The sequence below is a fragment of the Curtobacterium sp. MCLR17_039 genome (assembly GCF_003234745.1).
GTDB classification, from domain to species: Bacteria; Actinomycetota; Actinomycetes; order Actinomycetales; family Microbacteriaceae; genus Curtobacterium; species Curtobacterium flaccumfaciens.
In genome coordinates, this window is sequence record NZ_QKTF01000005.1 from 170,344 (window position 1) to 228,014 (window position 57,671).

General features: G+C 70.9%; 48 protein-coding genes and 1 tRNA gene (1 of these 49 running past the window's edge). 28 read left to right on the forward strand and 21 right to left on the reverse strand.

All coding sequences use genetic code 11. The features are described from left to right. The 4 genes from DEJ00_RS08165 to DEJ00_RS08180 form a co-directional block, all read left to right on the forward strand. A protein-coding gene (locus DEJ00_RS08165) for an ABC transporter permease (RefSeq protein WP_027464553.1) crosses the window boundary here: on the forward strand, positions 1-492 show its 3' portion. It extends 438 nt beyond the left edge of the window; the window shows 492 of its 930 coding nt (coding positions 439-930); the start codon falls outside the window, past its left edge; the stop codon is at positions 490-492. Beyond that, entirely contained in the window at positions 482-1,432 is a 951-nt protein-coding gene (locus tag DEJ00_RS08170) for an ABC transporter permease (protein ID WP_027464554.1), read from the forward strand. The genes DEJ00_RS08165 and DEJ00_RS08170 overlap by 11 nt, the downstream gene beginning before the upstream one ends. Next, positions 1,429-3,171, forward strand: coding sequence for an ABC transporter ATP-binding protein (locus tag DEJ00_RS08175; protein WP_071244949.1), 1,743 nt, complete (start codon positions 1,429-1,431; stop codon positions 3,169-3,171). Before DEJ00_RS08170 ends, DEJ00_RS08175 begins: the two co-directional genes overlap by 4 nt. 62 nt (positions 3,172-3,233) lie before the next feature. Then, the gene (locus DEJ00_RS08180; protein ID WP_071244948.1) at positions 3,234-3,740 is read left to right on the forward strand and encodes a PH domain-containing protein; all 507 of its coding nucleotides are present in this window, start codon (positions 3,234-3,236) and stop codon (positions 3,738-3,740) included. Between the two features lie 105 nt (positions 3,741-3,845). Here the strand turns inward: DEJ00_RS08180 and DEJ00_RS08185 are convergent, their stop codons facing one another. Genes DEJ00_RS08185 through DEJ00_RS08195 form a run of 3 tightly spaced genes read right to left on the reverse strand, consistent with a single transcriptional unit; the run spans position 3,846 to position 7,905 of the window. Further along, a complete protein-coding gene (locus tag DEJ00_RS08185) occupies positions 3,846-5,990 on the reverse strand; it encodes a dipeptide ABC transporter ATP-binding protein (RefSeq protein WP_111056993.1) in 2,145 nt (714 codons plus the stop codon). After that, complete coding sequence (locus DEJ00_RS08190; RefSeq protein WP_083404166.1) at positions 5,983-6,921, reverse strand: ABC transporter permease; 939 nt, start codon at positions 6,919-6,921, stop codon at positions 5,983-5,985. Before DEJ00_RS08190 ends, DEJ00_RS08185 begins: the two co-directional genes overlap by 8 nt. A 3-nt stretch (positions 6,922-6,924) precedes the next feature. Beyond that, positions 6,925-7,905, reverse strand: a complete 981-nt coding sequence (locus DEJ00_RS08195; protein WP_027464558.1) for an ABC transporter permease — start codon at positions 7,903-7,905, stop codon at positions 6,925-6,927. Between the two features lie 255 nt (positions 7,906-8,160). On the opposite strand from DEJ00_RS08195, the gene DEJ00_RS08200 reads away from it, so the two are divergent. Next, positions 8,161-9,879, forward strand: coding sequence for an ABC transporter family substrate-binding protein (locus DEJ00_RS08200; RefSeq protein WP_111056994.1), 1,719 nt, complete (start codon positions 8,161-8,163; stop codon positions 9,877-9,879). Positions 9,880-10,034: 155 nt separating this feature from the next. Here the strand turns inward: DEJ00_RS08200 and DEJ00_RS08205 are convergent, their stop codons facing one another. The 3 genes from DEJ00_RS08205 to DEJ00_RS08215 form a co-directional block, all read right to left on the reverse strand. Then, positions 10,035-10,586, reverse strand: coding sequence for a PH domain-containing protein (locus DEJ00_RS08205; RefSeq protein WP_111056995.1), 552 nt, complete (start codon positions 10,584-10,586; stop codon positions 10,035-10,037). A gap of 193 nt (positions 10,587-10,779) precedes the next feature. Next, entirely contained in the window at positions 10,780-11,259 is a 480-nt protein-coding gene (locus DEJ00_RS08210) for a peroxiredoxin (protein ID WP_111056996.1), read from the reverse strand. A 76-nt stretch (positions 11,260-11,335) separates the two neighbouring features. Next, positions 11,336-12,085 carry a CPBP family intramembrane glutamic endopeptidase gene (locus DEJ00_RS08215; protein ID WP_111056997.1) on the reverse strand — a complete coding sequence of 250 codons (750 nt, stop codon included), beginning with the start codon at positions 12,083-12,085 and terminating at the stop codon, positions 11,336-11,338. 121 nt (positions 12,086-12,206) lie between these two features. Between DEJ00_RS08215 and typA the strand changes: the two genes are divergently transcribed. The 7 genes from typA (at position 12,207) to DEJ00_RS08250 (ending at position 20,237) form a co-directional block, all read left to right on the forward strand. After that, complete coding sequence (gene typA, locus DEJ00_RS08220; RefSeq protein WP_027464562.1) at positions 12,207-14,129, forward strand: translational GTPase TypA; 1,923 nt, start codon at positions 12,207-12,209, stop codon at positions 14,127-14,129. A 97-nt stretch (positions 14,130-14,226) separates the two neighbouring features. Continuing rightward, entirely contained in the window at positions 14,227-15,420 is a 1,194-nt protein-coding gene (locus DEJ00_RS08225) for an amidohydrolase (RefSeq protein WP_027464563.1), read from the forward strand. A gap of 116 nt (positions 15,421-15,536) precedes the next feature. Further along, positions 15,537-16,085, forward strand: coding sequence for a hypothetical protein (locus DEJ00_RS08230; protein WP_111056998.1), 549 nt, complete (start codon positions 15,537-15,539; stop codon positions 16,083-16,085). 19 nt (positions 16,086-16,104) lie between these two features. Further along, entirely contained in the window at positions 16,105-17,289 is a 1,185-nt protein-coding gene (locus tag DEJ00_RS08235; RefSeq protein WP_111056999.1) for a PIG-L family deacetylase, read from the forward strand. 35 nt (positions 17,290-17,324) lie between these two features. After that, positions 17,325-17,642: a ferredoxin gene (gene fdxA, locus DEJ00_RS08240; protein ID WP_017887060.1), complete on the forward strand. Its 318-nt coding sequence runs from the start codon at positions 17,325-17,327 to the stop codon at positions 17,640-17,642. Positions 17,643-17,655: 13 nt separating this feature from the next. Next, on the forward strand, positions 17,656-18,774 hold the full coding sequence (gene dapC, locus DEJ00_RS08245; protein ID WP_027464564.1) for a succinyldiaminopimelate transaminase: 1,119 nt from the start codon (positions 17,656-17,658) through the stop codon (positions 18,772-18,774). 164 nt (positions 18,775-18,938) lie between these two features. Continuing rightward, a complete protein-coding gene (locus DEJ00_RS08250) occupies positions 18,939-20,237 on the forward strand; it encodes a citrate synthase (RefSeq protein WP_081827170.1) in 1,299 nt (432 codons plus the stop codon). 471 nt (positions 20,238-20,708) lie between these two features. Here the strand turns inward: DEJ00_RS08250 and dapD are convergent, their stop codons facing one another. Continuing rightward, complete coding sequence (gene dapD, locus DEJ00_RS08255) at positions 20,709-21,674, reverse strand: 2,3,4,5-tetrahydropyridine-2,6-dicarboxylate N-succinyltransferase (protein ID WP_111057000.1); 966 nt, start codon at positions 21,672-21,674, stop codon at positions 20,709-20,711. Between the two features lie 119 nt (positions 21,675-21,793). On the opposite strand from dapD, the gene dapE reads away from it, so the two are divergent. The 4 genes from dapE (at position 21,794) to DEJ00_RS08275 (ending at position 25,266) form a co-directional block, all read left to right on the forward strand. Beyond that, complete coding sequence (dapE, locus tag DEJ00_RS08260) at positions 21,794-22,876, forward strand: succinyl-diaminopimelate desuccinylase (protein WP_027464567.1); 1,083 nt, start codon at positions 21,794-21,796, stop codon at positions 22,874-22,876. A gap of 74 nt (positions 22,877-22,950) precedes the next feature. Then, the gene (locus DEJ00_RS08265; RefSeq protein WP_258373592.1) at positions 22,951-24,105 is read left to right on the forward strand and encodes a hypothetical protein; all 1,155 of its coding nucleotides are present in this window, start codon (positions 22,951-22,953) and stop codon (positions 24,103-24,105) included. Between the two features lie 147 nt (positions 24,106-24,252). Further along, positions 24,253-24,423, forward strand: a complete 171-nt coding sequence (locus DEJ00_RS08270) for a DUF3117 domain-containing protein (protein WP_017887054.1) — start codon at positions 24,253-24,255, stop codon at positions 24,421-24,423. A 123-nt stretch (positions 24,424-24,546) separates the two neighbouring features. Further along, entirely contained in the window at positions 24,547-25,266 is a 720-nt protein-coding gene (locus DEJ00_RS08275; protein WP_027464568.1) for an AAA family ATPase, read from the forward strand. 27 nt (positions 25,267-25,293) lie between these two features. On the opposite strand, the gene DEJ00_RS08280 is transcribed toward DEJ00_RS08275, so the two are convergent. After that, a complete protein-coding gene (locus DEJ00_RS08280; protein WP_027464569.1) occupies positions 25,294-25,926 on the reverse strand; it encodes an O-methyltransferase in 633 nt (210 codons plus the stop codon). A gap of 64 nt (positions 25,927-25,990) precedes the next feature. Here DEJ00_RS08280 and DEJ00_RS08285 point away from each other — a divergent pair, with 64 nt between their 5' ends. After that, positions 25,991-26,359, forward strand: coding sequence for a twin-arginine translocase TatA/TatE family subunit (locus tag DEJ00_RS08285; RefSeq protein ID WP_027464570.1), 369 nt, complete (start codon positions 25,991-25,993; stop codon positions 26,357-26,359). A 99-nt stretch (positions 26,360-26,458) separates the two neighbouring features. On the opposite strand, the gene DEJ00_RS18895 is transcribed toward DEJ00_RS08285, so the two are convergent. The 5 genes from DEJ00_RS18895 to DEJ00_RS08310 form a co-directional block, all read right to left on the reverse strand. Continuing rightward, complete coding sequence (locus tag DEJ00_RS18895; RefSeq protein ID WP_111057001.1) at positions 26,459-27,757, reverse strand: carbohydrate-binding protein; 1,299 nt, start codon at positions 27,755-27,757, stop codon at positions 26,459-26,461. A 163-nt stretch (positions 27,758-27,920) separates the two neighbouring features. After that, a complete protein-coding gene (locus DEJ00_RS08295) occupies positions 27,921-28,769 on the reverse strand; it encodes a bifunctional 2-polyprenyl-6-hydroxyphenol methylase/3-demethylubiquinol 3-O-methyltransferase UbiG (protein ID WP_111057002.1) in 849 nt (282 codons plus the stop codon). A gap of 10 nt (positions 28,770-28,779) precedes the next feature. Beyond that, entirely contained in the window at positions 28,780-29,940 is a 1,161-nt protein-coding gene (locus DEJ00_RS08300) for a P-loop NTPase (RefSeq protein ID WP_111057003.1), read from the reverse strand. After that, complete coding sequence (locus tag DEJ00_RS08305; RefSeq protein ID WP_042539423.1) at positions 29,933-30,430, reverse strand: DUF1003 domain-containing protein; 498 nt, start codon at positions 30,428-30,430, stop codon at positions 29,933-29,935. Before DEJ00_RS08305 ends, DEJ00_RS08300 begins: the two co-directional genes overlap by 8 nt. 52 nt (positions 30,431-30,482) lie before the next feature. Then, on the reverse strand, positions 30,483-31,802 hold the full coding sequence (locus tag DEJ00_RS08310; protein ID WP_027464574.1) for a magnesium transporter MgtE N-terminal domain-containing protein: 1,320 nt from the start codon (positions 31,800-31,802) through the stop codon (positions 30,483-30,485). 118 nt (positions 31,803-31,920) lie between these two features. Between DEJ00_RS08310 and DEJ00_RS08315 the strand changes: the two genes are divergently transcribed. Then, positions 31,921-32,808, forward strand: coding sequence for a general stress protein (locus DEJ00_RS08315; RefSeq protein ID WP_111057004.1), 888 nt, complete (start codon positions 31,921-31,923; stop codon positions 32,806-32,808). Positions 32,809-33,304: 496 nt separating this feature from the next. Here the strand turns inward: DEJ00_RS08315 and DEJ00_RS08325 are convergent, their stop codons facing one another. Together DEJ00_RS08325 and DEJ00_RS08330 are read right to left on the reverse strand one after the other, a co-directional pair. Beyond that, positions 33,305-33,775, reverse strand: coding sequence for a GNAT family N-acetyltransferase (locus DEJ00_RS08325; protein WP_173036011.1), 471 nt, complete (start codon positions 33,773-33,775; stop codon positions 33,305-33,307). Between the two features lie 15 nt (positions 33,776-33,790). Further along, positions 33,791-35,275, reverse strand: a complete 1,485-nt coding sequence (locus DEJ00_RS08330; protein WP_071246520.1) for an aminopeptidase P family protein — start codon at positions 35,273-35,275, stop codon at positions 33,791-33,793. 70 nt (positions 35,276-35,345) lie between these two features. Here DEJ00_RS08330 and DEJ00_RS08335 point away from each other — a divergent pair, with 70 nt between their 5' ends. Next, a complete protein-coding gene (locus DEJ00_RS08335) occupies positions 35,346-36,218 on the forward strand; it encodes a PHP domain-containing protein (RefSeq protein WP_027464577.1) in 873 nt (290 codons plus the stop codon). 156 nt (positions 36,219-36,374) lie between these two features. Here the strand turns inward: DEJ00_RS08335 and DEJ00_RS08340 are convergent, their stop codons facing one another. Next, positions 36,375-37,883 (reverse strand): DEAD/DEAH box helicase, encoded by a 1,509-nt coding sequence (locus DEJ00_RS08340; RefSeq protein ID WP_111057006.1) that lies wholly within the window; start codon positions 37,881-37,883, stop codon positions 36,375-36,377. 135 nt (positions 37,884-38,018) lie between these two features. Between DEJ00_RS08340 and DEJ00_RS08345 the strand changes: the two genes are divergently transcribed. Further along, positions 38,019-38,735 (forward strand): ferritin-like fold-containing protein, encoded by a 717-nt coding sequence (locus tag DEJ00_RS08345; RefSeq protein WP_027464579.1) that lies wholly within the window; start codon positions 38,019-38,021, stop codon positions 38,733-38,735. Between the two features lie 54 nt (positions 38,736-38,789). Here DEJ00_RS08345 and DEJ00_RS08350 read toward each other — a convergent pair whose 3' ends face one another. Together DEJ00_RS08350 and DEJ00_RS08355 are read right to left on the reverse strand one after the other, a co-directional pair. Further along, the gene (locus DEJ00_RS08350; protein WP_027464580.1) at positions 38,790-39,086 is read right to left on the reverse strand and encodes a hypothetical protein; all 297 of its coding nucleotides are present in this window, start codon (positions 39,084-39,086) and stop codon (positions 38,790-38,792) included. Between the two features lie 4 nt (positions 39,087-39,090). Continuing rightward, positions 39,091-39,315 carry a DUF3107 domain-containing protein gene (locus DEJ00_RS08355; protein WP_027464581.1) on the reverse strand — a complete coding sequence of 75 codons (225 nt, stop codon included), beginning with the start codon at positions 39,313-39,315 and terminating at the stop codon, positions 39,091-39,093. A 126-nt stretch (positions 39,316-39,441) separates the two neighbouring features. Here DEJ00_RS08355 and DEJ00_RS08360 point away from each other — a divergent pair, with 126 nt between their 5' ends. Then, complete coding sequence (locus DEJ00_RS08360) at positions 39,442-42,597, forward strand: UrvD/REP family ATP-dependent DNA helicase (protein ID WP_111057007.1); 3,156 nt, start codon at positions 39,442-39,444, stop codon at positions 42,595-42,597. Continuing rightward, positions 42,594-45,875, forward strand: a complete 3,282-nt coding sequence (locus DEJ00_RS08365; RefSeq protein ID WP_181440122.1) for an ATP-dependent DNA helicase — start codon at positions 42,594-42,596, stop codon at positions 45,873-45,875. Before DEJ00_RS08360 ends, DEJ00_RS08365 begins: the two co-directional genes overlap by 4 nt. Positions 45,876-46,322: 447 nt before the next feature. Here DEJ00_RS08365 and DEJ00_RS08370 read toward each other — a convergent pair whose 3' ends face one another. Next, the gene (locus DEJ00_RS08370) at positions 46,323-47,321 is read right to left on the reverse strand and encodes a phosphotransferase (RefSeq protein WP_027464583.1); all 999 of its coding nucleotides are present in this window, start codon (positions 47,319-47,321) and stop codon (positions 46,323-46,325) included. A 116-nt stretch (positions 47,322-47,437) separates the two neighbouring features. Here DEJ00_RS08370 and nudC point away from each other — a divergent pair, with 116 nt between their 5' ends. Next, entirely contained in the window at positions 47,438-48,373 is a 936-nt protein-coding gene (nudC, locus tag DEJ00_RS08375; protein ID WP_111057008.1) for an NAD(+) diphosphatase, read from the forward strand. Further along, entirely contained in the window at positions 48,370-50,136 is a 1,767-nt protein-coding gene (locus DEJ00_RS08380; protein ID WP_181440123.1) for an ATP-dependent helicase, read from the forward strand. Before nudC ends, DEJ00_RS08380 begins: the two co-directional genes overlap by 4 nt. Here the strand turns inward: DEJ00_RS08380 and DEJ00_RS08385 are convergent. Together DEJ00_RS08385 and DEJ00_RS08390 are read right to left on the reverse strand one after the other, a co-directional pair. Then, positions 50,027-50,884: a TOMM precursor leader peptide-binding protein gene (locus DEJ00_RS08385; RefSeq protein WP_111057009.1), complete on the reverse strand. Its 858-nt coding sequence runs from the start codon at positions 50,882-50,884 to the stop codon at positions 50,027-50,029. The two genes, DEJ00_RS08380 and DEJ00_RS08385, sit on opposite strands and share 110 nt — an antisense overlap. 60 nt (positions 50,885-50,944) lie before the next feature. Then, positions 50,945-52,363 carry a zinc-dependent metalloprotease gene (locus tag DEJ00_RS08390; protein ID WP_111057010.1) on the reverse strand — a complete coding sequence of 473 codons (1,419 nt, stop codon included), beginning with the start codon at positions 52,361-52,363 and terminating at the stop codon, positions 50,945-50,947. Positions 52,364-52,515: 152 nt separating this feature from the next. Between DEJ00_RS08390 and DEJ00_RS08395 the strand changes: the two genes are divergently transcribed. From DEJ00_RS08395 to DEJ00_RS08410, 4 genes are all read left to right on the forward strand, one after another. Beyond that, the gene (locus DEJ00_RS08395; protein WP_111057011.1) at positions 52,516-53,625 is read left to right on the forward strand and encodes a PDZ domain-containing protein; all 1,110 of its coding nucleotides are present in this window, start codon (positions 52,516-52,518) and stop codon (positions 53,623-53,625) included. A 165-nt stretch (positions 53,626-53,790) separates the two neighbouring features. Next, the gene (locus DEJ00_RS08400; protein WP_181440124.1) at positions 53,791-56,763 is read left to right on the forward strand and encodes a UPF0182 family protein; all 2,973 of its coding nucleotides are present in this window, start codon (positions 53,791-53,793) and stop codon (positions 56,761-56,763) included. Positions 56,764-56,826: 63 nt separating this feature from the next. Continuing rightward, positions 56,827-56,903: transfer RNA gene (locus DEJ00_RS08405), tRNA-Met, on the forward strand. Between the two features lie 214 nt (positions 56,904-57,117). After that, a complete protein-coding gene (locus tag DEJ00_RS08410) occupies positions 57,118-57,357 on the forward strand; it encodes a hypothetical protein (protein ID WP_111057012.1) in 240 nt (79 codons plus the stop codon). Positions 57,358-57,671: the final 314 nt, after the last annotated feature.

Sequence of the window (57,671 nt, forward strand, 5' to 3'; positions counted from 1 at the left end):
GTCGGGTTCGTGCTGCAGTACGTCTTCGGCATCAAGCTCGGACTGTTCCGGGTCACGGTGTCCGGCGAGGCACCGTGGAGTGAACTCGTCCTGCCGGCGATCGTGCTCGCCTCGGTGTCGTTCGCGTACATCGTGCGTCTGACCCGGGCCAGCGTCGCCGAGAACATGAGCGCCGACTTCGTGCGCACCGCCACGGCCAAGGGCCTGCCCCGTCGTCGTGTCGTCGGCGTGCACATCTTCCGGAACTCGCTCATCCCCGTCGTGACCTACCTGGGTGTCGACATCGGCAACCTGATGGTCGGCGCGATCGTCACCGAGGGCATCTTCAACATCAACGGTGTCGGCGGCACGGTGTTCCGTGCCGTCAAGCTCGGCGAGGGCCCGACGGTGGTCTCCTTCGTCGCCGTGATGGTCATCATCTTCATGCTCGCCAACCTCCTGGTGGACCTGCTCTACGCCGTCCTGGACCCGAGGATCCGCTATGCCAAGTAACGCCGCACCCCGCTCGGCGACGCACTACGTCGCCCCGCTCGAAGAAACCCCCCTGCAGGCGGTCGACCAGGTCAACGAGGACGAGAAGACCCGTTCCCTGTGGACCGACGCCTGGGAGTCGATGCGGACCCGCCCGACGTTCTGGATCTCCTCGGTCCTGATCCTGCTGATCATCGTCGTCGCGGTCTTCCCGGGGCTCTTCGCCCACGTCGACCCGAGGGCGTCGAACCTGGACAACAGCGACGGCGGACCCGAGGCCGGGCACATCCTCGGCTTCACCCGTCAGGGCTCGGACGTCTACGCCCGCGTGATCTGGGGCGCCCAGAACTCGCTCATCGTCGGCATCGTCGCGACGATCCTGGTGTCGATCGTCGGCATCGTGATCGGTTCCCTGGCCGGCTTCTACGGCGGCTGGCTCGACACGATCGTGTCCCGCATCGGTGACATCTTCTTCTCGATCCCCACCGTCCTCGGTGCGATCGTGATCATGTCGGTGATCCCGGCGCGGAACGCGATTACCGTCGCGCTCGTCCTCGCGGCGTTCGCGTGGCCGCAGATCGCCCGCATCATGCGTGGCGCCGTGCTGAGCGCCAAGCAGGCGGACTACGTCATGGCGTCGGCGGCCCTGGGCGTCAGCCGGTTCCGGACGCTCCTGCGTCACGTCATCCCGAACTCGCTGGCTCCGGTCATCGTGGTCGCGACCGTGTCGCTCGGCACGTTCATCGTCGCCGAGGCCACGCTGTCGTTCCTCGGCATCGGTCTGCCGCCGTCGGCCCTGAGCTGGGGCCTCGACATCGGCACCGCCCAGACGTCGATCCGCACGAACCCGTCGACGATCTTCTGGCCGTCGGCTGCCCTGTCCATCACCGTGCTCGCGTTCCTGCTCCTCGGTGACGTGGTGCGCGACGCGCTCGACCCGAAGGCGAGGGCCCGCCGATGAGCGAGACACTGACCCAGACGAACAGCAGCCGCACCGGGGGTTCCGGCGCGCCGCTGCTCGAGATCACCGACCTGCAGGTCGGCTTCAAGACCCAGAGCGGCCTCGTGCAGGCCGTCCGCGGCGTCAACCTCACCCTCGAGCAGGGCGAGCGCCTGGCCATCGTCGGGGAGTCCGGTTCGGGCAAGTCGACGAGCGCCCAGGCGATCATCAAGCTGCTCCCCGGTACCGGTGAGGTCACCGGCGGTTCGATCAAGTTCAACGGGCGTGAGCTCGTCGGGCTGAGCGACAAGGAGATGTCGGAGATCCGCGGGAAGGAGATCGGCTACGTCCCCCAGGACCCGATGTCGAACCTCAACCCGCTGTGGTCGATCGGCTTCCAGGTCGAAGAGGCGATCCGCGCGAACGGCATGGCGACCGGCAAGAAGGCCGTGCGTGACCGTGCGGTCGAGGTCCTGCAGGAAGCCGGTCTCGGCGACGCGTCGACCCGCCTGAAGCAGTACCCGCACGAGTTCTCCGGCGGCATGCGCCAGCGCGTGCTCATCGGCATCGGCCTGTCGAGCCGCCCGCAGCTGCTCATCGCCGACGAGCCGACGAGTGCGCTCGACGTCACCGTCCAGCGCGTCATCCTCGACCACCTCGAGAGCCTGACCCGCGACTTCGGCACCTCGGTGCTGTTCATCACGCACGACCTCGGGCTCGCCGCCGAGCGCGCCGAGAAGCTCGTCGTGATGTACAAGGGGCAGGTCGTCGAGGCCGGTCCCTCGAAGGAGATCCTGGCCAACCCGCAGCACCCGTACACGCAGCGTCTCGTCGCGGCGGCCCCGTCGCTGGCCAGCCGTCGCATCCAGTCGAAGGTGCAGCACCAGCGGGTAGAGATCGCCGACGCCGGCAACGACGACGCCGAGCTGATCGCCCGGGCACAGGAACGCGAGCACCGTCCGGCCGAGGACCTCATCGTGGTGAAGAACCTCGAGAAGGTCTACAAGCTGCGCGGCAAGAGCCTCGCCACCCGCGAGCTCAAGGCCGTCGACGACGTGTCGTTCTCGATCCAGAAGGGCACCACCACGGCGCTCGTCGGCGAGTCCGGTTCGGGCAAGTCGACCGTTGCGAAGCTCGTGCTGCAGCTCGAGAGCATCACGAGCGGCACCGTGCAGTTCGACGGCATCGACATCGGCGCGCTGAAGGGCAAGGACCTCTTCGACTTCCGCCGCCGCGTGCAGCCGGTGTTCCAGGACCCGTACGGCTCGCTGGACCCGATGTACAACGTCGGGAACACGATCGCCGAGCCGCTCGCCACGCACAAGGTGGGCGACAAGGCCTCGCGTCGCGCCCGGGTGCTCGAGCTGCTCGACCAGGTCGCGCTGCCGAAGTCGATGGTGAACCGCTACCCGAACGAGCTGTCCGGCGGCCAGCGACAGCGCATCGCCGTCGCTCGTGCGCTGGCGCTCAAGCCGGAGGTCATCGTCCTCGACGAGGCTGTCTCCGCGCTCGACGTGCTCGTGCAGGGGCAGATCCTCGACCTGCTCACCGAGTTGCAGACCGAGCTCGGCCTGACGTACCTGTTCATCACGCACGACCTCGCGGTCGTCCGCCTCGTCGCGGACAACGTCTGCGTCATGCGCCGTGGGCAGATCGTCGAGAAGGCGACGACCGACGAGGTCTTCGCCGCCCCGAAGGAGCAGTACACGAAGGACCTCCTGGCCGCCATCCCCGGCGCCGGGTTCGAGTTCGGACGCTGATCCACCTGGACACGAACGAGGCCGGACGCCCCGTCGTCCTCCGCGCTGGTCGCGGGGGCGCGGTGGCGTCCGGCCTCGTCGCCGTCCTGGGGCTGTTCCTGCTCGGCGATGCGGCGTTCCGGGGGAGCTGGGACGTCGTCCTCCGCGCCGCCGGCCCGATCGCCGTGCTCGTCTGGGCGCTCTGGGTCCTGACCTACCGCCCGTGCATCGTCATCGACGAGCGCGCGGTCACCGTGGTCAACCCGCTCCGCCGCACCGTGGTGCCGTGGCAGGCCGTCGCCGACGTCCGGCTCCGGTGGCAGATCGTGATCGAGACGGTCGCCGGCCGGAAGGTCCAGTGCTGGGGCGGCCCGTCGCTGCCCCGGCCGAAGCCGGCCCGGCGGGGTGAGCGGGCGGTCCTGCGACAGCCCGACGAGATGACCGTGCTGCTCGACCGCTGGTCCGAGCACCGCGACGGCACCGGCGCCGGCGACGCCGTGCGCGGCTGGGACCTGCCGGCCCTGACGGTCGGCGCAGCCGCGCTGGCGCTGCTCGCCGCCTCGCTGCTCAGCCTGTGGCTGGGAGCCTGACGCGGCTCGCGATCGCGACCACAGGACGGACGGGAGGCCCGGCGCACGACGTGCTCCGGGCCTCCCGTCCGTCTGCTGGTCACGTCCACGGCGTGACCAGCGTCGTCAGACGACCGCGCCGACCCGCTCGGTGAGCAGGTGCTCCTGGTCGGTCTGGATGCAGGCGACACCGCGGCCGTGCACGGGCTCGAGACCCGGGTCGATCGTGCGGCACTGCTCCTGCCGACCCTCGTCGAGGAGCTGGTAGAGCGGGCAGCGCGTGCGGAACCGGCACCCGTCGATGCGCTCCGTGGGGGAGGGCAGGTCGCCGTCGAGCAGGATGCGCCCGCGGGCGGCCTCGGCCATGGGGTCCGGCACCGGCACGGCCGACAGCAGGGCCCGGGTGTACGGGTGCTGGGGGTCCGAGAACACCGCGTCGCCGTCGCCGTACTCGACGATGCGGCCGAGGTACATGACCGCGACGTCGTCAGCGATGTGCCGGACCACGGACAGGTCGTGCGCCACGAACAGGTACGACAACCCGAGGCGGTGCTTGAGGTCCTCGAGCAGGTTGATCACACCGGCCTGCACCGACACGTCGAGCGCGGAGACCGGCTCGTCCAGCACCAGGATCTTCGGCTCGACGATGAGCGCACGGGCGATGCCGATGCGCTGCCGCTGGCCACCCGAGAACTCGTGCGGGTACCGGTCGATGTAGCTCGGCTCGAGCCCGACCAGCTCGAGCACCTCGCGCACCCGCCGGCGGATCTCGTCCTTCGCGACGCCGTGCACGGTGAGGGGTTCACCGATCACCGAGCCGATGTCGAGCCGGGGGTCGATCGACGCCATCGGGTCCTGGAACACGACCTGGATGTCACGGCGCAGTGCCAGACGGTCCTTCTTGGACAGCGAGGCGGTGTCGACGCCGTTCACCCGGATGGTGCCGTGCTGGGCCCCGGCGAGCTCGAGGATCTCCATGATGGTGGTCGTCTTGCCGCAGCCGGACTCGCCGACCAGGCCGAGCACCTGCCCGCGCTTGAGCGTCAGGGAGATGCCGTCGACGGCGTGCACCTCGCCGATCTGCCGGCGGAACAGCGCACCCTTGGTGAGCGGGAACGTCTTGACCACGTCCTGCAGCTCGAGCACGACCTCGTCGCCGTGGTCGACCGCTGCCTCGGGGACGTCCTCGGGGCGGGGGAAGATCTCCGAGCGCTCCAGGGTGCCCGCGGCGATCTCGTCGCGACGGATGCACGCGGCGGTGTGGTCGTCGAGCAGGGTGCCGTTGCCGATCGTCTGGACGGCACCGGTCAGGACCGGGTTGTCGGCGCTCTGCGGCACCGTCGGTGCGACGAGGGCGGGTTCGCCGTCGCGGCACGCGTCGATGACGGCGGGGCAGCGGTCGGCGAACGGGCAGCCGGTCGGCTTCTGCGTGAGCAGGGGCGGGCGGCCGTCCAGCGGGACGAGCCGCTCGGTGCGGGCGGACGTCATGTTCGGCATCGAGCGGAGCAGCCCGATCGTGTACGGCATCACCGGTTCACGGAACAGGGGGAGCACCGGCGCCGTCTCGACGATCCGGCCGGCGTACATCACGGCGACGCGGTCGGCGTTGCCGGCGACGACGCCGAGGTCGTGGGTGATGAGCACGACGGCCGCACCGGTCATGTCCTTGGCGGTCTGCAGCACGTCGAGGATCTGCGCCTGGATCGTCACGTCGAGCGCCGTGGTGGGCTCGTCCGCGATGATCAGCTTCGGGTCGTTCGCGATGGCGATGGCGATCATCGCGCGCTGTCGCATGCCGCCGGAGAACTCGTGCGGGAACGCGTCGAGTCGTCGAGTCGGGTTCGGGATGCCGACGATGCGCAGGAGTTCCTCGGCGCGGGTGCGTGCGGCGTGCTGGGTGAGGGAGCGGTCGTGCAGGCGCAGGCCCTCGATGATCTGCTGGCCGATCGTGTACACCGGCGTCAGGGCGGACAGCGGGTCCTGGAACACCATCGCGATGTCACGACCGCGCAGCGCCGACATCTCGCGGTCGTTCCTGCCGATGAGCTCCTGTCCGTCGAACCGGATGCTGCCCTGCACCTGGGCGGACGACGGCAGCAGGCCCATCACGGCCATCGAGGACACCGACTTGCCGGAACCCGACTCGCCGACGATGCCGAGGAACTCGCCGGGAGCCACCGAGTAGTCGACACCCCGGACCGCGTAGACGGGCTTGGTCTTCGGGTTGAACGTGACCGACAGGTCGGACACGGTGAGCAGCGGCTCAGTCACGGTTGGCTCCGGAGGTGGGGTCGATGGCGTCGCGCAGGGCGTCGCCGAGCAGGCTGGTCGAGAGCACGGTCGCGACGAGCGTCGCGGCGGGCAGGACGAAGAGCCACGGGCGGGTGACGGCGGACTGGCTGCCGGCGGCGAGCAGGGTACCGAGCGAGACGTCGGGGATCTGGATGCCGAAACCGAAGAAGCTCAGCGAGCTCTCCGCCAGGATCGCGGCACCGACGCCGAGCGTGGCGTCGATGATGAGCAGCGACGCCACGTTCGGCAGGATGTGCCGCCGGATGATCGTGAACGCCGGGACACCCATGAACCGGGCGGCCTTGACGTAGTCGCGTTCACGCAGCGACATCGTCTGACCGCGGATCACCCGGGCCATCACCATCCAGCTGAACACCGCGAGGCCGACGATGAGGGCCACCCACGTCAGGTTCTTGAACACCGGGCTGAGCAGCACGAGCGCGTAGAACGACGGGATCACGAGCAGCAGGTCGATGACCCACACGAGCAGCCGGTCGGTGACGCCGCCGAAGTACCCGGCGATCGCGCCGACGATGCCGGCGATCAGGGTCGCCGCCGGACCGGCGATCAGGCCGATGAGCAGCGACTTCTGCAGGCCGACCAGGGTCTGCGCGTAGATGTCCTGGCCGATGTCGTTCGTGCCGAACCAGTGCGCGGCGCTCGGCGGCATGCCGAACGCCAGTCCGTCGGAGTCGACGGCGTTCCAGTGGTACAGGTACGGGCCGAGGAACGCCCAGAGGATGATGAGGAGCAGGGCGCTGCCGCCGATGCGCGCGCGCCAGGTGCCGAACACCTTGCGCCAGAGCGGGGTGCGGCCGCCCTTCACCTCGATGACGTGCGCCGGCGTACCGGCGTTGCCGTCGCCGGGGTCACCGGCGGTGGTCGTGGTCGTGGGGTCGAGAACAGACACGGGTCACACCCTCACTCGCGGGTCGAGCGCGGCGTACAGCAGGTCCGCGAGGGTCCCTGCGATGAGCACGAGGATCGCCGTGAAGAGGATCGTGCCCGACGCCGCGTTGATGTCGTTGTTGCTGATGCTCTGGACGAAGTACTCGCCCATGCCGTGCCAGCTGAAGACCAGCTCGGTGATGCTCGCACCGGTCAGGATGAGTCCGAACGAGTACGCGAAGAAGGTCGACATCGGGATGAGGGCGACCCGCACACCGTGGCGCATGATCGCCGACCCGCGGGTGCGGCCCTTCGAGCGTGCGGTGCGGATGAAGTCGTTCGACAGCACGTCGAGCATCGCCGAGCGCTGGTAGCGCGAGTAGGTGGCGACGGCGCCGATGGTCAGCGAGATCGTCGGTAACAGCAGGTGCCCGAGCCGGTCGCCGAGCACCGGGAAGAACCCGGTCACCCCCGGCGTGTACTCGCCGGTGAACCGGATCACCTGCGTCCCGACGCCCTGGTTGAGCGTGGTCGCGAGGATCATCAGCACGACGGCGATGACGAAGGTCGGGGTGGCGAGCACCGCGAACGACAGGTAGGTCGACACCTGGTCGGACGTGCGGTACTGCCGGACCGCGTTCCAGACGCCGAGCAGCACCCCGAGGATCGCGCCGAGCAGCGTGCCGATCACGAGCAGCCGCAGGCTCGTGCCGGAGCGGGCGATGATGTCGGCCGTCACCTCGGTGCCGCGGGTGCTCATGCCGAGCGAGCCGTGCGTCACCAGACCGACCCACCAGTCCCACGTGCGGACGAGGAGCGGGGTGTCCGGATCGGCGCCGAGCTTGCGGAGCGACGCCTGGATGGTGCCCGGCGGCACGGCCGGGTTGCGCCCCAGGAACCGGGCGGCCGGGTTGAGCGTCGTGCTGGCGAGGATGTACCCGAGCGTGGTCGCCACGATCGTCAGGACGATGTAGTTGACGATCCGCTTTGCGATGAAGGCGAGCATGTGGTTCGTGACCTCTGGGTGCGGCCGTCCGACCGGGCGGCGTTGTCGGTGGCGACAGGCTAGCCGTTCGAGCGACTGGGTGGGACAACGGAAGTGACGCTATGCAACATTCGTTACGAGCGTGTTTCGATTCATCGCACAGACCCTTGTGCCGCCTTCGGATGTGGCTAGGGTTCTCAACCAACAGGCGCGACGGCGGGGGCCGCCGCGGTCCAGCGCGATCTGCGCGAACCACAACGAAAGGGAATCCTCGCCATGCGAAAGAGGATCAAGGGCATCGCCGTCCTGGCCACCGCTGCGGCTGCTGCCGTCGTGCTGGCCGGCTGCTCCGGCGGCGGAGAAGCGGGCGGCGACAACTCCGCGGTCGCCGAGTCGTCGCTGAAGTCGACCGGCTGGACCGTCGCGGACCGCGCCGACGTCAAGGACGGCGGGTCGATCACCCTGCCGATCGACACGGCTCCGGCGAACTGGCAGCTGGCCAACCTGGACTCGGGGACCGTCGACGACACGACGATCTCGCAGACCTACCTGCCGGGCTTCATCCAGTTCAAGGAGAACGGCGAGTGGGAGGCGAACAAGGACTACGCGACCTCCGTCGAGCTGACCAAGGACTCGCCCCAGACCGTCGAGATCAAGATCAACCCGAAGGCCGTGTGGTCGGACGGCACCCCGATCAGCGCGAAGGACGTCATCGCGAACTGGAAGGCGCTGAACGGCACGAACAAGGCCTTCGCGCCCCTCGCCACCAACGTGTGGGAGGACGTGGACTCGGTCAAGCAGGGCTCCGACGAGCGTGATGTCATCATGACGTTCTCGAAGACCAACGCCGACTGGGCGAGCGTCCTCGGTGCGATCTACCCGTACTGGGCCGTCGACACCCCGGACCACTTCAACAAGGCCTGGGCCAAGGGTCCGTACGCGGCCGACGGCAAGACCTACGTCTCCGGTGGCCCGTACATCCTGAAGTCCTTCGACGCCAACGGTGGCGTCGTGACCTTCGAGAAGAACCCCAAGTGGTGGGGCGACGAGGGCAAGCTCGACACGATCGTCTTCAAGACGGTGTCCCGTGACGGTGTCGCCCAGGCGTACGGCAACAAGGAGCTCGACGCCTTCAACCTGAACGGCAGCGCCGACAACCTCAAGACGGCGAACTCGCGCTCCGACTCGAAGATCGAGCGGTCGCTCGGCACCACGCAGCGCCAGATCACGCTGAACGGCACCTCGGACGTCTTCAAGGACCAGGACGTGCGCCAGGCGTTCGCGCAGGCGATCAACCGCAAGGTGCTCGCCCAGGCGATCCTGTCGCCGGTGAAGAGCCCGGGTGACGTGCTCAACAACCTGACGTACCTGCCCGGCCAGGAGGGCTACAAGGACGACGTGTCGAGCGTCTACGGCTACAGCACCGACAAGGCGAAGTCGAAGCTCGAGGACGCCGGTTGGAAGATCGGCTCGGACGGCTACGCGACCAAGGGCGGCAAGGAACTCGACGTCCGCTTCGTGATCCCGTCGGACAACCCGAACTCGGCGAACGTCGCGCAGCTCGTGCAGCAGCAGACCAAGCTCGCCGGCTTCAAGGTGACCATCGACACCGTGCCCACCGACGACTTCTTCACGAAGTACATCACCACGACGACCCGTGACTTCGACGCCACGTACTTCGCGTGGCAGGGCACCCCGTTCCCGATCTCGTCGCTGAAGTCGATCTACTACCCCGCCGACGCCGGCCAGAACTACACCGGCGTGACGGACGACTCGCTCGGTGCCGCCTGGGACAAGGCGAACGGCGAACTCGACCCGGAGGCCCGCATCAAGGACGCGCAGGCCATCGACAAGAAGATCGTCGCGGTCGCCGGCACCATCCCGCTGTTCGCCGAGCCGTACGCCTGGGGCGTGCGCAAGGACCTGGTGAACTACGGTCCGGCGCAGTTCCAGCAGTCCTCGGTCAAGTGGCAGGACGTGGGCTACACGAAGTAGTCGGCACCGCGTTCACGAACGACACCGTTCACGAACGACACCGCACACCAACGACACCGCACACGAACGACACCCTCGACGTCGCACGACGTCGGGGGTGTCGTTCTGCGTCGGGCTGCCGGCCGACCTGACCGGCCGCGACGACTGCGCGACCGCTAGAACCGAGCCGCCGCCAGCGACGCCGCGATCCCGAGGACGACCATCGCCAGGATCGTCCAGCCGTGGGTGCGGTGCGTGATCGGCGCAGCCGTCACGCTCGACGGGGGCGGGCCGTCCTGCACGGCCGGGGCGGGCACGTGAGCCAGCATCCGCGCGGCCGCAGCGTCGACGTCCAGGCGATCCGGGCCTCCCGGCCGGTCACCGGTGTGCGCTGCGAGACGCGCCGTCGGGCGGGTCGCGATCCAGACGCGACGGACGCCCTCGCTGGTGACCACCTCGATGCCGTACTTCGTGCGCACCTCGCTGATGCGGGACCAGGTGTAGGTGCTGGTCCGCCGGACGTCCGCGATGCGCAGGTGCTCCGGTGTCAGCTCGATCCGGGGACGCCAGAGCGCCGCCCACGCGACGAACGCGACGGCGATGCTCGGGATCGGCACGAGCCAGGGGGCACCGCCGCCGAGCAGGGCCAGTGGGACGAGCACGACGGCCACGACCCAGAGGACGACGGCGAGGGCGCGCAGGCCGGGGGCGACGATGGTGGTGGGCACCGGACGAGGGTACGAGATGCCTCCCCGGAGACGCCCGGGGAGCGGGTGTGACACACCGGCGCGTATCTCCGGACGACCCGATTCCCCGGGGAGGCAGATCCTGGACGGACCCTCGTGCCGTCCATGGTCGTCGCCCCCAGTTGGGGTGTCAATACCCCATCTCGGCGCACTCAGCGGACTCCCACGCCGGGGGCTACGAAACGAGCAGTTCGATCTGTTCGCGGATGGTCTCGGCCTTCGGGAACCGCAGACCGACCAGGCCGACGTCCCGCCACCGGACCACGCCGTCGGGGCCGATCACGAAGACCGATCGGCGCAGGCCGATGCCCGGTGCCTGCACCCCGTACGAGCGGATCACCGAGCCCGCGGTGTCGCTGAGCAGCGGGAACGCGAGCGAGGACCCGCGGGCGAACCCCTCGTGCGAGTCGAGTGCCTGCGGGCTGATGCCCCACACGGTCGCGCCGAGGTCGGTGAACTCGTCGAGTTCGGCCTGGTAGCTGCAGAGCTGGGCCGTGCAGACCGCCGTCGCGTCGCCCGGGTAGAAGGCCAGCACCACGGTGCGGCCGATCTCGGCGGACAGGTCGTACTCGTCGTCGGTGCGGACGCCGCCGCGCACGACCATCCCCGGCAGGGTGAACGACGGGGCGGACTCGCCGATCGCGGGGATGCTCATGGGTCTCACGGTAGGGCGACCCGGCGGGGGTTGCCCCTCGGCGCGCTGTGCGGGGGCTGTGGATGCGCTCCGTGGCCTACGAGAACAACTGCGGGAACGCGTGCGCCACCCAGGGGTACCCGACGAAGACCACCGCGTCGAGCAGCGCGTGCGTGATGACGAGCGGCAGGAGCCGGCCCCACCTGGTGTAGATCCAGCCGAACACGACGCCCATCACCGCGTTGCCGATGAACGCCCCGAACCCCTGGTACAGGTGGTAGCTGCCGCGCAGCAGGGCGGTCGACAGGATCATCTGCCAGCGACCCCAGCCCAGGTCGCCGAGTCGGGCGTAGAGGTACCCGATCACGATCACCTCTTCCTGCAGGCCCGAGCGGATCGCGGACAGCAGCAGGACCGGGACCGTCCACCAGTAGGAGTTGAGTGCGGCGGGGTCGACCGCGACCGTGATGCCGAGCGCCCGCCCCGCGAAGTACAGCGCGAGCCCCGGGATCCCGATGCACAGCGCGATGAGCGCCGGGCCGCCCAGGTCCGGCTTCGCCCGGAACCGGTCGATGCCGAGCCGGCCGAGGTGCGGCCGCGACGTGCTCCACAGCAGGGAGCAGACGAGCGCGACCGGGGCCAGGTCCACCGCGATGCCGAGGAGCTGCCGGGCGAGGTCGACGTACTGCACCGTCGTCGACGAGGTGTTCAGGGCCGTCGACTGCTCGCCGAGCGGGGTCGTCTGCGACAGGTCGTCGATGATCTGCAGGATCGAGTAGAGGGCGCTGGCACCGAGCGAGAGCAGCAGGACGATGGTGATCTCGACCCACGTTCGCCGACGGCTCATGCGCTGTACTCCTGTCGCTTGCGAACTACCGGTAGACTGGCGTGTCGGGCGTTCTGCCCACGGGTGCGGTGCTGTGAAAACACTGGCCCGACACTCTCCCAGAAATTGAAGGATGTCCTGTATGGCGCTCGCCACCCGGTCCGACCTGCGCAACGTCGCCATCGTGGCACACGTCGACCACGGCAAGACCACCCTCGTCGACGCGATGCTCACGCAGACCAACTCGTTCGACGCCCACTTCGAGGGCGAAGACCGCATGATGGACTCGAACGACCTCGAGCGCGAGAAGGGCATCACGATCCTCGCGAAGAACACGTCGGTGCTCTACAACGGCAAGCACGCGACCGAGTTCGGCGCGGACGGCCCCATCACCATCAACGTGATCGACACGCCCGGCCACGCCGACTTCGGTGGTGAGGTCGAGCGCGGCCTGTCCATGGTCGACGGTGTCGTGCTGCTCGTCGACGCCTCCGAAGGTCCCCTGCCCCAGACCCGCTTCGTGCTGCGCAAGGCGCTCGCCGCGAAGCTCCCGGTGATCCTGCTCGTCAACAAGACGGACCGCCCCGACTCCCGCATCGACGAGGTCGTCTCCGAGTCGCAGGACCTGCTCCTCGGCCTGGCCTCGGACCTGTCGGACGAGGTCGACGACCTCGACCTCGACGCGATCCTCGACGTCCCGGTGGTCTACGCCTCGGGTCGCAACGGCGCCGCGTCGCGCAACAAGCCGAACGACGGCGAGCTGCCCGACAACGACGACCTCGAGCCGCTGTTCGAAGCGATCCTCCAGCACGTCCCGGCCCCGAAGTACGACGACGAGCACCCGCTGCAGGCGCACGTCACGAACCTCGACGCCTCCCCGTTCCTCGGTCGCCTCGCGCTCCTGCGCATCTTCCACGGCACCATGAAGAAGGGCCAGACGGTCGCGTGGGTCAAGCACGACGGCACCGTCGTCAACGCCCGCATCACCGAGCTCCTCATCACGAAGGCGCTCGACCGCTACCCGGCCGAGTCGGCTGGCCCCGGTGACATCGTCGCCGTCGCCGGCTTCGACACGATCACCATCGGTGAGACCCTGACCGACCCCGAGGACGTCCGCCCGCTGCCGACCATCACGGTCGACGACCCGGCGATCTCGATGACGATCGGCACGAACACCAGCCCGCTCGTCGGCAAGGTCAAGGGCCACAAGCTGACCGCCCGCATGGTCAAGGAGCGCCTCGACCGCGAGCTCGTCGGCAACGTCTCGCTCAAGGTCCTCGACATCGGACGCCCCGACGCGTGGGAGGTCCAGGGTCGTGGTGAGCTCGCACTCGCCATCCTGGTCGAGCAGATGCGTCGCGAGGGCTTCGAGCTCACCGTCGGCAAGCCGCAGGTGGTCACGAAGCGTGACGAGAACGGCAAGCTGCAGGAGCCGTACGAGCACATGACGATCGACACGCCGGAGGAGTACCTCGGCGCGATCACGCAGCTCATGGCCGCTCGCAAGGGCCGCATGGAGAACATGACGAACCACGGCACCGGCTGGGTGCGCATGGAGTTCATCGTCCCGTCGCGCGGCCTGATCGGCTTCCGCACGTCGTTCCTGACCGAGACCCGCGGCACCGGCATCGCCAACGCGATCTTCCACGGCTACGACGAGTGGGCCGGCGCGATCCAGACCCGCATCAACGGCTCGATCGTCTCCGACCGCTCCGGTGTGGTGACGCCGTTCGCCATCACGAACCTCCAGGAGCGGATGTCGTTCTTCGTCAACCCGACCGAAGAGGTCTACGAGGGCATGGTCATCGGCGAGAACTCGCGCGCCGACGACATGGACGTGAACATCACCAAGGAGAAGAAGCTCACCAACATGCGTTCGGCGAACGCCGACACGTTCGAGTCGATGACGCCGTCGCGTCAGCTCTCGTTGGAGGAGTGCCTCGAGTTCGCCCGTGAGGACGAGTGCGTCGAGGTCACCCCCGCCGCCGTGCGCATCCGCAAGGTCGAGCTGGACGCGTCGGCTCGCCAGCGCTCCTACGCGCGACTCAAGCGCCAGGACGCGTAAGCACCAGCAGCAACACCCGCGGAGGCCCGTCCTCCGTCCGGCGGCCCGGTCACCTGCAACAGGTGGCCGGGCCGTTCGCGGTTGTACCGTGGTCAGCGTGACTCTCGACCTGCTCTCGATCTACCAGGACCTGCACGCCCACCCGGAGCTCGGCTTCCAGGAGCACCGCACCGCCGGTGTCATCACTGCGAAGCTCGCCGAGATCGGTGGGATCGAGGTGACGACGGGCGTCGGCGGCACCGGCGTCGTCGGTGTCGTGTCGAACGGCGAGGGCCCCGTGGTCTGGCTCCGTGCCGACATGGACGGCCTGCCCGTGCAGGAGCGGACCGGCCTGTCCTACGCCAGCGAGCACGTCGGCACCGACGACGAGGGCCGCGAGGTCCCGACCATGCACGCCTGCGGCCACGACATCCACGTCACGTGGCTGCTCGGCACGCTCGAGCGCCTGGTCGCGACCACGGGGGACTGGCGCGGCACGGTCGTCGCCGTCTTCCAGCCCGCTGAAGAGGTCATCTCCGGCGCCCGCGCGATGGTCGAGGACGGCCTGGTCGAGCGGTTCCCGAAGCCGGACGTCGTGCTCGGGCAGCACTCCGCGCCGGCACCGGTCGGCATCGTCGCCGTCGGCACCGGCCCCGTGATGGCGTCGAGCGACCGGCTGACGGTGACCTTCAACGGTCGTGGGGCGCACGGTTCGGCGCCGCAGGCCTCGCTCGACCCGGTCGTCACCGCGGCTTCGGCCGTCGTGCGGCTGCAGACCGTCGTCGCCCGCGAGGTCTCGCCGAGCGACGCGGGGGTCGTCACCGTCGGCAGCTTCCACGCCGGCACGCGGGCGAACATCATCCCCGACGAGGCCGTCATCGAGATCTCGACCCGGGCCCGCAACGAGGAGACCCGCCAGCGCATCATCGCGTCGATCGAGCGCATCGTCCGTGCCGAGAGCACGGCCGGTGGCCTGTCCGAGCCGACGATCGTGCGTGCACCGGGCGCCGAGGTCACCGTGAACGACGCCGAGGCCGCCGCCACCGTGCTCGAGGCCATCCGCGCCGAAGTGCCGGGAGCCCGCGACCTGGAGATCGGGCTCGCCATGGCGTCGGAGGACGTCGGTCAGCTCGCCACCGCAGCCGGAGCGCCGCTCGTGTACTGGTTCACGGGCATCACCGACCCGGAGCGCTTCCGTCGCGGCGAGGAGATCCCGAGCAACCACTCGCCGTTCTACGCGCCGCAGGCCGAGACCGCGATCCCGGTCGGCGTCGACGCCCTGGTCGCGGCGACACGCGCCTACGTCGCCTGACACGTTCTTCGGGAAGGAGGCCCGGGGCGGCCCCGCCGCGCACGTGACCACCCGGGGACGGCACGTTCACAGCCAACTCGCGCCGGGCCTCCCGGCTCGTCCGTTACGGTCGCGCCATGCGCTCCCTCCGTACCCCGCTGATCGCCGCCGTCGCTGCCGGCATCGCCCTGGCCGGACTCACCGGCTGCTCGACCCAGGCCGTGCAGCAGGCGACCGACCTCGGGTCCTCCGTCGCGTCGAACGTCGCCGACGGGGTCGCGGGCATCGACGGCAAGGCGATCCAGGACGGCATGTCCTCGGTCGCCGGGGGCATCGACGGCGCGCTCGACACGGCGCTCAAGGGCGCGGACGTGACCTCCGACGGCAAGGTGCCGGACGGGTTCCCGTCCGCCGCCGTCCCGCTCGTCGACGGCACCGTGCTCGGCGGGGGAGCCGGACCGAACGGCTCGGGGTGGGTCGCGCAGGTCCGGGCGGCCTCGGTCGACGACTTCCAGGCCGCCGTGCAGCAGCTCACCGACGCCGGGTACACCGAGTCGGCGAAGCGTGCGGACTCGTCGAGCGCGTTCGGCATGTTCCGGAGCGACGCCTACCGCGTCGTCCTGACCTTCTCGGAGACCAAGGACAGCGGCGGCGTCACGGCGACCTACATCGTCACGCCCCGCTAGTCCCGTACCCTTGGGGACGATGTCGAAGGCCCCTGCCACGCGCCCCGAGCGCGTCCTGATCGTGCACGCCCACCCCGACGACGAGACGCTCTCGTCGGGCGGGACCATCGCGACCCTGCTCGAGCGCGGCGCCGAGGTGACCGTGCTCACCGCGACCCGGGGCGAGCGCGGCGAGATGCTCACGGAGCGGTTGGCCCCGCTGGCGGGCGACCCCGCGCGGGTGGCACGGCACCGCGAGACCGAGATCGCCGCGGCCCTCGCCGCCCTCGGCGGGCCGCAGCACCTGTGGCTCGGCGGGCGCGGTGCCCGGCCGACCGACCTGCCGGAGCGTCGCTACGTCGACTCCGGCATGCAGTGGGGTCCGGACGGGCGGGCCACCGCCGCGGACGACGCCCCGGCCGACTCACTGACCGCGGCAGACCTGGGCGAGGTCGTGGACGACGTCCGCGCCGCGATCCGCTCCACCGGCGCCGACGCCGTGATCAGCTACGCCGACGACGGCGGCTACGGGCACCCCGACCACGTGCGGATGCACCACGCGGCGCAGTACGCGGCCCGAGCCGAGGAAGTCCCGTTCTCGATGATCGTCGACCCCGACAGCGGTCAGGCCGACGTCACGGTCGACGTCCTGCCGGTCCGGGCCAAGGTGCGTGCGGCGGTCGAGCAGTACCGCTCCCAGGTCGCCGTCGACCCCGTGGACCCCGCCGACCCAGCGGCCCTGTCGTGGGTGATGCCGCACGGCGTCCGGCAGTACGCCCCGGCGGTCGAGGCGTTCCGGCACGACGCGGCCCCGCAGCCGGCGGCGCCCCAGACCTACGCCGAGATGTCCGGCCAGGGCAAGGCCGCGGCGGTCGTCGTCTCGCTGCTGCTCGGGCTGCTCGCCGGCGGCCTCGGCACGGTCACGCACCAGCAGACGATCGGCGCGTTCCCGGTCGGACTCGTCGTCACCACCCTCATCGTGCTCGGCCTGACCGTGGGCGTGCGGCTCGTCTACCGCTCGCGTGCGATGGTCGCCGCGATCGGCATCGGGATCCTCGTCGCGACGCAGGTGCTCGTGTCGGTCGGCGGGGAGAGCTCGCCGCTCGTCCTCGCCAACGCGGCCGGGTACGTGTGGACGTTCGCCCCCGCGGTCATCGCCGCCCTGGTCCTCGCGTGGCCGGACCTGTCGGGGCTGCGGTCCCGGACGGCCCCGGGCCGCGAGTAGACTCGAACCCGCTCGTCGAAGGGAGCACCCGAACCGTGACCTACGTGATCGCCCAGCCCTGTGTCGACGTCAAGGACCGCGCCTGCATCGACGAATGCCCGGTCGACTGCATCTACGAGGGTGACCGCTCGCTCTACATCCACCCCGACGAGTGCGTCGACTGTGGTGCCTGTGAGCCGGTCTGCCCCGTCGAGGCCATCTACTACGAGGACGACCTGCCCGACCAGTGGGCCGACTACTACAAGGCCAACGTCGAGTTCTTCGACGAGGTCGGGTCGCCCGGCGGTGCCGCGAAGGTCGGCGTGATCCACAAGGACCACCCCGTCGTCGCAGCCGAGCCCGTCCGCGGCTGACCGGACCCCCCTCGTGGCGCTCGACCTCCCCGACTTCCCCTGGGACCAGCTCGTCCCGTTCAAGCAGCGCGCCGCGGCGTACGAGGGCGGCATCGTCGACCTCAGCGTCGGATCGCCCGTCGACCCCACGCCCGAGGTCGTCCGCACCGCCCTGGCCACCGCGACCGACGCGCACGCCTACCCGCAGGTCGCCGGCACCCCGGCGCTGCGGCAGGCCATCGCCGACTGGTACGGCCGTCGGCACGGCGTCGCCCTGACCGAGGCGAACGCGCTGCCGACGATCGGCTCGAAGGAGTTCATCGCGGGCCTCGCGCTCTGGCTCGGCATCGGCCCCGGTGACACCGTGGTGTTCCCGGCCGCCGCGTACCCGACGTACGAGCTCGGAGCCGCACTGGTCCGCGCCGATGCCCTGGCCTCGGACGACCCCGCGGCGTGGCCGTCCACCACGAAGCTCGTGTGGCTGAACTCCCCGGGCAACCCCGACGGCCGCGTGCTGACCCTCGACGAGCTCCGTGCCGCCGTGGTCCGCGCCCGCGAGCTCGGAGCCGTCATCGTCGGCGACGAGTGCTACGCCGAGCTCGGGTGGGACCCGGACCACGCCACCACCCCGACGCCCACGATCCTCGACCCGCGGGTCGTCGGCGACTCGCTCGACGGCGTGCTGAGCGTGTACTCGTTGTCGAAGCAGTCGAACCTCGCCGGCTACCGTGCGGCCTTCGTCGCCGGTGACGCCGCGATCCTGGCCGACGTCCTGGCCGTCCGGAAGCACGCCGGGCTCATGCCGCCGCTGCCCGTCCAGCAGGCCATGGTCGTCGCGCTGCAGGACGAGACCCACGTGCAGCAGCAGAAAGCCCGCTACCGAGCGCGCCGGAACATGCTCCGGCGAGCACTCGAGGACGCCGGGTTCCGGATCGACCACAGCGAGGCCGGGCTCTACCTCTGGGCCACCCGCGGCGAACCCGCACTCGACACCGTGGCCTGGCTCGCCGACCGCGGGATCCTCGTCGCACCGGGAACGTTCTACGGTGCAGCAGGGGGCGAGCACGTCCGCGTGGCCCTGACGGCGACCGACGAACGCATCGCCGCGGCGGCGCAGCGACTGGCGAGCAGCCGTCGCCTCGGTACCGCGTAGCACGGACACGAGTACTCCGGGCGGGCCCCGCAATCCGTGAGAACCACCAAATCGTCACCTGGGATGTGTGCACGACCGACAGGTGCCGCGATTAGGCTGTCCTCGTGACTGACACTGCCAATGACGCTCAGAAGACGGCCACACCGCCCACCACGCCCGTCCCCGTGAGTCCCGCCGCCGAACAGCAGGGCGCGACCGCGACGCTGACGTTCCCGGGCGGCACGGCGGAGTTCCCGATCCTGCAGAGCGTCGACGGCGCGTCCGCGATCGACATCTCGACGTTCAAGAAGCAGACCGGGATGAACACGCTCGACTACGGGTTCGTGAACACCGGTGCGACGAAGAGCGCGATCACCTACATCGACGGCGACCAGGGCATCCTGCGCTACCGCGGGTACCCGATCGACCAGATCGCCGGCAACTGCACCTTCCTCGAGGTCGCGTGGCTCCTGATCTACGGCGAGCTGCCGACCCCCACCGAGCTCGAGCAGTTCGACGCCCGCATCCGTCGGCACACGCTGCTGCACGAAGACCTCCGCCGCCTGTTCGACGCCCTGCCGCACTCGGCGCACCCGATGTCCGTGCTCTCGAGCGCCGTGAGCGCCCTGTCCACGTACTACGAGGACGACATGGACGTCGACGACCCCGAGAAGGTCGAGCTGCAGACCGTCCGGCTCCTCGCCAAGCTCCCGGTGATCGCGGCCTACGCCCACAAGAAGGCCATCGGGCAGGCGTTCCTGTACCCGGACAACTCGCTGTCGTTCGTCGACAACTTCCTGCGGCTGAACTTCGGCACCATGGCCGAGACCTACAAGCCCAACCCGGTGCTCTCGAAGGCGCTCGAGCGGCTCCTCATCCTGCACGAGGACCACGAGCAGAACGCCTCGACCTCGACGGTGCGCATGGTCGGCTCGACGAAGGCGAACATGTTCGCCTCGATCTCGGCCGGCATCAACGCCCTGTACGGCCCGCTGCACGGCGGCGCGAACGAGGCCGTGCTCGAGATGCTCCAGCAGATCAAGGACTCGGGCGAGCCCGTGACGCGCTTCGTCGAGCGGGTGAAGAACAAGGAGCAGGGCGTCAAGCTCATGGGCTTCGGACACCGCGTCTACAAGAACTACGACCCGCGCGCGAAGCTCGTCAAGGAGTCCGCGCACGAGGTCCTCGAGTCCCTCGGTGTGCAGGACGACCTGCTCGACATCGCGATGGAACTCGAGCAGATCGCGCTCGAGGACGAGTACTTCGTCAGCCGCAAGCTCTACCCGAACGTCGACTTCTACACCGGCATCATCTACAAGGCGATGGGCTTCCCGCCGCGGATGTTCACCGTCCTGTTCGCGATCGGTCGTCTGCCGGGCTGGATCGCCCAGTGGCGCGAGCTGAACAACGACCCACTGAACAAGATCGGTCGCCCGCAGCAGCTCTACGTGGGTGCGCCTGAGCGGGACGTCCCCTCGCGCTGACCGACTCTGAGCGCCCCGCCCCACGGTTCCGTGGCGCGGGGCGCTCGTGCGTGTGCGCGGGTTGGCATTCCGCCCGCTCGCGGGGCGGTGGGGCGGCGGGACGCGCCGCTCGGCTCTGCCGAGTGGTCGTGAACTGTCGCCCGGCGGGTGCCGAACCGACGGTTCGTGCGCCCTCGGCGCCCCGCGGACGGTGTGTCGTGACCACTCGCGGGGCGGGGTGGGGCACTGGACGCGACGGCCTGGAGGCCCGGTGGCGGTCTCATGGACCGGCACGGGCCTCCAGGCGGGCGTTTCGGGCGCGGGGCGGCGGGGCGCGCCGCTCGGCTCTGCCGAGTGGTCGTGAACTGTCGTCCGGCGGGTGTCGCACCGACGGTTCGTGCGCCCTCGGCGCCCGCGGGCGGTGTGTCGTGACCACTCGCGGGGCGGGCCTCCCGGTGGGCGCGCCGGGCGTGCAGCGCTACGCGTGCAGCGCTACGCGTGCAGCGCGGTGTTCAGCTGGATGCCCTCGCCCTTGCGCTGCAGCGCCTCGACGGCGCCGCTGACGCTGTTGCGGCGGAACAGGATGTTCGGGGTGCCGGAGAGCTCGGCGGCCTTGACGGTCTTCGGGGAGCCGTCGGGGTTCGGCGCCGCGCCGACCAGCACGACCTTGGTGCCGGCCGTGACGTAGAGACCGGCCTCGATGACGGAGTCGTCGCCGAGCGAGATGCCGAGGCCCGCGTTCGCGCCGAGCAGCGCGCGTTCGCCCAGCGAGACACGGTGGGTGCCTCCGCCGGACAGCGTGCCCATGATCGAGGCGCCGCCGCCGATGTCGGTGCCGTTGCCGACGACGACGCCCTGCGAGACGCGGCCCTCGATCATGGCGTCGCCCAGGGTGCCGGCGTTGAAGTTCACGAAGCCCTCGTGCATGACGGTCGTGCCCGGTGCCAGGTGCGCGCCGAGGCGGACCCGGTTCGCGTCGCCGATCCGCACGCGGTCCGGCACGACGTAGTCGACCAGGCGCGGGAACTTGTCGATCGCGTGCACGGCGATGCCGGCGCGCTGCAGGGACGGGCGCAGGCGCGTCAGGGACTCGGGGTGCACCGGGCCGGCGTTCGTCCACGCGACGATCGGCAGGTGGCCGAAGACGCCGTCGAGGGAGACCTCGTTCGGGCGGACGTGCAGGTGGCTCAGCAGGTGCAGGCGGAGGTACGCGTCCGGGGTGCTCGTCGGGCCGGCGTCGATCGTGATCTCGGTGGTGACGGCTTCGATCCGGACCTCGCGGCGGGGGTCGTCACCGACGTGTGCCTGCAGCTCGGCGGGGAACACGGCGTCGGCGGGCAGCGCGCCGAGGTGCGTCTCGGGGTACCAGGTGTCGAGCGTCGTGCCGTCGGCGGCGATCGTCGCGAGGCCGTGGCCCCAGGCGTGGGTCGGGCGGTCGGTGGCAGTCGTGTCGGTCACGGCTCCAGGGTACCGAGCGCCGGTCGGCGGGCACCGTCCGTCCGGACTGCCGGGGCGGTGGGGTCGCCGACCGTCCGGACTGCCGGGGCGGTGCGAGGGGCGGCCGGTAGGCTGCCCGCATGCCGGAGCACCTCGACCTCACCGCCTCGTCCATCGACATCACCCGTGCCATCTGCGACATCGAGTCGGTTTCCGGCAACGAGCAGGCCCTCGCCGACGCGATCGAGGCCGTGCTCGCACCGCTGCCGCACCTCGAGGTGATCCGTGACGGCGACGCGATCGTGGCGCGGACGAACCTGGGCCGTGACCGACGGGTCGTCATCGCCGGCCACATCGACACCGTGCCGCTCAACGACAACCTGCCGACCGAGTTCCGGACCGCCGAGGACGGCACCGAGATCCTCTGGGGCCGCGGCACCGTCGACATGAAGGCGGGCTGCGCGGTGCAGCTCAAGCTCGCGTACGACCTGGTCGACCCCTCGGTCGACGTCACGTGGGTCTGGTACGACCACGAAGAGGTGAGCGACGCCCTGAACGGCCTCGGCCGCCTGGCCCGGACGCGACCCGAACTCCTCGCCGCCGACTTCGCGATCCTGGGTGAGCCGTCCGGGGCGCAGATCGAGGGCGGGTGCAACGGCAACCTCCGCGCCGAGATCCGCACGTTCGGCAAGCGCTCGCACAGCGCCCGGAGCTGGATCGGCGACAACGCCATCCACAAGACCGCCCCGATCCTGGCCACCCTGGCCGCGTACGAGCCCCGCACGGTCACGGTCGACGGGCTCGAGTACCGCGAGGGCCTGAACGCGGTCGGCATCAGCGGCGGCATCGCGGGCAACATCATCCCGGACGAGGCGATGGTGCACGTGAACTACCGGTTCGCCCCCTCGCGCTCGGCCGACGAGGCCGTCGCCCACATCCGCGAGCTGTTCGACGGGTACGAGGTCACGATCGTCGACCTCGCCGCCGGTGCCCGCCCCGGTCTCGACGCCCCGCTCGCGCAGGACTTCGTCGCGGCCGTCGGCGGACCGGAGCCCCGTCCGAAGTACGGCTGGACCGACGTCGCACGCTTCTCGGCGCTCGGGGTCCCCGCGGTCAACTACGGCCCCGGCGAGCCGGTCTTCGCCCACCACGACGACGAGCAGGTCCCGGTCGCGCAGATCACCGCGGTCGAGGCCGGGCTGCGTCGGTGGCTGACGGCCTGACGACGGCGGGGGCCACCCGGAGGACCCCTGCTCGGAACCGTTGGCGGGCCCGATACCGGGTCGTCCCGTGGTGGGTGCGCATCACGGTCGTCTACGTGCTGGCGCGGCTCGTGACCGGTGCCATGATGCTCGCGTTCGCGGGTGTGCAAGCGGCGAACTCGTTCACCGTGCAGAGCCCGGGCTACCTGTCGTTCGCGTCGATCTGGGACGGCGCCTGGTACCGCGTGATCGCCACGGGCGGGTACCCGTCGACGCTGCCGGTCGATGCCGCCGGGCACGTGACCGAGAACGCGTGGGCGTTCATGCCCGCGTACCCGTTCCTGGTGCGCGGGCTCATGCTGCTCACCGGAGCGTCGTTCGAGTTCGTCGCGGTCTCGGTGTCGTTGCTCGCCGGACTCGGGGCCGCGCTGGTGTTCCGCCGGCTCATGGGGCGGTTCCTCGACCCCGCACGGGCGACGTTCGCCACGGTGTTGTTCTGCGTCGCACCGGTGTCCGCGATGTTCCAGGTGGCCTACGCGGAGTCGATGGGTCTGTTCCTGTTGCTCGTCGCGCTGCTGCTCATGGTTGATCGCCGGTGGTGGGCGATGCTGCCCATCGTGCTGCTGCTCGGCATGACGCGGCCGACGGGCCTCGCCTTCGCGTTCCTGGTGGTGCTCTTCGTGGCCGCGTGGGCGATCCGGCCGGCGTGGGTGCGCTCGTCGGAGCCGCTCACCCTCCGCCGACTCGTGCCCCCCGCGGTGGTCGCCACGGTGTCGGGTCTGGTCGGGCTGGCGTGGCCGGCGATCGCGTGGGCGGTCACCGGGGTGCCGAAGGCCTACACCGACACCGAGCTCGCCTGGCGGTCGTCGTACATCGGGTGGAAGGAGCTCGTGCCGTTCGCGCCGTGGGTGCAGGGGTTCGGGTGGTGGTTCGGGCAGCCGGCCGGCACGGTCCTGCTCGTCGTCGTGCTCGTCGGGTTCGCGGCGTTCGTGTGCCTGCCCGCCGCACGCCGGATCGGCATCGAGCTCCGACTCTGGGGCGTGGCGTACCTCGTGTACCTGCTCGCGGTGTTCTTCCCGCAGTCGAGCACCTGGCGCATCCTCGTGCCGATCGCGCCGTTGCTCGGGATCGTCGCGCTGCCGCGGTCGCGGGTGTACCGCGTGGCCGTCGTCGTCGCGTTCGTCGGGCTGCAGTGGGTCTGGCTGTACTACACGTGGTGGATCGACGGCTACGACTGGACCCCGCCGTGATCGATGCGGGGCTCCGGAGGCCCGTGGTTCCGCGTTCTGCGGAGCATCCGGGCGGCACATCCGACACCCCCAACCTGGGCGGTTTCGCAGTTGCCCCCTCCATACGGGATAATGGGGCTGCATTTACTGCACGAAAGGGGACATCTGATGGCAGCCATGAAGCCGAGGACCGGTGACGGGCCGATGGAGGCTGTTAAGGAGGGTCGACTCATCATCGTGCGGGTTCCGCTCGAAGGTGGAGGCCGCCTGGTCGTCTCGGTCAACGATGCCGAGGCCAAGGAACTCCACGACGCACTCGCTGAGGTCGTCTCGGCCTAGTACGTCGAAGCACCAGAACGGAAGGCCCGGAGCGTGTACGCCCCGGGCCTTCCGTCTGTGCGCTGCCGATCCCGCGGCTGGGGGATCCGCGGCGCTGTCGGTCGGTTCCGGCAGGATGGGGCCGTGCCGAGGACGAGACTGCCGATCCGCCGCGTCGAGGAGTACGCGCCCGACCCGATGCCGCGCGACGTCTGGCCCGCGACGCTCGCGCCCGTGCGGCAGCTGCTCGACGACGGGCTCGACCTCGCTCCGGTGACGGTGCTGGTCGGTGAGAACGGTGCCGGCAAGTCCACCCTGGTGGAGGCGATGGCGCTCGCCTTCGGCATGGGGCCCGAGGGCGGTTCGACGAAGTCCGGGCACAGCACCCGCCCGAGCGAATCGCAGCTCTGGGAACACATCGCCCTGCACCGGGAGCCCGGCGCGGTGCGGTCCGGCTTCTTCCTGCGCGCGGAGACCATGCACGGGGTGTTCACCTACCTCGAACAGCACCCCGGGGGAGCCGAGCCGCTGTTCCACGAGCGGAGCCACGGTGAGTCGTTCCTCGACTTCGTCATCCACCGGTCGCAGTGGCCCGGGCTCTGGATCCTCGACGAGCCGGAGTCCGCCCTGTCGTTCTCGGGGTGCCTGGCGCTGATCGGGCTCCTGCAGTCCATCGTCGAGACGGGTGTCGGCCAGGTCGTGCTCTCGACCCACTCACCCGTGCTCGCCGCGTTCCCCGGGGCCGAGATCCACGAGGTCGGCGAGTGGGGCCTGCGGCGCACCGGATGGCGCGACCTCGACCTGGTGCGGAACGAGCGTGCGTTCCTCGAGTCGCCCGAGCGGTACCTGCGGCACCTGGACTGACCTGCGAGAACGCCGGCGGGTCGAGCGCTAGTTGGTGACCTTCGTCAGCTGCAGCAGTCCGTCGCCGGCGGGTGACAGCGCGCTGCGCACTGCACCCGAGGTCGACACCTCGGTCAGGAGCAGCCGGAAGTCCGTGGTGGCGCGGTCGCGCTTCACCGGGTCGGCCACGCGTCCGCGCCAGAGGGCGTGCGGCACCAGGACGGTGCCACCCAGGCGGGCGAGCCGCAGCCCGTGCTCGACGTACTCGATCACGTGCTCGGGGTCGGCATCGACGAGCACGACGTCGTACGAGGCCTCGTTCATGCGGGGGAGTACCTGGTTCGCCCGACCGGGGATGAGCCGGATTCGTGCGGGAGCGGTGCCGGCGCTGATGTAGGCGTCGCGGGCGAACTGCTGGTGGTCCACCTCGACGTCGATCGTGGTCAGGGTCGCGTTCGGAGCGCCGGCGAGCAGGTACAGGCCGGAGACCCCGAGGCCGGTGCCGATCTCGATGATGCTCGTCGCACGCGAGGCTGCGGCGATGACCGCGATCTGCGCACCGATCGCGGGCGAGATCGCTTCGACCCCGAGCTCCAGGGAGTGCTCACGAGCACGGGCGATCGCCTCGGTCTCCGAGACGATGTCCTCGGCGAACTTCCAGTTCGACTCTTTCTCTGACACGCACACTCCGTTCGGGAGACAACTCTAGAGGTGCAACGCAGCAGCAGGCGTTAGGCTCGCTAGCGTGGACATCCCGCTCGACAAGATCCTGATCATCGGGGTCATCGGCGTCCTCTTGCTCGGGCCGCAGCGCCTGCCGATGTACGCCCAGAAGCTGGCCGAGTTCGTCAAGGCCGTCCGTCGGTTCGCCGACACCGCGAAGGAGCGGATGCGCGACGAGATGGGCCCCGAGTTCGACGACATCGAGTGGCAGAAGCTCGACCCGCGTCAGTACGACCCGCGCCGCATCATCCGCGACGCCCTGCTCGACTCCGGCACGAGTGCCGCAGCCGTCCAGACCGCGCAGGTCACGGCCTCGAAGGTGCGCGCGACGGCTCCCGTCGTGCCCCTGGCCGCCGGTGAACCGGCACCCTTCGACGCCGAGGCGACCTGACGCCCGTCACGTCCCCACACGACGGACTGGAGGCCCGGTGCCAGCTGGCACCGGGCCTCCCGTCCGTCACGGGGTCGCGTCGCGACGCCCGGTCCTTCCCTACTTCAGGGCCGCCAGGAAGCGGTCGGTCCAGGCGAGGGCCGCGGTGCCGGCCACCGAGCTGCAGGTGGGTGACGCGGTGCTCTGCGCCGTCGGGCAGGGGGTGTCGCGGTCGAGCGACCAGGTGTGCACGCCCGCGAGCCCGTGGGACTTGGCGTACGCGGCGACGGTGTCGGCGTCCGCGAGGGTGAAGACCTCGTCGGCAGTGTCGTTGACGCCGATCATCGGGGTGACCTCGATCTTCGACGAGGCGATCCCGTAGGTGTGCTGCAGGTTCGTGACCGCCTGGATCGTGGACTGCCCCATCTGACACGTCGACCCGACGATCACGCAGTTGGCCGAGGTCGCGCGTCCGAAGTCCATCGTCATGAGGTTGATCGTGTAGTTCGTGAGCGCCGAGGCCTTGATCGCCTTGACGGTGGCGTCTCCGGTGCTGTTCAGCCCGCCGAACGAACCGTCGGACGCCGCCAGCGTGGCGAGCGTGAACGAGAAGCGCAGGCCGGGGTACTTCGCCTGCGCCAGCGCCGCTGCGCTCACCAGGTTCTGCACGTCCGCGGCGGACTGCCCGCTCTCGATGTCGAAGTCGACGCCGATCATGTGCGGCGAGGCGTAGCGGGCGATGAAGGACTGCAGCGCGGTGCCGGAGCACTTGAACGAGCCTGCGGCGCCACCGGTGCTGACGATGTAGTTCACCCCGGCCGCGTCGAGCTTCGCGATGTTGGCGCTGGCGAACGCGTCGGCGGCCACCCCGCCCCAGTTCTCGCTGCCGCAGGTACCGGTGGCGAAGGCGAGCGTGATGGCCTTGAGGCCGGGCTCCCGCGTCGACACGAGGCTGTTGCTCGACCCGACGACCGGGATCCGCGTGCCGGTGACCGCGGTGTTCATGACGTTCGTGTTCCAGTCGAGGTTCACGGTGATGTCCTTGTACGGGCTGAAGACCAGACCGCTCGCGGTGCCGGTGCTGCCGTTGCCGGGCGTGGTGGTCCCACCGCCGCCAGGGGTGGTGGTCCCGCCGCCGGTGCCGCCACCGGTGCAGGTGCCGGACGACGTCCACGGCTGGCCGCTGCCGGTCGCACCGGAGTGGGTCGCCGGTTCGTCGCCCTGGGTCCACCAGTTCGCGGTGTAGTTCGAACCGTTCTCGCTGACGGTGGCTCCGCCGTTGTAGGCGGTGCCGGCGCTCCAGGCGGTCGCGCAGGTCGTCGCAGCGAGGGCTGGCGCCGCTGTGAGCGAGCCCCCTGCGACGATGACGGCGGCGATGGTGGCCACGAGGCCCGATCGCACGCGGGTGTTCTGGTTCACACGGTTCTCCTGTCCTCGGTCGGACGTCGTCGTCCGGCGGGTGGAGCCCTCACGTCACATTCCGCAAGGGCATTGTGTAATGCCCTTGCATAATGCGCCGGGGTAGAACGCCCTGTCCATGAACGAACGCACAGGATGCGCCGAACGGACCAGGGGAGTCAGGTCAGTCGCGGGTCGCGACGATCGTGTAGGTGGTCGGCATCCGGTCGCGGTCGTGATCCGGCCAGGCCCACGAGCCGGTTTCGGTCTCGACCATGCGGGAACTGAAGCGCCAGGGCAGGGTCCGGCCCTCGTCGAGCCGTCGGAGTCGCAGCCCGGCACCGAGCAGGGCGTTCACGATCTCGGACAGCGGGTGCGGCCACTCGAAGGTGCGGGTGTTCGCCACCGTGCCGTCACCGGCGTAGGTGCCGGCGTCGTCCCACTGCTGCGCGGTGCCGTCCGGGAAGTACCGGTACCGGGTGACGAGCTCGTCGGCGTCCTCGTCGAGGGCGTACAGCGCCGGGTGGCCGTCGCGGATGAAGAACACCCCGCCGGGGCGCAGCAGGCCGGCGACCTGCGCAGCCCAGCGGTCGAGGTCGGGGAGCCAGCAGATCGTGCCGATGCTCGTGTACACGACGTCGAAGTCGCCGGTGACGGCGGCCCGGGCATCGAGGACGTCGGTCTCGACCCAGGTGACGTCGAGGCCGAGGCGCGACGCGAGCCCGGCGGCCGAGGCGAGGGCGGCGGGGGAGAAGTCGACGCCGGTCAGCCGGGCACCCTCGCGCGCGAGCGACACCGTGTCGGTGCCGATGTGGCACTGCAGGTGGCAGACGTCGAGGCCCGCGAGCGAGCCGTTCGGCAACCAGGGCGTCAGGGCCGGCAGGTCGTCGCGGACGACGTCGGAGCGGTGGCCGGGGTCTGCGAAGGCGTCGATCGCGTACGCGCCCTCGTGGATCGGCACCCGGTCGTCCCAGTTCGCGCGGTTGGTGGCGCGTGCGTGGTCCCAGTCGACATCGACGTGATCGGTGCTCATGACCCCGAGCCTAGGACAGCGACAACCCGAGCTTCCGGCCGGCGAGCCCGCGTCCCATCGTGGTGATCCGGTCGGCGATCGCCATCAGGGCCACGGCGGACGGGTCCTCCGGGGTGCCGAGCACCACCGGGACACCTGCGTCACCGCCCTCGCGCAGCGGCACGGACAGCGGCACGCTGCCGAGCACCGGAACGGGGACATCCTGCCCGCGGGAGAGCCGTGCGGCGGTCTCGGCGCCACCACCCTCGCCGAACAGGTGCAGCACCGAGCCGTCGGGCTGCACGAGCCCGGCCATGTTCTCGACCACGCCGATGACCCGCTGCCCGGTCTGCCGGGCGACGATCCCGCTGCGCTCGGCGACGTCGGCTGCGGCGGCCTGCGGGGTCGTGACGACCAGGACCTCGGCGTGCGGCAGCAGCTGCCCCACCGAGATCGCGACGTCGCCGGTGCCCGGGGGCAGGTCGAGCAGCAGGACGTCGAGGTCGCCGAAGAACACGTCGGTCAGGAACTGGTTCACGGTGCGGTGCAGCATCGGTCCGCGCCACGACACCGCGGTCGAGACGTCGTCGACGAACATGCCGATCGACACGACCTTCACGTCGTGCGCCACCGGCGGCAGGATCATGCTGTCCACCCGGGTCGGGCGGGGTGCGACCCCGTGCTCGTCGGTCAGACCCATCAGGCCGGGGACGCTGAAGCCGTGCACGTCGACGTCGACGACCCCGACCCGCAGACCCCGGCGGGCGAGCGCGACGGCGAGGTTCACGGTGACGGTGGACTTGCCGACGCCGCCCTTGCCGCTCGTGACGGCGATGACGCGCGTGAGCGAGTCCGCGGTGAACTGGACGCCCTTGGGGCGGCCGGCTCGCAGCCGCTCGGTCAGCGCGGAGCGCGTGGCCGGGTCCATCACGGACACGTCGACGTCGACTGCGGCGACCCCCGGGACGGACCCGGCGGCGACGCGGACGTCGCGCTCGATGGTGTCGGCGGCGGGGCACCCCACGATCGTGAGCTGCAGGTCGACGCGCACCGCGCCTCCTGGCTGCACGTCCACGCCGCGGATCATGTCGAGCTCCGTGACGGGGCGGCGGATCTCGGGGTCGATGACGCGGCCGAGCGCGGCGAGGACCGCCGTGCCGAGCTGTTCGTCGGTGGGGACGGCGTCAGCCACGGGTGGAGCTGTCGTGTTCGTCCGCGTAGCCGGCCTCGTCCGCGTCGCGGCGGTCGAGCTCCTCGAGCAGGGAACGGAGCTCGGCGCGGATGAAGTCCTTCGACGCCATGTCCCGCATCGCCAGGCGCAGGGCCACGACCTCGCGGGCCAGGTACTCGGTGTCGGCCAGGTTGCGTTCGGCGCGCTGGCGGTCCTGCTCGAACTGCACGCGGTCGCGGTCGTCCTGCCGGTTCTGCGCGAGCAGGATCAGCGGGGCGGCGTACGAGGCCTGCAGCGAGAGCACGAGCGTCAGAGCCGTGAAGCCGATGGCCGCCGAGTCGAACTGCCACGGCTTCGGCGCGAGGGTGTTGTAGCCCATCCAGACCACGCAGAACAGCGTGAGCCCGATGAGGAACCAGGGCGTGCCCATGCCGCGGGCGATGCCCTCGGTCGCGCGACCGAAGGTGTCCCCGCGACCACGGCGGCGGCTGGGGAGCACACGCGTGCGCATGCCCTTCGGTGAGTCGAGCCGGACCTCTTGCCGGTCACGGTCGCGACGGTTGTCATCCGTTCGGGCCACGGGTGGTCCTCCTTCCCGTCGTCACGGGTGTCCTGCGCGGGCGTTGGCGTGGAAGCGGTGAGGGTTCCCCCTCGCCCTGACTTCGCCAGTCGTCCGGCAGGACGTGGTCGAGGACATCGTCGATCGTCACCACCCCGACGAGACGGTGGGCGTCGTCGACCACGGGGACGGACAGCAGGTTGTAGGTCGCCATGATGCGGGTGACCTCGGCGGCGCTCGCGTCGACCCGGACCGGTTCGGTCTGCTGGTCGATGAGCGTGCCGAGCCGCTCGTTCGGCGGGTAGCGGAGCATCCGCTGGAAGTGCACGAGCCCGAGGAACCGACCGGTCGGCGGCTCGTACGGCGGCAGGGTGACGCAGACGGCGGCGCCGAGCACCGGCGCGAGCTCGTGGCGGCGGACCAGCGCGAGGCCCTCGGCCACGGTGGCGTCTGCCGAGACGATCACCGGTTCGGTGGTCATCAGACCACCGGCGGTGTCCGGCTCGTACTCCAGGAGCATGCGGACGTCCTGCGCCTCCTCCGGCTCCATGAGCTGCAGGAGGGCTTCGCTCCGCTCGTCGGAGAACTGGGCGAGGACGTCGGCCGCGTCGTCCGGCTGCATCTGGTCGAGGACGTCGGCGGCGCGGGCGTCGACCAGCCGGGTGAGGATCTCGATGCGCTCCTGGTCGGGCATCTCCTCGAGCACGTCGGCGAGGCGGTCGTCCGGAAGTTCCTCGGCGACCTCGAACCGGCGCTCGGCGGGCAGGTCGAGCAGCGTCGACGCGAGGTCGGCGGGCAGCAGGTCGGAGTAGGCGGCGATGACGTGCTCGGCGGACTGAGCCTCGCCGGGGAGCTCGTCCTCGGTGACCTCGTTCCACGTCGCGAACGTCGTCGGACCCTTGCCGAACGGCGACGGCGTGGTCTTCGGCTTGCGGAGGAAGAGCTGCGCGACCTCCCAGTCGCCCTGCCCGCGGTCCTCGATCGCGACGTCCTCGATGGTGGCGCGGATCCGCTGGTTCTTGATGAGCACCTTGCGGCCGAGCATCTCCGCGATGACGCGGACCTCGCCGCCGCGCTGCTCGAAGCGGCGCATGTTCACCAGGCCGGTCGTGATGACCTGCCCGGCACCGATGGAGGTGATGCGGCCGATGCTCACGAAGATGCGGCGTTTGCCGGGCACCTCGACGATGAGCCCGACGACGTGCGGGGGATCGGCCCGGCGGTAGACGACCAAGACGTCCCGGACCCTGCCGACGCGGTCGCCCGCGGGGTCGAAGACGGAGCACCCGGCGAGGCGGGCGACGAAGACCTTCGTGGCGCTCACCCGACCCAGCGTAGTCGCTCGGGTGCGGGCGTTCGCGCGCGCCGGTCGGCTGCTTCCGATCGGCTGCTTCCCTGAGAGTGCACGTGCGATTGCAAGGTGTGCGGTGAATGATGCCTGTGTGAGCAATCAGAGCCCCTTCGCCGGCAGGACCGCCCAGGCGTTCCCGACGCTGCCCAAGGGCGACGTCCTGGGAACGTACGACAGCTACCCCGACGCGCAGCGCGTGGTGGCGAAGCTGGCCGAGGCCGACTTCCCCGTCAACCAGCTCTCGATCGTCGGCAACGACCTGAAGACGGTCGAACGGGTCACCGGCAAGATGACCTACGGCCGTGCCGCCATCGCGGGCGCGCTGTCCGGTCTGTGGCTCGGCATCTTCTTCGGCATCGTGCTCACGCTGTTCTCACCGAGCGCCGGCGGCCTGATCCTGGCGGCCGCGATCATCGGTGCCGCGTTCGGCATGCTCTACGGCATCGTCTCGTTCGCGATCACGAAGCGGCAGCGTGACTTCACGAGCGTGCACCAGGTGCTTGCCACCAACTACCAGATCGTCGTCAACCCGCAGCTGACCGGGCAGGCGCAGCGGATCCTCGGCGAGCACGGGGCGACCCCGTCCACGCACTGGAACGACGCTCCCCAGCAGCAGCAGCAGCAGCAGCAGCAGCAGTGGCGTCCGGGCCCCGGTGGGGTCCCGCCGCAGCAGCAGTCGCCGTACGGCGGGCACGCCACGCCGCACCAGCAGCCGGGAGGCCCGCAACACCCCGGCACGTCGGCCCCCGGCACGCAGGCGGGTGCGCCCTCGGGCCCGCCGCGCTACGGCACGAACGACGGACCCCGGTACGGGGAGACCCCCGAAACGGCCGCCGCCCCCGCGGCCCCGCCGGTGCCGGAGCGTCGACCCGAGGAGCCGCCGCGCTACGGCGAGCGGGTCGTCGGTGCCACGCCGCCGGAGCCCTCGTCCTCGCCGGACGCCCAGCGTGACGGCGACGGGGACAGCGACCGGCGCTAGTCGCGAGCGTCGGGTTGTTCGACACGCGGCTCACGTCCGGCTAGGTGGCACGAAGTGTCGCCGCCGAGCACCGCGCGCGGCGCTTCGGGCGACCGCAGCGGCGGAGTCCGGGGCGGTCCTGGCGGTCCTGGCGGTCCTGGCGGTGTGGGCGGTCCGGGTGGTCGCAACACCCCGCGCGCACGGCGTCGAGCGGTCAGAGATCGTCGTTCGGCGCCGGCCCAGACGACGGTTCGTGACCGCTCGGCCTCGGGCAGACGGCACGTCGTGACCGGGAGCCGTGCGGGCCCGGGCGCGGCGGCACGGCACGGCCGGGTCCACGCGGCATCGCTTGGCATCGCATGGCACCGCATCGCCCGGTAGTGCATCGCACGGCACGGCACCATGCAGCATCGCTCGGCAGCGCACGGCTCCGCACCGGACGGCAGCGCACGGCACGGCATGGCGCGGCACGGCACCGCACGGCACCGCCCGGTCTCGCCGGGCGTGCTCGGTCCGGTTAGAGGACCTTCGAGTAGCAGACCGACAGGGGCGCCCCGACGTACGGCCCGAAGTTCGCGATCCGCCGGAACCCCTCGCGCTGGTAGAAGCCGACGGCACGCTGCTGCTCGGTGCCCGTCTCGAGGACGAGCGCCGGGGACCCGAGGTCGAGCGCGGCCTCTTCCAGCCGTCGCAGCAACGCCGCCGCGACGCCGGACCCGCGGGACTCCGGTCGAACGTACATCCGCTTGATCTCCGCGATGCCGTCGTCGACGATGCGCAGGCCCCCGCAGCCCAGGGGAGTACCGGACTCGTCCCGCGCGACGAAGAACACCGCGATCGACTCGGCGGTCGGCTTCTCACCCGGCTCGGTGTCGCCGCCGTGCGCCCGGTCGATCTCCAGTCGCTGGGCGGCTCGGAGTCGCTGGGCGTCGGGGGAGTCGAAGTGCTCGACCTCGATCGCGAAGGTGTTCGGGGAGGCCTCGGGCATGGTCACCCGATCAGGCTAGCGGCCCGAGCGGGCGATCCACCCCTCCACTTCCGAGGGGGTCCGGGGGATGCCGACGGACAGGTTCTCGGCGCCGTCCTCGGTCACCAGGATGTCGTCCTCGATGCGGACACCGATGCCACGGAACTCCTCCGGCACGGTCAGGTCGTCCTGCTGGAAGTACAGCCCGGGCTCGATCGTGAAGACCATGCCGGCCTGGACGGTGCCGTCGAGGTACATCTCGCGGCGGGCCTTCGCGCAGTCGTGCACGTCGAGCCCGAGGTGGTGGCTCGTGCCGTGCACCATGTAGCGGCGGTGGAACTGGTTGTCCGGCTCGAGCGACTCGGCGGCCGAGACCGGCAGGAAGCCCCACTCGGCGGTCTTCCGCGCGATGACCTCCATCGCGGTGGCGTGCACCTGGCGGAACGTGATGCCCGGCTTGACGATCGCGAACGCGGCGTCGGCGGCTTCGAGCACGGCTTCGTAGACCATGCGCTGCACGGGCGAGAACGTGCCGCTCACCGGGAGCGTGCGGGTGATGTCGGCGGTGTAGAACGAGTCGACCTCGACCCCGGCGTCGATGAGGATGAGGTCGCCCGGCTGCACGGCGCCGTCGTTGCGGGTCCAGTGCAGGATGCAGGCGTGGTGGCCGGAGGCGGCGATGGTGTCGTAGCCCACGGTGTTGCCGTCCGCGCGCGCCCGGCGGTTGAACGTGCCCTCGACGATGCGCTCACCGCGCGGGTGCGCGAGCACGGCGTCGAAGTCGCCGATGACGTCGTCGAACCCGTGCTTCGTGGCGTCGACGGCCTTGCGGAGCTCACGGACCTCGTACGCGTCCTTGACGAGTCGCAGCTCGGACAGGTCACGGGAGAGCAGGTCGTCGGTGGCCGGCGACCCCTCGGTCTCGTCCGCGCCACCGATCGCCGCGCCGATGCGGGCGTCGAGGGAACGGGTCAGGTCGTCGTCGGCTTCACGCACGAGCAGCGCCGACGCGTCGAGTCCATCGGCGACGGCCGTGAACGCCCCGAGGTCGGCGGTGGCCAGCCCGAGGTCGGCGGCGACGGCGTCGAGCGAGGGGCGCGGACCGACCCAGAACTCCCCGATCTCGGGGTTGGCGTAGAACTCCTCCGAGTCGCGGCCTGCGGTGGCACGGAAGTACAGCGTGGCGTCGTGCCCGGAGCCGTTCGGCGTCATCACGAGCACGGAGCCGACGACGGTGTCCGTGCCCCAACCGGTCAGGTGGGCGAAGGTGGAGTGCGGGCGGAACGGGTAGTCGCAGTCGTTCGAGCGGACCTTGGCCTGCCCGGCCGGCACCACGATCGTGCGGCCCGGGTGCAGCTCGGAGATGCGCGCGCGACGCTCGGCGGCGAACGCGGCCTGCTCGCGGGGCTCGGGCTGCGCTTCCGAGCGCTCGGCCCACTGCGACCCGATGAAGTCCTTGAAGGTCGAGGACCCGGGGGTCGTGGATCGGTTGCTCGTCGCGCGGGGAGTCGTGTCGGCCATGCGTCCATCATCGCACCGCCCGGGGACACCCGGCCTGTGCGGCCGCTCACCTGTGGATAGCATTGGCCACGTGCCAGACCCGTTCATCGACCTGCACGCGCACTCCAGTGTCTCCGACGGCACCGAGCGTCCCGCGGAGCTCGTCCGAGCGGCCGCGGCCGCCGGACTCGACGCCGTCGCGCTGACCGACCACGACACGACCGCGGGGTGGGCGGACGCCACGGCCGCGGCGCACGAGCTGCCCCTGACCCTGCTGCCGGGCCTCGAGCTGAGCACCCGGATCGGCTACCGCAGCGTGCACGTGCTCGGCTACCTGGTGGACCCCGAGCACCCCGGACTGGTCGAGGAGACGACACGGATCCGCGACGGCCGGCTCTCCCGCGCGCACCGCATGGTCGACCGCATCGCCGAGGACCACCCGATCACCTGGGCGGACGTCCTGGCCCAGTCCAGCCCCGGTGCCACGATCGGCCGTCCGCACATCGCCGACGCCCTGGTCGCCCGCGGGCTCGAGTCCGACCGGTCCGCGGCGTTCCGCGGCATCCTGCACCCGGCGTCCGGCTACTACGAACCCCACGAGGCACCGTCGCCCCTGCGCGGCGTCGAACTCATCCGGCAGGCGGGCGGCGTGCCCGTCATCGCGCACCCCGCGGCGTCCTCGCGCGGGATCGTCATCGACGAGCCGATGCTCCGCGACCTGGTCGACGCCGGGCTCGGCGGGCTCGAGGTCGACCACCGCGAGAACCTGGCACACGGCAAGCGCACCCTGCTCGACTGGGCGACGCGCTACGGCCTGTTCGTCACCGGTTCGAGCGACTACCACGGCACCGGCAAGCCGAACCGGTTGGGGGAGCACCGCACCGCACGCGTCTCGTTCGACGCGATCGTGTCCGAGGCCACCGGCAGCGCCCCGGTCGTCGGCCCCGGTTCGCGTCTGGCCTGACGGCCGACCGAACGGCTGGCCACTGCGTCTTCGGCCTGGCCGACAGTCCACGCGTCGGGGTTCGCGTGAACTGTCGCTGCGCGCGTGACGCCGGTCCGCGGGTGGACACGACGAAGGGCCCGTCGCGTCAGCGACGGGCCCTTCGGTCTGGAGGCGCTACTCGCCGTCCGACGTACCCTGCGGTGCCGAGGCGGTCGCCGAGGCATCGCCGGTGCCGGCTCCGCGACGGCGGCGACGACGGCGACGCTTCGCGGCGCCGTCGGTGGCGGAACCACCTTCGACGGCCGAGCCGTCCTCGGTGCCCGCCGCGGCGGTGGGGACGACCGACTCGGTGGCCGGAGCCTGCGGGGCGGACTGCTCCGAGCCTCCTGACCGGGTGCGGCTGCGCGACCGCGAACGCGACGCGTCACGCGAACCCGAGGCCGGGCGGTCGCTGCTGCGCTTCTCGACGGGAGCGCCGGCCGAGGCGGCGTGCGACGACGAGCCGGGCAGGCGGCCCTTGGTGCCCTTGGGGATGTCGAGTTCCTCGAACAGGTGGGGCGACGACGAGTAGGTCTCGACGGGCTCGGGGATGCCGAACTCGAGGGCCTTGTCGATCAGCGTCCACTTGTGCAGGTCGTCCCAGTCGACGAACGTGACCGCGATGCCGGTCTTGCCGGCGCGGCCCGTGCGGCCGGCACGGTGCAGGTACGTGTCCGGGTCGTCCGGGATCGTGTGGTTGATCACGTGCGTGACGTCGTCCACGTCGATGCCGCGGGCAGCGACGTCGGTGGCGATGAGCACGTCACGCTTGCCGGCCTTGAACGCCGCCATCGCGCGCTCGCGCTGCTCCTGGTTGAGGTCGCCGTGCACCGCTGCGGCGTTGAACCCGCGGTCCTTCAGCTCCTCGACGAGCTTCGCCGCGGCACGCTTGGTGCGGGTGAAGATCACGGTCTTGCCGCGACCCTCGGCCTGGAGGATGCGGGCGATGACCTCGTCCTTGTCCAGGGAGTGCGCGCGGTAGATGAGGTGCTTGATGTTGGCCTGCATGAGGCCCTCGTCCGGGTCGGTCGCCCGGATGTGCACCGGACGGCTCATGAACCGGCGGGCGAGGGCGACGATCGGCGCGGGCATCGTCGCCGAGAACAGCATCGTGTGCCGCACCTCGGGGACGGCCTGGAAGATGCGCTCGATGTCCGACAGGAACCCGAGGTCGAGCATCCGGTCGGCCTCGTCGAGCACCACCTCTTGCACGTGGGAGAGGTCGAGCAGACGCTGCCGCTGCAGGTCGATGAGTCGCCCGGGCGTGCCGACGACGATCTGGGCACCGGCCTTGAGCTGCTCCACCTGGCCCTCGTAGGCCTTGCCGCCGTAGATCGAGACGACCGTGGTCGGGCGGTTCGAGGCCGCGAGCTCGAGGTCCTCGGTGACCTGGACCGCGAGTTCACGGGTCGGGACGACGACGAGCGCCTTCACGCCGTGCGCCGGGTCGGCACCGAGTCGCTGGATCAGCGGCAGGCCGAAGCCGAGCGTCTTGCCGGTACCCGTCTTGGCCTGGCCGATGATGTCCTGGCCGGTCAGGCCGAGCGGGATGGTCTGTTCCTGGATCGGGAAGGGCTCGATGATGCCCTTGCCGGCCAGTGCATCGACGATGTCCTGGTCGATGTTGAGGTCTGAGAAAGTCAAAGAATCACCTTAGTTCTGGTGGAAGTCCCGGCCAGTCTACCGACGGGCGCGTGGTCCGGGGCGCTCCGGGGTGCGTCGGGGCGTCCCGGCGGGCGACCGGCGGGTGCCACGGGACTCGCCCTCTATGCTGGTCGGGTGGTCTCGTGGTGGAACCGGAAGCGCGCGGCGCAGCTCGCTGCAGCATGGCTCGCGTCGCGGAACCCGCGCGGAGCCGCGCAGGTCAAGCGGCTCGCGCTCGACGACGTCACCCCGGAGCTCGACGTCTACCTGGGGCAGGCCGCGTACCTGCAGCTCTCCGTCTACGAGACGATGGGACGAGCCGGTGCTTCGGCACCGACGCTCTCCGGCCGTCTGGTCACCGGGGTCCTCGCGACCACGGCGCTCGAGCGGCACCGCACGATCGTGGCCGAGATCGAACGCAGCGGCGGAGACCCGGCGGCGCTGATGGCCCCGCACCGCGAGGCGATCGACCTGTTCCTCGAACGGACGAGCGGTGCCGACTGGTACGAGTCGATGCTGACCGGCTACGTGACGGCCGGCATCCTGAACGACCTGTTCGGCAACCTGCTCCGCTCCCTGCCGACGGACGTGCGGCAGCGGCTGCGTTCGGTGTTCGACGCGCGCGAGGAAGCAGCGGTCGTCGAAGAACTGACAGCCCACATCGAGAACGACCCGCGGATCGGTTCACGCCTGGCGATGTGGGGACGCCGCCTGGTGGGCGACACCCTGCTCGTCGCCCGGTCGGCGCTGGCGTCGCATGCGCGAGAGGACCAGGAGCGGCTCGAGCCGGTCTGGACCGAACTCATCGCCGCGCACACCCGACGGATGGACGCGCTCGGTCTGACAGCCTGAGCGGTCAGGCTGCTCGAGCGTCAGGATTGCTCGAGGGTCAGGATTGCTCGAGGGTCAGGCGCCGCGCGTCTTGAGCTGCTCGTAGTACTCGGCGTCGCGCTTGTCGCGCTGCGTGCCGAGGAGCCACTCGACGACGAGGACGACCACGCCGGACCCCACGAGGGCCACGACCCAGATCCAGGTGCCGTCGTACCGCCACCCGGCCCAGGTCAGCGCCTCCCAGAGGACGGCTGCGGCGATGCCGCCGACCGCGGGGCCGACGAGCACGCCGCGGTTCGACCGCCACGGCAGGATCACGTGCGCGACCGCGCCGATGATGACGCCGCCGAGGACGGCGAAGAGCAGTTCCACGTCGTCAGGCGACGAAGCCGATGCGCCGTGCCTCTTCCGCGCCGACCTCGACGTACGCCAGAGCCGAGACGGGGACGATGAAGCGACGGCCCTTGTCGTCCTGCAGCGACAGGTGCGTCGACTGCGCGGTGAGCGCCTCGGACACGGCCTTCTCGACCTGGTCCGCGGTCTGGGCGGTCTCGAAGGCGATCTCGCGGGGGCTGTTGATGATGCCGATCTTGATGTCCACGAGCACAGCGTATCCGAGCGGTCCCGTGCGGTATCGGGCGTTCGCCGCGGGCGCACTCGACGGCGGACGACCGGTGCCCCGCGCGTCCGCAGCGGTGCTGTCGGCGGTCCTGGGTACCGTACGAGCGTGCCGCAGACCACGCTGATGCCCGCTCCCGAGGACACCGGGTTCGCGCGCGCACTGGTCGACGACCCCTCGCAGGCCGCTGTGCTCGCGCTGCCGGACGGCCGTCACGCCGCGGTGATCGGTGCGCCGGGCAGCGGCAAGACGACCACGCTCGCACGGCTCGTCGCCGACCGGCTGGCCCGACCTGGCGCGATCACGCCCGACGGCCACGCGACGGTCCTCGCCCTGACCTCGGCGCGGACGGCTGCAACGGCGCTGCGTGACCGGCTCGCGCGGGCGGTCGACCGGGTCGTGCCGGGTGCCCTCGCACGCACCGTGAACTCACTGGCGTTCCAGATCGTCACCCACGCGGCGTCGGTGCAGGGGCAGGAACCCCCGACGCTGCTGACCGGTGGGGAGCAGGACCGGATCATCGCCGACCTGCTCGCCGGGCACGAACTCGACGGCGCCGGACCTGCCTGGCCCGACCCGATCACCTCCGTGGTCCGGGAGCGAGCCGGGTTCCGCACCGCCCTGCGCGACGTCATGATGCGTGCGGTGGCCGCCGGCGTCGAGCCCGACGACATGCGGGAACTCGGCGACGAGCTCGGACGGCCCGAGTGGCGGGCCGTCGGCGACTTCGTGGACGACTACCGGGCATCGGTCACCGCGTTCCGGCCGACCGGGCTCGACTCCGGTGAACTCGTGGCGTACGCCACCGCCGCGGTGCTGCGGCACGAGCTCCCCGCAGGCATCGCCGCCCTGCGCCTGGTCGTGGTCGACGACACACAGGAACTGGTGGAGGGCGAGATCGCCCTGCTCGGGGCGCTCGCGCGCTCCGGTGTGCAGGTGGTGGCCTTCGGCGACCCGGACATCGCCGCCTCGGCGTTCCGCGGCGCCGAACCGGACGTGCTCGGTCGACTGGCCGTGCGACTCGGGGTGGACCGTGTCGACGAACTGTTCCTCGGGGCGGTGCACCGGCACCCCGCCCCGATCCGCGCCCTGGTCACGGGCGTCACGGGTCGCATCGGCACCGCGGCGGCCGGCCGGCAGCGCAGCGCGTCGGCGGGCGACCAGGATGCTCGGTCCGACGCCGTCGTGCACCTCGAGGCCGCCAGTCGGTCCGCGCTCGTCGTGGCGATCGCCCGTCGACTGCGCGAACACCGCCTGCTCAACGGTGTGCCGTGGCACCGGATGGCCGTGGTCACCCGCAGCGGTGCTGCCATCCCCGAACTCGTCCGGGCACTCTCCGTGGCCGAGGTCCCGGCGACCGCCGGTGCCGCGCCCGTCCGTCCGCGCGACGACTCCGCGGCGCGGGCGCTGCTCGACGCGGCCGCGGTGGCGCTCGACGTCCTGCCGCTCGACGCCGCCCTGGCCACCGCGTTCGCCACGGGGCCCCTCGGTGGCCTGGACACCCTGGCGATGCGTCGGCTCCGGCTCGCCCTGCGGCGCGAGGAGCTCGCGGGCGACGGCAGCCGCACCGCCGACGAACTGCTGGTCGATGCCCTGGGCGCACCGGAGCGCCTGGCGACGGTGGACGCCGGGTTCGCGCGACGAGCGACCCGGCTGGCCCGGAGCCTGGTGCAGGCGCGTGCCGACGCCCAGGCGGGATCGAGCATCGAGGAGATCCTCTGGGGCCTCTGGGAACGCAGCGGTCTCGCGAAGTCGTGGGGTGCCCAGTCCGCCGCCGGTGGGGTCGGCGCCGGGGAAGCCGACCGGCACCTGGACGCCGTCGTCGGCCTGTTCACCGCCGCCAAGCGCTTCGTCGAGCGCACGCCGGACGCCCCCGCTCGGGTCTTCGTCGACGACCTGCTCGGCGCCGACCTGCCAGAGGACTCGATCGGCCCCGACCGGACCGCCGGCCGGGTGCGGGTGCTGACGCCGTCGGCGACGATCGGACTCGAGTGCGACGTGGTCGTGGTGCTCGGTCTGCAGGACGGCGTCTGGCCCAACACCCGGGTGCGCGGCAGTCTGCTCGACCCGGACGGACTGGTCCGCGCTGCTGCCGGGGTCGAGCGTTCGCCCATCGACGACCGTGCCGCCGTGGTCGCCGACGAACTCCGGCTGTTCGCCCGGGCCGTCTCGCGCGCCACCACCCAGGTCGTCATCGGCACGGTCGCGAACGACGACGAGTCGCCGTCACCCTTCGTCCGACTCGTCCCGGTGCCGCCGGACCGTCAGCCGACCGTCCACCCGCTGTCCCTGCGTGGGCTCGCCGGGTCGCTGCGCCGCCGGGTGGTGGGCTCGGGCGACCACGAGGCCGCGTCCGCGCTGGCCCGCCTGGCCGAGGCCGAGGTACCCGGTGCGGCTCCGGACGAGTGGTACGGGCTCGCCGAACCGACCACGGACGACCCCCTGGTCGACCTCGACGCCGAGCCCGCGCCCGAGGTGGAGGGCGGCGAGCCCGTCGCTCCGGCCGTGTCGGTGTCGCCGTCGCGCATCGGCACCTTCGAGGAGTGCCCGGTGCACTGGTTCGCGCAGACCTTCGGCGGCGGTGCCCCGAGCCCGGCGATGGGCATCGGCACGATCGTGCACGAAGCGATGGAGCACGCCACCGAGATCGACGTCGAGTCGCTGTGGGAGCGGGTCGAGGCGCGGTGGGACGAGCTCACCTTCGAGTCGCCCTGGGTCGCCGACCGCGAACGCGCCCGGACCCGGCGGATGATCGAGGGGCTGAGCGACTACCTCCGCACCTTCGCCAGTGCCGGCCGTCGACTGCTCGGCGCCGAGACCTCGTTCGCGCTCGTGACCGGCCCCGCCCGCATCCGGGGGAGCATCGACCGCATCGAGGTCGACCCCGAGGGCCGTGTCAGCGTCGTCGACCTGAAGACGGGCCGTTCGATGCCCAGCGAGAAGAACGACATGCCGGAACACCCGCAGCTCGGCGCCTACCAACTCGCGGTCGAGGACGGCGCGGTCGAGGGCGTGCCGGCGGGGTCTCCGATGACGGACGCCCGGCTGGTGTTCGTCCAGAACCCCCGCGGCGGACAGGCGTACTCCGAGCGGACGCAGCACGCGTTCGACGCCGAGGCACGGGAGGCCTACCGCGAGCGGTTGCACGGGGTGGCACGGGGCATGGCCGGCCGGACGTTCGTGGCGAACGTGGACGACCACTGCGAGAAGGCCCGGACCGGGGTCGAGTGCCGGATCCACGTGGTGGCGGAGGTGACCTGGTGAGCGACACCGCGGACACGACCGACACGACCGACACGACCGGCACGGCTACTGCGGCCGACACGGCTGCTGCTCCGCCCGTCATCCGGCACGGCGCCGACGCCATCGCCGACGCCCTCGGTCGCCCCCGTCCCACCGCCCAGCAGCGTGCCGTCATCGAGTCGCCGCTCGTGCCGGCGCTGGTCGTCGCCGGTGCCGGCAGCGGGAAGACCGAGACGATGGCCTCGCGCGTCGTCTGGCTGCTGGCCAACGGACTCGTCCGACCCGACGAGGTCCTCGGGCTGACCTTCACCCGCAAGGCCGCCGGCGAACTCTCCGTCCGCATCAACGACCGCATCCGCGCGCTCGAGGACGTCGGGCTGATCACCCCCGGGGACGCCTTCGAAGCGCCCACCGTCTCGACGTACAACGCCTTCGCCAACGCGGTCTTCCGCGAGAACGCCCTGCTCGTCGGACGTGACGGCGAGTCCCAGGTGCTGACCGAACCCTCGGCCTGGCAGCTCGCCCGTCGGGTCGTGGTGGCCGCCCGCGACGACCGGCTCGCCGGACTCGACCGCGACGTCGACACCCTGACCGCAGCCGTGGTGGCGCTCGCCGGTGCCACCTCCGAACACCTCGTCGAGCCGGAGGACCTCCGCCGGTTCGCGATCGAGTTCTCCGAGCTGCTGGAACTCCCCGGCAACCGCGGCAAGCCGTACAAGGCGATCACCGACGCGGTCGCCGCGATCGGCGCCCTCGAACCCCTGGCCGACCTGGTCGCCGAGTTCCGGCGGCAGAAGGTCGACCGCGGGTTCGTGGAGTTCTCCGACCAGATCGCCCTCGCGCTCGCCGCGGCCGAGTCGGCCCCTCGCGTCGTCACGGACCTGCGGAGCCGGTACGGGGTGGTGCTCCTCGACGAGTACCAGGACACCTCGGTGGTGCAGACCCGGTTCCTCGCCCGGCTGTTCCGCGGGCACTCGGTGATGGCGGTCGGTGACCCGCACCAGTCGATCTACGGGTTCCGCGGTGCGAGTGCCGCGAACCTCGCCCGGTTCCCGCACGACTTCGGCGGGGACGAACCCGGCGTGGCCGAACCCGTGACCTTCGCGCTGTCGACCAGCTGGCGGAACCCGGTGGACGTGCTCGCGGGGGCGAACGCGATCGTGGCACCGCTGTCCGAGGCGTCCGAGGTCGACGTCGAACGGCTCTCGCCCCGGCCGGGCGCGGACGCCGGCACCGTGCGGGTGGTGTTCCCCGAGACCCTGCCGGAAGAGGCCGACGAGGTCGCGGCGTGGTTCCAGGACCACCGCCGTCAGGACCCGACGGGCTCGATGGCGCTGCTGCTGCGCGCGCGGAAGGACCTCGCGGCGTTCACGGCGGCGCTCGGTGCCCGCGGGGTGCCGTACCACGTGCTCGGCACCGGCGGACTGCTCCAGCGCCCGGAGATCGTCGACCTGGTGGCGTGCCTGCGGGTGCTGCACGACCCGGCGGCCGGCAACGACCTGATCCGGCTGCTCGCGGGTGCACGGTGGCGGGTCGGCGCGGCGGACATCGTCGCCCTGCACCAGCTCGCCCGGTGGCTGTTCCAGCGCGACCACACCCAGCAGCGGCTCGACGACGACCTGACCGCGGCGTTCCGGGCCTCCGTTGCCGCCGGGGAGCACGGGTCGATCGTCGATGCGCTCGACTTCGTGGCGACCGCGCCCGACGAGCACGGCGCGCTCGAGGGCATCACCGCCGCGGGGCGCAGCCGGATGCGTGCGCTCGGCGGCCAGCTCGCGATGCTCCGGTCACGCGCGGGGGGCGACCTGGTCGACTTCGTGACGCTCGTCGTGCAGGAGATGCGGCTCGACATCGAGGTCGCCGCGCACGAACAGGGGAGCGGCGCCTACCTCGACGCCTTCATCGACGAACTCGCCGGCTTCGTCTCGACCGACGACCGCGCCGACCTCGGTTCGTTCCTCGGGTGGATCGACGCCGCAGCCCGGCGTGACGACATGGGCCCGCGTTCCGAGGAGCCCGAGGCCGGTACCGTGCAGATCCTGACGATCCACGGGTCCAAGGGACTGGAGTGGGATGCCGTCGCGGTGCCCCGGATGGTCGAGGGCGGACTGCCGGCACGCCCGCAGGAGGGCTCGTCCGGCTGGCTGGGGTTCGGCCGGCTGCCGTACGAGTTCCGCGGGGACGCCGCCGAGCTGCCACGACTCGCATGGCGCGGGCAGGAGACCCAGAAGGACGTCACCACGGCGATCGAGGCCTTCAAGGAACAGGTGAAGGCCCGCAACGAGGACGAGGAACGCCGACTCACCTACGTCGCCCTGACCCGTGCCAAGCACGACCTGCTGGTGTCCGGCTCGTTCTGGGCCGGCGGGGTCCGACCCACCGAGCCGAGCCGTTACCTGCGCGACCTGGTGGACGCCGTCGTCATCGACGGTGCGGCGATCCCGGAGACGACGGTGCACGACGAGAACCCGATGGGGGAGAGCGGCGCGACCCAGACCTGGCCGCACGTGCCGTTCGGGCAGCGTGCGCCGAGGGTCCTGGCCGCCGCGGAGCGGGTGCGGAACGCGAACCCCGGAGCGGCGGGGCGCTTCGCCGCCGACATCGACCTGCTGCTCGCCGAGCGGCACGCCACCCGGAACGCGAAGCACGCGGTCGCCGTCCCGCACCGTGTGCCGGCGTCGGGCTTCAAGGACTACCTGACCGAACCCGACTCCGTCGCCGAGCGGCTCCGCCGGCCGATGCCGGAGCGACCGTACCGCGCGACCCGGCTCGGCACGCTCTTCCACCAGTGGGTGGAACAGCGTGCGCAGAGCGGTGGCGCGCTCGAGACCCTCGACGTGTGGGACGGGGAGCTCGACCTCGATGCCGACGACCTCGCCGATGCGTCGCCGGACGCCGTGGTCACCGACGACGACGCCCGTCGACTGGCGGACTTCCAGGCGACGTTCGCCCGCTCCCGCTGGGCCGGGCTGACGCCGATCGAGGTCGAGCGCGAGATCCACATCCCGTTCCTCGGGCACAGCGTCGTCTGCAAGCTCGACGCCGTGTACGAGATCGACGGGCGTGCCGAGGTGGTGGACTGGAAGACGGGCAAGGCACCGTCCGGTGCGGACGACCTGGCCCGACGCACGCTGCAGCTCGCGCTGTACCGCGTCGCCTACGCCGAGTTCACCGGGCGGCCGCTCGACCAGGTCGACGCGGTGTTCTACTTCGTCGCCGACGACCTCGAGGTCCGTCCGACCGAGCTGCTCGACCGCGCCGGACTCGAGCGTGCGTGGTCCGAGGCCATCGGCAGCTGACGTCCCGCGGAAGGCGCGTCGTGCTCCTGTCGTGCTCCGCCTGTGTCGCGCTGCGCGCGAGGCGCGCCTCGATTGTCGCCCTGCGCCCTGTCGCGCTGAGCCCGTGTCGAGCCGCGTCAGTGTCGCGCCGCGCCCGTGTCGAGCCGCGCCGCGGTGTCGCGCCGTGCCCGTGTCGTGCTCCGCCCTGGAGGCCCGGTGCCGGTCCGCCGGGCCGGCACCGGGCCTCCAGGCGGTCGCGTCAGGTGCCCGGGCGGCGGCCGGGACCGGTCACTACACCCCGCAGGACGCACAGCGAGTGGTCACAGACCGTCGGGTGGCCGCGCTGCGACCGACAGGTCGTGACCGCTCGGCGGAACTGAGCGGGGAGTCGTGACCACCGTGGGGCGGTGTGGAACGAGACGGTGTGGACGAGAAGTGTGGAACGAAACGGTGCGGAACGAGGCGGCGTCAGCCGTGGCGGCGTTCGGTGGAGGACAACAGCTGCTCCACCTCGCCGATCTCCATCGTCTCGGGTGACACGGACTGCAGCGGTTCCGCACTCGGGGCGTGCACCGCGTCGACCAGGCGGTGCATCATCGAGACGGCATCGTCGACGACCTCGGTGCTCTTCGCCTGCACGCCGTGCAGCAGCCAGTGCGCCGTCTCGAGCTCGTGGTGCACGCGCGCACGCTGAGCGAGCTGGCGGTCGCGTCCGCCGCCGTTCGCCTCGTAGGCGCTGAGGACGGTGTCGAAGGCGTCGCGGCGGCCGGCGAGCACCCATGCGAGGTCCTTCGCCGGGTCGCCGAGCCGTAGCTCGCCCCAGTCGAGGACCCCCGTCACCGCATCGCCGTCGGCGAGCAGGGCGCCGGTGCCGAGCGAGCCGTGCACGACGGTCGGTGTGAACTGCCAGAGCTGCTGGTCCCGAGCGGCACCCTCCCAGCGTTCGACGAGCGCGGCGGGGACGAGCTTGGTCGCCACGGCGCGGTCCATCACCGAGACTGCGGACCGGAGCACCTCGAACGGCGTGAGCGAGGGCAGCCCGGCGTCGGAGACGAAGCTCGTCGGCAGCTGGTGGATCGAGGCGACGGCACGGCCGACACTGGTGGCGAGGTCGGGGCGCTCGACGAGCGACGCGAGGGTCGGGTGGGTCCCGGCCAGTCGGGTCGTGACGATGGCGCGCGTCGACCCGATCGGTGCCTGGCCGCGGTACTCGGCGACGCCGAACGGCAGCCGCGTGCGGATGCCGGCGCTCAGTGCACGGATGGCGACGAGGTCGGCTGACTGCCGGGCCTCGGCGCGCTGGTTCCGGGGGCGGCGGATGACGATCTCGGTGCCGTCGGCGTCGCGGAGGAGCGCCGACTCGTAGTCGCCGGCCGCGGCCGAGCCGAGCGTGCGCGTGCCCGTGACGAGGAGACCTGGAACGGCCGTCGTCGCCAACGCGGCTAGAGTGAACTGGGATCCCGCCATGCCCCTCAGGGTAGGCGCGTGACGCGTGCACGGCTGCACGCCACGCTGTTCGGCGGCCCGTACGCCCACCGCACGTCTCCTGCACGTCCGCACCCGATCCGAGGAGCTCTCCCGCCGTGACCGTCGAGTTCGCCGCCCGGCTCCCGCTCTCCCGCAACGAACTCGACCGCGACGCCGAGTTCCGCACGACCGACGACGTCGAGCGTGTCCTGCGCGAGCACGAGCGCACCCGGTACCTACCGGTGCGTGGTGCTGAGATGCTCCGGAACGCCGACGGCACCCTGCGCTTCGTGGCCGCGTCGGAGATCCCGGTCGACACCGTGACCCTGTACCTGGGCCGTGCGGTGTCGGACGCCGCGGACGCGCCGGCGGGTACCCGCTTCGTCGCCGCCCTGATCGACAGCGCGACGGCCACCGCCATCGAACCCGACGACGCCGCCTGGCAGAGCCTGCGGATGTTCGGCACCGAGCTCTCGCCCCGCGACCAGGGCCTGGCGGTCGAAGCCGTGGCGATGGCCAACTGGCACGCCGTGCACGGCTTCTCGCCGCGCACCGGGTCACCCACGGCCGTCGTGAGCGGCGGATGGGTCCGCCGCGACCCCGAGGGGCACGACCTCTTCCCGCGCACGGACGCGGCGATCATCGTCGGGGTCGTCGACGCCGACGACCGGATCCTGCTCGGCTCCAACGCCGCGTGGGACGCCGACCGGTACTCGCTGCTGGCCGGGTTCGTCGAGCCGGGGGAGTCGCTCGAGGACGCCGTCCGCCGCGAGGTCTGGGAGGAGTCCGGAGTCCGCGTCGAAGAGCCCGAGTACCTTGGCTCGCAGCCGTGGCCGTTCCCCGCGTCGCTGATGGTGGGCTTCCGTGCCCGTGCAGCCGGCGGTGACCCGACGACCGCACGCCCCGACGGCGTGGAGATCCTGGACGTCCGGTGGTTCTCGCGCGACGAGATCCGCGAGCGCGCCGGCGACACCCTGCTGCTGCCGGGACGCACCTCGATCGCCCGCGCCATCATCGAGGAGTGGTACGGCGGGCCGCTGGACCTGCCGTGAGCGTCACCGGTCCGCGCGGCGCAACGGGCGCAGGGGCAGTCGAGCCCCGGCCGCCGTCGCCCGACGAACTGCTCGCCGCGCTCGACGCCGAGCAGCGGACGGTCGCCCGCACCCTGCTCGGTCCGGTCGCGGTGCTGGCCGGTGCCGGGACGGGCAAGACCCGTGCGATCACGCACCGGATCGCCTACGGGGTCGCCACCGGGACCTACGCCCCGAACCACGTCCTCGCGCTGACCTTCACGACCCGTGCCGCCGGCGAACTGCGGTCGCGCCTGCGGGCCCTCGGGGCCGGGACGGTCCAGGCGCGCACCTTCCACGCCGCCGCGATGGCGCAGCTCAGCTACTTCTGGCCGGACACCGTCGGCGGGCACGCCCCCAAGATCGTCGAATCCAAGGGTCGGATGATCGCCCACGCCGCGGACACCGTCGGCATGCACGTCGACACCCCGGTGCTCCGCGACCTGGCCGCCGAGGTCGAGTGGCGCAAGGTGCAGATGCTCTCGCTCGACGAGTACGAGGCCGCCGCCGCGGACCGGGTGATGCCGCGGGACACCACCCCGCGCCGGGTCATCGACCTGATGAAGGCGTACGAGCGGCTGAAGGACGACCGGCGGCAGCTCGACTTCGAGGACGTTCTGCTGGCGACCCTCGGCATGGTCGAGTCCGAGCCCCGCGTGGCGTCGTACGTGCGGCAGCAGTACCGGTTCTTCGTGGTCGACGAGTACCAGGACGTCTCGCCGGTGCAGCACGACCTGCTGCGGGCCTGGCTGGGCGGCCGTGACGACCTGTGCGTCGTCGGTGACGCCAGTCAGACCATCTACTCGTTCGCCGGCGCCTCGAGCGACTACCTGCTCGGGTTCGGGTCGGAGTTCCCCCGCGGGTCGGTCCTGCGCCTCGAGCGGAACTACCGCTCCACCCGCGAGGTCGTGTCCGCGGCCAACACGCTGATGCGCGGCCAGCCCGGGGCACTCGACCTGGTGGCCCAGAGCCAGGAACCGGGCCCGGAACCGGTCGTGCTGGCCTGTGTCCACGACGGCGACGAGGCGCAGACCATCGCCCGCCGCATCGCCGAGCTCGTCGGGGCCGGAGCGTCCTACGGGGAATGCGCCGTGCTCTTCCGCGTCGGGGCGCAGTCCGCCGCGCTCGAGTCCGCGCTCGGTCGGAACGGCATCCCGTACCGCGTGCAGGGAGGCACCCGCTTCTTCAACCGCCCGGAGGTCAAGCTCGCCGTCCACCACATGCGCGGCGAGGCGATCCGGCAGACCGACGACGAGCTGACCCGACGGGTCCGGCTGGTGCTGCAGGTCAGCGGCTGGACGGAGACGCCGCCGGAGGGCACCGGCGCAGTGCGCGAGCAGTGGGAAGCGCTGCAGGCGATCATGGGCCTGGCCGAGGACGCCCCCGCCGGCACGACGATGCAGCAGTTCACCCAGGACCTGGTGGACCGCGCTGCGACGCACCACGAGCCCGAGGTCGACGCCGTCACGCTCGCGACGCTGCACTCGTCGAAGGGTCTGGAGTGGCCGCACGTGGTCATCGCCGGCGCCGCCGAGGGGCTCCTGCCGATCTCGCACGCGTCGACCGACACCGAGGTGGACGAGGAGCGACGCCTGTTCTACGTCGGGCTGACCCGAGCCCGCCGATCCGTCACGATCACGTGGTCGCAACAGGGCTCCACGCGTGGGGGAGCCCGGGCTCCGAGTCGGTTCCTGGCAGCGCTCGGCACGCGCACCGCGGATGGGGTCGGACCGGCGAACGGCTGACCGACAGGTCGTCGCGCTCGAAGACGAGCTGGTCGGGCTCGGCCCGTTGCGTCCGGAGCGGGAGCCGTTCCAGCAGCATCCGTGTCGTGGCGGCGGCCACCGCCGCTGCCCGCCACGGTGAGAGCGGTGCCGGGTGCCGGCCCCACACCTGGGCGGCGATGGCAGGCCAGGCCGGGTCGTCGTCGACGCGTGCGTACTCAGCGCACTGGAGGCACGGACCGGCTCCCGGCACGACGAACGGACCGAGACGGACGCGTCCGTCCCCGACGACGACCGCCAGGTGCGGCACACCCCGGCGGGTCCACGCGGCGCGGAGCGCCGGGTCGACGACGTGGTCGGCCACCACCACGGCGAGGCGTGGTTCGGGCTCGGGCAGCACGATCGGCCCCCCGGCGGGCGCGGCGGTGCGGCTGACCGTCACGCCCTCGCCGGACAGGAACGTCGCCACGGTGTCGGCGAGGACACCGGCGCCGTGCACCTCGATGCGTTCGAGCGGCTCGGGCAGGACCTCGACCACCGCGGGCGACGCGGCACCGAGCACCCCGGCAGCACGTTCCGGAGAACACCCCGACGCGGCCGCGAGGCCGCACAGCACGTCGTGCCCGGTCTCTCGTCGGAGGCCGTTGAGGAACCGCTCTTCCCCCGTGGTGGGCACCGCGACGACCGCGCGCGGGGGGTCCACCCCGAGCTGGACCGTGGCGGGGTCACGCCAGACGAACTCGAGCGTCGGATCGATGCGGATGCCCATGACCCCACGGTGCCGGAGTGCGCGGCACGTGTGGGGTCACAAGAGGGATCTGTGGAGAACTCAGCGGGGCTGGTCGCCCGTGTCGTTCCCGGGCTCGTCGCCCGCTCCATCCTCGGTGTCGTCGGCCACGCGGCCGGACTCGTCCTCGTGCGGGCGCGCACCGGTCGAGTCGTTCAGCAGGTCCTCGAGGGCCTTGTCGAACGCGTCGTCCTCGTCGGTCTGGGACGGGTTCCGCAGCCGTGCGACGAGGGCGTCGGGTGCGTCGACGTCGTCCGAGGTCGGCACGAGGTCGAAGTGCGACCAGAGGGCGTCACGCTGCTCGGCACCGAGCTCGTCGGTCACCCGCTGCCACATCGCCGCGGCCTCACGCAGGCGGCGCGGCCGCAGCTCGAGGCCGACGAGTGTGGCGAACGCCGACTCGGCGGGGCCACCCGCGGCACGGCGACGGCGCACCATCTCGGCGATCGCCCCGGCCTTGGGGAGACGGACGGTGGCAGCAGCGGTGACCGTGTCCACCCAGCCCTCGACCAGCGCGAGCATCGTCTCGAGCCGGGCGAGTGCTGCGTCCTGCTCGGCGGTGCGCGGCGGGATGAGGGCACCCGAGGCGAGTGCGTCGCGCAGCTGCTCCTGGTTGGTCGGGTCGATGTCGGCCGCGAGTTCCTCGACGCGGTCGAAGGGGATGTGGATGCCCCGTGCGTAGTCCGTGATCGACGAGATGATGTGCAGCCGGAGCCACCGTGCCGACCGGAAGAGCCGGGCGTGCGCGAGTTCGCGGACCGCGAGGTAGATGCGGACCTCGTCCTCGGAGACGTCGAGGCCCTCGGCGAACTCGGCGACGTTCTGGGGCAGGAGCGCTGCGACCTGCTCGTCGAGGAGCGGCACGCCGACGTCGCCGCCGGACACGACCTCCTTCGAGAGCTGCCCGACGACCTGACCGAGCTGGATCGCGAACAACGCCCCGCCGATGCCGCGCATCGCCTTCGAGACGTCACCGAGCATCGCCTTGAGCTGCTCGGGAGCACGCTGGTCGATCGCCTCGGTCAGGGCATCGGCGATGCTGAAGGCCACCGGCTCGGCGATCTGCGTCCACACCGGGACGGTCGCCTTGGCCCACTGTTCACGCGTGTAGAGACTCGGGGTCGCGGTCAGTTCGGCGACCGTCGTCACCTCGTCGAGCCACAGTGCGGCGACCTGGAACGCCTGGTCGGCCGCCTGCGAGGTGGCCGGGTCGACGGGGTGGCCGCCCTCCCGAGCGATCGCGGTGGCGCGTTCGGCGGTGGCCGAGAAGTCGATGCCGTCACCGCCGGACTGGGCGGCTCGCTGGAGCTGGCTCATCAGGTTCGCCACGGAGGCCGGGTCGTTCGGCAGACCGGCGGCACCGGCGAGCTGCGACGGGTCGATCTGCCCCTCGCCCGAGAGCAGCTTGCGCAGCATCTCCTGGAAGTCGTCGTCCGGCCCCGGCTGTGGTTCATCAGGCATGCCGACTACGCTAATCGCTGCTCACGGGGCCGCACCTGGGATGCCCCCGTGGGAACGCCCGAAGCGCTGCGCCCAGGGCGAACAGCCCCGTCGCGAGACGAGGGCGACCACCCTGCCGCCAGGCGCGGGTGCCCACCTCGGAAGGACCCCGCGTGACCCTCTTCGCCCCCGCGCCCCGTCGTCGCTCGCGTGCCCGGACCGTCGGGTGGGCGTTCCTGATCGGCGCGGTCGTCCTGGGCCTGTTGGCGAGCCTGCTGCCCAGCCCGTACCTCATCGAGGTCCCCGGGCCGGTCTACAACACCATCGGCACGCAGAAGCAGGGGACGGGCAAGGACGCGAAGGACGTCAAGCTCATCCAGGTGTCCGGCCACGAGACGTACCCGACGGCCGGTGCCCTCGACATGCTCACCGTCGGCATCCAGGGCGACGCCACGAACCGTCCGTCCTGGACCAGCGTCATCCGCGCGATCTTCACCAGGTCACAGGCGGTCATCCCGGTCGAGGCGATCTACCCGAGCGGCACCACGACCGAGCAGGTGAACGAGCGGGACTCCGCCGACATGCAGGCATCGCAGCAGTCGGCCGTCGCCGCCGCGCTCATCCAACAGGGGAACGACCTGCCGACGGAACTCGAGGTCAGCGCCGTGCAGGAGGGCTCGGCGGCCGACGGCGCGATCGAGAAGGGCGACGTCATCACGGCGTTCGACGGCAGGTCGCTCACGACCAACGCCGACGCCTCGAGCCTCCGCGAGCTCGTTGCGAAGCACGGCACCTCGCGCCCCGCGACCGTCACCGTCGAACGGGACGGCGCGACCGAGGACGTCAGGGTGACGCCGCGCAGTGAACAGGGCACGGCGCTGCTCGGGGTCGGTGTCACCGAGCGCTACGAGTTCCCCTTCAAGGTGTCGATCCGGCTGCAGGACGTCGGCGGTCCGTCCGCCGGCATGATGTTCGCGCTCGGGATCATCGACGAGATCACGCCGGGCAAGCTCAACGGCGGCAAGCACGTCGCGGGCACCGGCACGATCACGGCAGACGGCGAGGTCGGGCCCATCGGTGGGATCCGCCAGAAGCTCTACGGGGCGGCGGACGCGGGTGCCACGGTGTTCCTCGCCCCCGCGGACAACTGCGACGAGGTCGTCGGGCACGTGCCGGACGGACTCGACGTCTACAGCGTCTCCACGCTCGACCAGGCCGTCACCGACCTGCAGACGATCGCCGACGGCGGGAGCACCGCGAAGCTCGCCCGCTGCGGTTCCTGACCCGGTCCTGAGTCCCCGTACAGGTTCACGTCCGGTCGGGTCCCATAGGATCAGTGTCACTGACGGCCCGCCGCGAGCCGGGCCCGCCGGTCCGACACGTCTGGAGCACATCAAGTGACGACAACCTCGTCCACCTCGGGGCGGCGTTCGCCGCGGGTCCCCATCGTGGTCACGATCATCGTGCTGGCCGCACTGGTGATCGCCTTCTTCATCTTCGCCAGCCTGTACACCGACTACGCGTGGTTCGCGCAGCTCGGGTTCCAGCAGGTCCTCACGACCCGGTGGATCGCCGGGACGCTGATGTTCCTGGCGGGCTTCCTCGGCATGGCGGTCCCGGTCTTCGTGAGCATCGCGCTCGCGTTCCGGTTCCGGCCGGTCTACGCGAAGCTCAACTCGCAGCTCGACCGCTACCAGCAGGTCATCGAGCCCCTGCGGCGCGCCGTGATGATCGGCATCCCCGTGGTCCTCGGCATCTTCGCCGGGCTCTCGACGGCGGGGCGCTGGAGCATGGTCCTCGAGTACTTCAACCGCACGCCGTTCGGCAAGACCGACCCGCAGTTCGGACTGGACATCGGGTTCTACGTGTTCGAGCTGCCGTTCTGGCGCTCGATCGTGGCCTACTCGTCGGCCGTCGTCCTCATCGCCGGTCTCGCCGCACTCGCGGCGAGCTACCTCTACGGCGCGCTCCGCTTCGGCGGTCGTGAGGTCCGGATCTCCCGCGCCGCGCGCATCCAGCTCGCGGTCACGGCGGCGCTCTACATCGCGCTGCAGGCCGTCAGCCTCTGGCTCGACCAGTACGCGGCCCTGACGAAGTCGAACTCGCTCATCACCGGTGCCCAGTACACCGACGTCAACGCGGTGATCCCGGGCCGCGAGATCATGGCCGGCATCGCGGCGATCGTCGCGTTGCTCTTCATCGTCACGGCGGTCATCGGCCGCTGGCGCATCTCGATCGTCGGGACGGGCCTGCTGCTCGTCGCCGCGATCGTCGTCGGGGGCATCTACCCGTGGGTCGTCCAGCGTCTGCAGGTGAAGCCCTCGGAGCGCACGTTCGAGTCCGCCTACATCGAGCGGAACATCAAGGCCACGCGTGACGCCTACGGTGTCGCCGGCGTCGAGGAGCAGAACTACGACGCCACGACCGAGACGAGCTCGGGTGCGCTCGCGAAGGACGCGCAGACCACCGCCAACATCCGTCTCATCGACCCGAAGATCGTCTCCGACACGTTCAGCCAGCTGCAGCAGTACCGGCAGTACTACCAGTTCCCGAAGGAGCTGGACGTCGACCGTTACGACGTCAAGGGCGAGACCGAGGACACCGTGATCGCGGTCCGCGACATCGACCTCGCCGGGCTCAGCTCGGCCGCGAACACGCAGTACAACCGGGCGTTCGTCTACACACACGGCTACGGCGTCACCGCGGCCTACGGCAACCAGCGCGCGAGCGACGGCAAGCCGGTGTTCCTCGAGTCCGGGATCCCGTCGAACGGTGCCCTGGGTGACTTCCAGCAGCGCGTGTACTTCGGTGAGACCTCGCCGCCCTACTCGATCGTGGGTGCCCCGAAGGGCACGAAGGACGTCGAGCTCGACTACCCGTCCGGCTCCGACGACGACAACGGTGGCAACGCGACCACCACGTACGCCGGCGACGGCGGTCCGAGCCTCGGCAACTTCTTCAACCGGCTCGTCTACGCCGCGAAGTTCCAGTCGGAGCAGATCCTGCTCTCGAACGCGGTGAACAAGGACTCGCAGATCCTCTACGACCGCGACCCGATCACCCGCGTGCAGAAGGCCGCGCCGTACCTGACCGTCGACAGCGACGCGTACCCGGCGATCGTCGACCACCGCATCCAGTGGGTGGTGGACGGCTACACCACGAGCGACGCGTACCCGTACTCGCAGAGCCAGAGCCTGTCGGACAGCATCGCCGGCGCCGAGTCCTCGACGTACCGCACCGACCAGGTGAACTACATCCGGAACTCGGTGAAGGCCACGGTCGACGCCTACACGGGCAAGGTGACGCTGTACACGTGGGACACGAAGGACCCGGTCCTGAAGACGTGGCAGAAGATCTTCCCGACGTCGATGAAGCCGGTGTCGAGCATGAGCGCGGAACTCCTCGACCACGTGCGGTACCCGACGGACCTGTTTAAGGTGCAGCGCTCGATCCTGGGCACCTACCACGTGACCAACGCCAACTCGTTCTACTCGGGTGACGACGCGTGGAACACCCCGCAGGAACCGACGAGCACGGCGACGTCGGACAGTGACGCCGACACCGCGGCGACGTCGACGAACGCGCTCGGCGCGCAGACGACGACGACGGCCAACAGGGCGAACCTGCAGGACCCGTACTACCTGACGATGAAGGTGCCGGGTCAGGGGACCGCGTACTCGCTGTACACGACCTACATCCCGCAGCAGTCGGCCGGGGCGAACAACCGCAACGTGCTGACCGGCTACCTGGCGGTGAACTCCGACGCGGGTGGTGCCGGCAAGGGCGAGAAGGCGTCGGGCTACGGCAAACTCACGCTGTTGACGATGCCGAAGACCGACAACATCCCGGGCCCCGGACAGGTGCAGAGCCTCTTCAACGGTGACTCGACCGTGTCGCAGGAGCTCAACATCCTGAAGCGCGGCAACTCGACCGTGAAGCAGGGCAACCTGCTCACGCTCCCGGTCGGCGGCGGGTTCCTCTACGTGCAGCCCGTCTACGTCCAGTCGACCTCGAGTGGTTCGTACCCGCTGCTGCAGAAGGTCCTCGTGGCCTTCGGCGACAAGATCGCGTTCGAGGACACGCTCGACGAGGCCCTGAACTCGCTGTTCGGCGGGGACTCCGGTGCGGCGGCCGGCGACTCCGGCGCGAGCGGCGGCGACAGCGGTACCGGTTCCGGTTCCGACAGCGGGTCTGGCTCGGACACGGGTTCCGGCTCCGACACGGGCTCCGGCTCGACCGGCTCGACGGGTTCCGGCTCGGCTGACAACGACGCCCTGCAGAAGGCCCTGGCCGACGCCAAGGCAGCCCTGCAGGACCGCCAGGAGGCCTACGCGGACAACGACCTGGTCGCTGCGGCGGAAGCCGACCAGCGCCTCCAGGACGCGATCGAGGCCGCCACGGCAGCCGAGAACGGCAAGTGACACACCGTGGCGGGGCACTCGATTTGTGTCCCGCCACGGCCCCGTGTAGGCTTCTAAACGTGCCGCGGGGTGGAGCAGTTCGGTAGCTCGCTGGGCTCATAACCCAGAGGTCGTAGGTTCAAATCCTGCCCCCGCAACCAAAAAATAATCGTTAGAACCTCGGTCCTTGAAAGGGCCGAGGTTCTTTCTTTCCCACGGGAAGCCACCTCGAGGGCGTTCCAGGGCCAGAAACTGGCCCAAGACGCCGTCCGTGGCGATCTGGGCGGACTTTGCCGGTTCTTCCGAGCTGACCTCTCTCACGAGATCCCCTGGCCCCTGTCGATTCTGAAGGTCGCTGGTTCTAACGACTCGGGTTTGCACCAGTTTCCGGTCGCGGGCGAGATCGAGCTCCAGCGAGTCGGACAGAAGCCGGCGGAACGGCTCGGTCACGTCGCTGCCGGTCGCCTCGTCGTCGTCGACGTAGAGACGCTCGAAAACGCCCTGGTTGAGGTCGCGGTGGTTCGTGTCCGGCGCGTTCGCGTAGTAGAGGCTCGCGTCGGCAAGCAACGCGCACAGGTAGTCAACTTTCTCGAGGATCTGGTCCTGAGCGGCTGAGTGCTTCGAAATCGTCGCTTCGGCAGCGGCTCGCGACTCGGCGATGCGCATCTGCTCCTGCTTCATACGGTCCATCGGGACGGCGTCCGCGTAGTAGGCCTGCATGAGCCGGTCGAGCTGCGTCTCCAGTTCCCTCAGCGTCCGGCCTGGATTGTGACGCGCATGGCGATTTCGGTGCCGCCGAAAATTGCCTGCCGGAATCGCTTCGCGACAAATACATAACTGAACGCCTGATCTTCTCCGAAGCATGGCTCGCGGAACGAATTCAAGGCTAGATCGCGCCCGCAAACGCTTTCCCTCCGCGACCCTCAGTT

Excerpts from the sequence above, each read along its gene's own strand:
- DEJ00_RS08390 (WP_111057010.1), bottom strand. The coding sequence starts at position 52,363 with ATGCCTGATGAACCACAGCCGGGGCCGGACGACGACTTCCAGGAGATG.
- DEJ00_RS08295 (WP_111057002.1), bottom strand. The coding sequence starts at position 28,769 with ATGAGCACCGATCACGTCGATGTCGACTGGGACCACGCACGCGCCACC.
- DEJ00_RS08325 (WP_173036011.1), bottom strand. The coding sequence starts at position 33,775 with ATGCCCGAGGCCTCCCCGAACACCTTCGCGATCGAGGTCGAGCACTTC.
- dapE (WP_027464567.1), top strand. The coding sequence starts at position 21,794 with ATGCCGGAGCACCTCGACCTCACCGCCTCGTCCATCGACATCACCCGT.
- DEJ00_RS08305 (WP_042539423.1), bottom strand. The coding sequence starts at position 30,430 with ATGCGCACGCGTGTGCTCCCCAGCCGCCGCCGTGGTCGCGGGGACACC.
- DEJ00_RS08200 (WP_111056994.1), top strand. The coding sequence starts at position 8,161 with ATGCGAAAGAGGATCAAGGGCATCGCCGTCCTGGCCACCGCTGCGGCT.
- DEJ00_RS08175 (WP_071244949.1), top strand. The coding sequence starts at position 1,429 with ATGAGCGAGACACTGACCCAGACGAACAGCAGCCGCACCGGGGGTTCC.
- DEJ00_RS08195 (WP_027464558.1), bottom strand. The coding sequence starts at position 7,905 with ATGCTCGCCTTCATCGCAAAGCGGATCGTCAACTACATCGTCCTGACG.
- DEJ00_RS08385 (WP_111057009.1), bottom strand. The coding sequence starts at position 50,884 with ATGGGCATCCGCATCGATCCGACGCTCGAGTTCGTCTGGCGTGACCCC.
- typA (WP_027464562.1), top strand. The coding sequence starts at position 12,207 with ATGGCGCTCGCCACCCGGTCCGACCTGCGCAACGTCGCCATCGTGGCA.
- DEJ00_RS08215 (WP_111056997.1), bottom strand. The coding sequence starts at position 12,085 with ATGAGCCGTCGGCGAACGTGGGTCGAGATCACCATCGTCCTGCTGCTC.
- DEJ00_RS08210 (WP_111056996.1), bottom strand. The coding sequence starts at position 11,259 with ATGAGCATCCCCGCGATCGGCGAGTCCGCCCCGTCGTTCACCCTGCCG.
- DEJ00_RS08230 (WP_111056998.1), top strand. The coding sequence starts at position 15,537 with ATGCGCTCCCTCCGTACCCCGCTGATCGCCGCCGTCGCTGCCGGCATC.
- DEJ00_RS08170 (WP_027464554.1), top strand. The coding sequence starts at position 482 with ATGCCAAGTAACGCCGCACCCCGCTCGGCGACGCACTACGTCGCCCCG.
- DEJ00_RS08235 (WP_111056999.1), top strand. The coding sequence starts at position 16,105 with ATGTCGAAGGCCCCTGCCACGCGCCCCGAGCGCGTCCTGATCGTGCAC.
- DEJ00_RS08370 (WP_027464583.1), bottom strand. The coding sequence starts at position 47,321 with ATGGCGGGATCCCAGTTCACTCTAGCCGCGTTGGCGACGACGGCCGTT.
- DEJ00_RS08330 (WP_071246520.1), bottom strand. The coding sequence starts at position 35,275 with ATGGCCGACACGACTCCCCGCGCGACGAGCAACCGATCCACGACCCCC.
- DEJ00_RS08270 (WP_017887054.1), top strand. The coding sequence starts at position 24,253 with ATGGCAGCCATGAAGCCGAGGACCGGTGACGGGCCGATGGAGGCTGTT.